Raw genomic sequence first — 56,683 nt, forward strand, 5'->3', positions numbered from 1 at the left:
ACGCGGCTACCAGCGTCCGACTAACCCACGACCTCACACGGACCAAGGAGCGACGACGTCAGCGAGCGACCGACACGATTTTCAGCCCGGAACGGGCCACCTCGCCAGAGGCGACAAGGACTAACCCCGCGTCCACCGCCGCACGCGACGCCGCTGGGGCGCACTTTCCCGGAAAGTGGGGCTATCCAGGCCCGGACAACCCCACTTTCCGTGAAACAGGGCGCGGAGCGGGCGGCGGGGGTCAGGGGAGGCCGGCGGTGGCGGCGACGCCTTCCAGGTAACCGCGGGCCCGTTCGGCGCGGGGATAGCGGGCGACCAGGGCCCAGAACTGCGCGTTGTGGCTGGGCACGATCAGGTGCGTCAGCTCGTGCAGCAGGACGTAGTCGATCACCCAGTCGGGCATGTCCTGGATCCGGTGGGAGATCCGGATGGTGCGGTCGGCCGGGGTGCAGGAACCCCAGCGGCCGTTCTGGTTGGTCACCCAGCGGACGCTCGCCGGCTCCGCGGCCGACCCGTGTTCCGGCAGGTAGAGGCCGATCAGGCGGGTGGCCCGGGCGAGCAGCTCGGCGTCCGAGCGGGCGAACCGGCCCTCCCGGGCGGCCAGCCGGGCCAGCATCCGGTCGACCCACTCGCTCTCCTCGGCCCGGGAGAACTGGTCGGGGATGAGCACGACGACGCGCTCCCCGTCCCGGTACGCGGACACCGTGCGTCGCCGGCGCTGGCTGCGCCGCACCTCGACGACGGGCTTCCGCGTCCCGGCCATTACCGGGCCGCGCAGCCTCGGTTGACTGTCACGAGGGAAAGCTAATGCGTACTGACCAGGGCTCCGCAAGAGTAAACAAGACGACACGCGCCCGGAAAATGGCGATTGGTTGTCAGGAGTCCTGAAAAATTTCTTTGCGACGGTAGGTGACCATCACCCGGCGGCCGTCGCTCACGTTAGGTGATCTACGACGGGCCGGCGACGGCGGGGCCGCCCGAAGGGGATCTGAGCGCATTTACCCGGCGTGTCCCCCCGAAACTCACTTATCAGACGTTACTCGACGTGCACACTCTCGTCGTCGACTTGCTCACAGAGTCGGCGTACAGCTGACATGGAACCGCCCAGACCTGGGTAGGGTCCGCCAACCAGTGATCAGGAGACTGATCACGGAGAACCCCCGGCGCCGGTCCACGCGTGGCCCGTCGCAGGGATAACCCGCCGGGACACCTCCGGCGGACGAGACGAGGAGGCTACCGTGGCCGACCAGGCCCAGACCTACAACGGTTACTGCGTCAAGTGCAAGGAGAAGCGGGACTTCGAGGGGCACGTGGAGGTCTCGAAGACCGGCATGAACATGGCCAAGGGCAAGTGCCCGGTGTGCGGCACAACAGTGAACCGCATCCTGGGCAAGGCGAAGGTCTGACCCGTCCGGGGTCGTCCGGGGGAGGGGTGGCCACGGCCGCCCCTCCCCCGTCGCGTATCCGACATCACTACCGGCGAGTTGTGGAAAACCGGCGCGCTCCTGTGGACAACGCTGGCTGCGGCACGCCGAGCCTGTGGACAACGAGCGACTGAGCGCACGGACACGGTCACCATTCGTGGCGTGACGCATCCAACTCCACTCCCCCGTCCCACGCTGCTGCCCGGCCTGACCAGGCTGTGGCGCGACCGGCGCACGCTCCAACTGGGCATGGAGCCCGGCCCGGCGGTGCTGGTCGAGGTGGCCACCCCCGGCACCACCCACCTGCTCGACCTGCTCGACGGCACCCGCAGCGAACGCGCCGTCCTGGCCGCCGCCACCGCCGCCCGGGTGCCGGCCGGCGAGGCGCGGGCCCTGCTCGACGCGCTCCGGGACGCCGGCCTGGTCGTACCCGCGCAGACGCTGCTCCCCCGCGACCTCACCGGGCCGGTCCGGGCCCGGTTGACCGCGGAGGCGGACGCCCTGGCCCTGGCCGCGCGCGACCTGCCCGGCACGCCGGCGCGGCTGCTGCGCCGCCGCCGGGCCGCCCGGGTGCTGGTGACCGGTGCGGGCCGGCTCGGCGCCGCGGTGGCCGTGGCGCTGGCCCAGGCCGGCGTGGGGCACGTCGTACCCGAGCTGTCCGGCTCGGTCCGCGCCGGCGACCTGGTCGGGACCGGCCTGACCGGCGCGGAGCTGGGTCGACCGCTGGCCGCGGCGGTGTGCGCGGCGCTGGGCCGCTGCGCGCCGGGCACGGCCACCGGGCCGCTGCGGGCCGGCCGCCCCGACCTGGTGGTGCAGCTCGGCGTCGGTCGGCCGGCCGAGGCGCTCGCCATCGGGTACGCGCACCGACGACAACCCCATCTCCTGCTCGACCTGCGCGGCGGCGTACCCGTGGTCGGGCCGCTGGTCCGCCCGCCCGCCGGTCCCTGCCTGCGCTGCCTCGACCTGCACCGCGCCGACCGCGACCCGGACTGGCCGGCGCTCGCCGCCCAGCTCGCGACCGACCGGGGCGAGCCGGGCTGCGCGGCCACCACCCGGCTCGCCGCGGTGGCGTTCGCGGCGGCCGAGGTGCTGGCCCAGCTCGACGGCGGCACCCCGGAGACGCTCGGCGCGGCGGTGGAGGTGCGGAGGGCCGGTCGTCTCCGGCACCGCCGGTGGCCCCCGCACCCCTCCTGCGGCTGCTGCGGGCGTCGCCCGATCCGGTCGGCCCTACCCGCTCCCGGGCGCACGGCAGCAGCGAGCCCCTCGCGTCGGTAACAATGGCCGGGTGACCGACATCCCGCGCCGCGCCGTGTCCCGCACCGCCAAGCTCGCCGCCCTGCCGCTCGGATTCGCCGGTCGAACCGTCCTGGGGATGGGCAAGCGGGTGACCGGCCTCGCGTCCGATGTCATCTCCGCCGAGATCCAGCAACGCACCGCCGAGCAGTTGTTCAGCGTCCTCGGGCAGCTCAAGGGCGGTGCGATGAAGTTCGGTCAGGCCCTGTCGGTCTTCGAGGCGGCGCTGCCCGAGGAGGTCGCCGCGCCCTACCGGCAGGCGCTCACCAAACTCCAGGAGGCCGCCCCGCCGCTGCCCGCGGCGACCGTGCACAAGGTGCTGGCCGAGCAGCTCGGGCCGGACTGGCGGGACCGGTTCGTCTCCTTCGACGACACCCCGGCCGCCGCGGCCAGCATCGGCCAGGTGCACCGGGCGGTCTGGCGCGACCCGGGTTACGGGCCGGACGGCGGCCCGCTGCACCGGGACGTGGCCGTGAAGATCCAGTACCCGGGCGCCGGCGAGGCCCTGCTCGCCGACCTCAAGCAGCTCTCCCGGCTGGGCGGCATGTTCCGGGCCATCCAGCCGGGCCTGGACGTCAAGCCGCTCCTGGCCGAGCTGCGCGAGCGGATCACCGAGGAGCTGGACTACGAGCTGGAGGCCGAGTCGCAGCGGGCGTTCGCCGCCGCGTACGCGGACGACCCGGACATCTTCATCCCGGAGGTGCTCGACGCCGCACCCCGGGTGCTGATCACCGAGTGGGTGGAGGGCATCCCGCTGTCCACGATCATCCGGGAGGGCACCGAGGAGCAGCGGAACGAGGCCGGGCGGCTGATGGCCGAGCTGCACCTCTCCGCGCCGGAGCGGGCCGGGCTGCTGCACGCCGACCCGCACCCGGGCAACTTCCGGTTGCTGCCCGACGGCCGGCTCGGTGTGATCGACTTCGGCGCGGTGGCCCGGATGCCGGAGGGCACGCCCGAGCCGATCGGCCGGATCGCCGCGCTGGCGCTGCGCGGGGACGCCGCCGGCGTGGTGGACGGGCTGCGCGACGAGGGCTTCGTCAGCCGGACCGAGCCGATCGACGCCCAGGGGGTGCTCGACTTCCTCCGCCCGATGCTGGAGCCGATCGCCGCCGACGAGTTCCGCTTCACCCGGGCCTGGCTGCGGGGCGAGGCAGGCCGGCTGGCCAGCCCTCGCTCCCCCGCGTACCAGCTCAGCCGGCAGCTCAACCTGCCGCCGTCGTACCTGATGATCCATCGGGTGACGCTGGGGTCGATCGGGGTGCTCTGCCAGTTGGAGGCGAAGGCGTCCTACCGGGCCATCCTGGAACGCTGGCTGCCCGGCTTCGCGGCGGTGGCCTGACGGACGCGGATACGCCGAAGGGGCGGTGACCATCGGGTCACCGCCCCTTCCTCAGGTGTTCGATCTAGAGAACGCCCAGGTCGCGAGCCGACTGGCCGCGACTCCGCATGGCGACGGTACGGGCGGAACGGGTTGCCTCAGTGCTCGTGGTGGTGCGACCGGCCTGAGGCCGGCGCATTCGAGCCCTCGACAACGCTTCGTGGAGTAGTTGCATCTCGGTTCCGTTCGGCAGGTGCAGCACTGGTTTCTCTCTCTCGTTCGGCCGGTGGAGGGACACCGGCGTCGGTCGGCTTCGGAACGTAGGTGTGTCAGGCTGCCAGCCGGACGGCGCTACGCGACTCGGACAGCCCGCTGGCCGCCAGTCGCGCCTCCGCCTCGACCCGGAGCTGGGCGTCGCGGGCGAGGTCCTCCTTACGCGGACGGCCACGGGGCCGCTTGCGCGGGACGACCGCGCCACGCTCGAAGATCTCGCCGCCCCAGACGCCCCAGGGCTCGGCCCGCTCGACCGCCCCGGCCAGGCACTCGACGCGCAGCGGGCAGTCCCCGCAGAGTGACTTGGCCAGTTCGAGTTCGGCGGGCTGGTCGGAGAACCACAGGTCGGGGTCGAACTTCCGGCAGGGCAGGTTCGCCTCCACCTCGACGCTCACGTCGAGTGGGGCCAACGCCAGACTCATCCTCCGGTCACCTCTCTCTCACTTCGATCTCGTGGATCGCATTCGGTACTTCGGCGGGGCAAAAAACTGAGGCCGCGGATCCCGGTAGCGGGTTCCGCGGCCTCGAGGTGAGCCGGTGGTCTGATGGATCAGACCGGTCTACCTCGAGGTGGAACGCCGCGGACATCGGTGCGCTTCTTGCCGCCATCGATGCCCATGCCCGTGAAGCCACTGGTCCCCTCGACTCCGCGCAGCGGTGCAACGGTCAGGTTCAGCTCGGCCTGAACCTGGGCCTGGTGCACCTGCGGAGCCGACGGTCGAGCGGCGAGGGCCACCCGGACGGCCGACAGCGGAGCGCAGGCAGCTGGCATCGCCGCCGGACGCTCATAGGTGTAAATCTCCATTGGTGCCACCTCCCTGACTTTCCTCGTGCCGACCATGGACTCATCCCCCGTGAGCAGCCAGAACGGCGCCGCTCGCGTGGTGTGTCCTGAGGCTATTCCTCGCCCTCGGGGGAGGGCAAACGATTTACGGACTGATTTCCAAAGTTTTCTGCGGGCAGAACGTCGTCCACGGTGGCGCCGGCCACCAGGGCCAGCACCGGGTCGCCGTACAGCCCCACCTTCCGGGGCCCGATGCCGGCGATCGCGACCAGTTCCTCGGTGCGTCCCGGCTTCCGCTCCGCCAGCGCGGTGAGCGTGGCGTCGGTGAAGACCACGTAGGCCGGCACCCGCTGCGCGCCGGCCACCCGCTGCCGCCAGTCGCGCAGCCGCTCGTACAGCTCCTCGTCCAGGTCCGACGGGCAGGTGGGGCAGCGGCCCAGCTTGCGGTCGGCGCCGGCGAGCAGCGTGGCGCCGCAGATCCGGCAGGAGACCACCTGCGGTCGTCGCCGCTCGGCCCGCCGCGCCGGGCTGCCGGCGCCGGCCCGCTCACCGCCGCCCGAGCGGTCGAGCTGCGGCAGGAAACGGGACGGCCGCCGGGCCCGGCCGCCGGGCGAGCGCGCCGCCGCGTACGACAGCCAGAGCCACTCCCGGGCCCGGGTGATGCCCACGTAGAGCAGCCGCCGCTCCTCCTCGACCTGCTCGGGCGTCTTCGCGTACGTGGTGGGCAGCGTGCCCTCGGCCAGCCCGACCAGGAACACCGCGTCCCACTCCAGGCCCTTCGCCGAGTGCAGCGAGGCCAGCGTCACGCCGTCCACGGTGGGTACGTGCTGCTGGGCGGCCCGCCGGGCCAGCTCCTCGGTGAAGCCGGCCAGCGTCACCTGACGTTCGACAGTGGCGGCCTCCCCGATCGGCAGCACCTCGGGCGTGGCCGCGTACTCCTCGGCGAGTTGGAGCAGCGCGGCGAGCGCCTCCCAGCGCTCGCGGGCGGCGCCGCCGGCCGGCGGCGCGTCGGGTGCCCAGCCGACCGCGGCGAGCCCTTCCACCACGGCGGCCGGCAGCGGCGTCTCCCCGGGGATGGACCGGGTGGCGGCGCGCAGCGCGATCATCGCCTGCCGCACCTCGGGCCGCTCGAAGAACCGCTCCGCGCCCTGGAGCACGTACGGCACCTCGGCCTCGGAGAGCGCCTTCTCGTACGCCTCGGACTGCGCGTTGGTGCGGAACAGCACCGCGATCTCGCGGGCCGGGGTGCCGCCGGCCACCAGCGCCCGGCAGCGGGCCGCGACGGCGGTGGCCTCGGCCGGCTCATCGGTGAAGATCCGCAGTTCCGGCTCGGGGCCGGACCGGCGCTGGCCGTGCAGCTCCAACCGCAGCCGCGCCTCGGCGCCCCGGGCCTGCGAGATCACCGCGTTGGCCAGGCCCACCACCTGCGGGGTGGAGCGGTAGTCACGGACCAGCCGCACCACCGTCGCGCCCCGGTGGTGGCGGGGGAAGTCGACCAGGTACGACGAGGTCGCGCCGGTGAACGAGTAGATCGTCTGGCTGGCGTCGCCGACCACGGTGAGGTCGTCGCGCCCGCCGAGCCAGACGTCCAGCAGCCGCTGCTGGAGCGGGTTGACGTCCTGGTACTCGTCGACCACGAAGTGGCGGTACTGGCTGCGCACCTGCTCGGCCACGTCCGGGTGCTCCTCGATCCCCCAGACCGCGGCGCGCAGCATGTCCTCGAAGTCGATCACCCCGTTGCCGCGCTTGAGCCGCTCGTACGCGACGAACACCTCCGCCACCCGCGCCGGCTCGTACGGCGTCTCGCGCCGCGCCTTGGCCGCCGCGACCACGTATTCGTCCGGCTCGACCAGGGAGGACTTGGCCCACTCGATCTCGGCGGCGAGGTCCCGCGCGGCGGTCCGGTCGGTGCGCAGACCCAGCTTGGCGGCGGCCAGCGTGACCACCCGCACCTTGCTGTCCAGCAGCTCCGGCATGGCCCGCCCGGCCAGCAGCCGGGGGGCGAAGTAGCGGACCTGGCGCAGCGCCGCCGCGTGGAACGTGCGCGCCTGGACCCCCTGCACCCCGAGCACGCCGAGCCGGCTGCGCATCTCCGCCGCCGCGCGGGCGGTGAACGTGACCGCCAGCACGTGCCGGGAAGCGATGTCGCCGGAGAGCGCCCGGTAGGCGATCCGCGACGTCACCGCCCGGGTCTTGCCGGTGCCGGCGCCGGCCAGGATGCAGACCGGGCCGGCCGGGGCGGTCACCGCCGACCGTTGCTCCGGATCGAGCCCGGCCAGCACCCGTTCCGCCGTTGAGTGAACCCCCACGACAGGGAATCATCCCAGCCCCGTCCGACGTTGCAGCGATTAGCCTGGCCTGATCGGACCGGGCGCGGGCCCACTCTTGGAGGACCAGACCATGTTGACGATGTATTCCACCCCGTGGTGCGGCTACTGCCACCGGCTGAAGTCGCAGCTCGACCGGGAGGGCATCGCGTACGAGGTGGTCGACATCGAGCAGAACCCGACGGCCGCGGAGTTCGTGATGGGCGTCAACGGCGGCAACCAGACCGTGCCGACGCTGCGCTTCGCCGACGGCAGCGCCCTGACCAACCCCTCGATCAACCAGGTCAAGCAGCACCTCGCCGCCCTGCCCGGCTGACCTGCCCGCACCCGCGCCGGTCGGCCGTACCCGGATTCCGGGTGCGGCCGACCGGCGTCGGTCACGGCGTCCGGCGCCGGCGGCTGGCGGCGAGCAGCTCGTCGTCGAGCGGCCGGCGGGGCGTCGGGACGCGGGCCGGGCCGGCCGTCCCCGGCGGGGTGAGGCGACGGCCCCGCCAGAGGTAGAGTCCGCCGCCCGTGGTGACGATTCCGACCAGCACGAACAGCAGCCGGTAGTCGAAGACGCCGACGAGCAGCGCGCCGGTGCCGATGGAGACCGCCTGCGGCCCGCTGACCAGCGCCCGGGACGCGGCGGTGACCCGGCCCAGCAGCCCCGGCGGGGTCCGTCGTTGGACCAGCGTGTGCAACCCCACCATGGTCAGCGGCAGCGAGACGCCGGCCAGCAGCAGCGCCACCACCCCGAGCCAGAGCCGGGGGTACGCCAGCGCCAGCGCGGCCGGGCCGAAGAACGTCACGCCGGTGGCCAGCGCGCCCAGCTCGCCGAGCCGGCGGACCACGGGGGCGGAGAGCAGTCCGCCGACCAGACCGCCCACCCCCTGCACCATGATCAGCACACCGACGAACGCGGCGTCGCGGTGCAGGCCCAGGTCGACGTACGCGAAGATCAGCGACTCGGTGAAGCCCATCACCAGCGAGGCGACGCCGTAGCCGACCAGGGCCCGGCGCAGCGCCGCCTCCCGGGCCAGGTGACGCAGCCCGGCGCCCAGTCCGGCCGGCCAGCGGCTCCCGGGCCCGGTCGGCGTGCTCTCCTGCGCCCGGAGCAGCCCGACCACGGCGGCGGCGACCAGGAAACCGGCCATGGCCAGGAGCACCAGCAGCCAGCCACCGACGGCGGCGTAGATGCCGGCCCCGGCGAGCGGCCCGACCAGCCGCAGCCCCTGCCGGACGGTCTGCAGGGCGCCGTTCGCGTCGGCCAGCAGGTCGGCCGGCACCAGGTGCCGGATCAGCCCGTTGAGCACGGCGGTCAGCGTGATCGAGGAGAGGCCGTAGAGCGCCGCGACCAGGTAGATCACCCACACGTCCCCGCGGTCGCGGACGGTGAGCAGCGGGCCGAGGAGCACGACGGCGAGCAGGTTGGCGGCGATGAAGAAGGGCCGGCGGCGGTAGCGGTCGACCACCCAGCCGACCAGCGGGGCGAGCGCCATCGGCGCGATCACGGCGAAGAGGGTGGCTCCGGCCATGCTGTCCGAGCCGGTCAGGTCCTTCACCCAGACGGCGAGCGCGAGCAGCAGGATCGACTCCGCCGCGAGGCTCGCCACCATCGCGGCGAAGAGCAGGCGGAAGTCGGGGCGGCGCAGGACGGTGCGCATCGGTTTCCCTCCGGCAGGTGCGCCCGCGGGCGCGTCGGGGCGGGCGCCGGCGAAGGCGCTCTCCACAGTCCTCTTTTTGTCTCTCGTGACACGCCCTCGCCGGACCTGCCGACACCGGTCGCGCCGTCCATACTGACCGTGGGGGGCGAATTCCATACAGTTACCGTCGCGTCTCGCGACGGTCGACGGGAAAGAGGACGCCGTGCCTCCTGCCGCACCAGGCCCGTTTCTGCGCCGCCGCCGCCTCGGCATCGAGCTGCGCCGGCTCCGCGAACAGGCCGGTCTCACCGGTGACCAGGTCATCGAGGGGATCGGTTGGGCCTCCGCCTCCAAACTGTCCCGCCTGGAGAACGGCCGCAGCCGGCCCGACCCGGACGACGTGGACGCGCTGCTCACGCTCTACGGCGTCGCCGCCGGGCTGCGCGCGGAGCTGACCGGGATCGCCCACGAGGCCGGCGACATGCGCGGCTGGCTGCGCAACTTCCCGGTGATGACCCAGCAGCAGCGCGCCTTCGCCGAACTGGAGGCGGGCTGCGCGGAGATCTCCGAGTACAACCCGGTGCTGGTGCCGGGGCTGTTGCAGACCCCCGGCTACGCCCGGCACCGGATCCTGTCCGCGGCCCGGGTGGCCGAGGAGGCGGGCGATCCGGAGTCGGAGAATCCGGAGGCCGAGGTGGGTGCCCGGCAGGCCCGCCAGTCGCTGCTGGCCCACGTGCCGCGGTACACCGCGGTGCTGGAGGAGGCCGCGCTGGACCGGCGCGCCGGCCCGCCGGACGTGCTGCGGGACCAGCTCGTCCACCTGTGCGAGCTGGCCGACATGCCGAACGTGGAGCTGCGCCTGCTGCTCCGGGACGCCCGGGTCGGCGACTGGTACGTCCCGCCGACCGCGTTCTCGCTCTACCGGTTCGCCGACCCGCTCGATCCGGAGACGCTGGCCATCGAAAGTGGGTTCACCGACGTCATGTCGACCGAGGTGAACACCCTAAATCGCTATAAAGTGGTGTTCGAGTGGCTGGGCAAGTCGGCACTCTCCGCATCGGACACCCTCTCCTGGCTGACCGAGGCGACCGGACGGCCGACCGGCACGGCTGTCGAGTCCACCGCGGCGTACGGGCCGGCAACGGCGCCGACCCAACGCCGCCGTGACTCGGGGCGCCTCACGTCGGAACGGTGATCCCCGCGCCGACGTCGGCGTCGCTCGTCCCCATCGGAGCACCTCACCAGGAGCAGGACACCATGAACCAGATCCACACCAGCACGACCTCCCTCGCCGGCGCCGCCTGGCGCAAGAGCACCCGCAGCCAGACCTCGAACTGCGTGGAGGTCGCGCCGCTCGGCACCGGGCCGGCGACCATGGCGTTGCGGGACAGCAAGGACCCGAGCGGGCCGGTGCTGCTGTTCAACCGGGCCGGCTGGCTCGGCTTCATCGCCGGCGCGAAGAACGGCCAGTTCGACCTGAACTGATCCGGCGAGGGCCCGGGGGCCGTCGGCGTCACGCCGGCGGCCCCTCGCACATCCACCCCGGACAACCGTCCTGACCTGCCATCCTCCGAACGGTCGAGCCGCCTCGTTTCACTTGCTGGGACGACCTGCCGGCGTACGATGTCGCTTGAGTGACGTGGAAGTTCCACCGCGTATCCGTCCACTTCCGGGGGACACCATGCGGTTCCTGATCGTCCGCACCGAGATCCGCAGCGTCGGCGACGCCGACATCGCCGCCGCCTGGGCCGGCGGGGGACGGCTGCGGGACGAGACCCGTGCGCCGGAACCACGTCGTCAGGTCGTGCACGCCGAGAACCGGGACGCCGCCCTCCTGCTCGCCCGCGCCCTGTCCGCCGTCGGAGCGGTCCGCGCCGGCCGGCACCGGGTCAAGGTGCTGCCCATCGAGGAGCCCACCCCCGGCCGCCCGTACCGGTGGGACGGCGGATGACCGACCGCTGCTGACGTCCGTCGTGGCCGGACCGGCTCCCCCGCCGTGCTCCACGCCTCACCCGGCCACGACGGCCCGTGTTCCCGGCCCCGGACCGCCGCGGCAACGACGGTCCCGGGCCGGGACCGCGTAAGGAGGGGCCCCCGCTTAACGCCTACGGCATAGGCGGGGCCCCTTATTAACGCCCCGGCTCGGGTTGCGGCTCGCTGCGGCGGGGACAAGTGTCCGGGCCCGGCCGCCCCGGTCAGCAGTGGCCGTCGAGCCAGCGGTGCACCAGGAACAACGCGATCGACGACGGTGGGGGCAGCAGCAGGCGGTCCCCGCCGTCCACCCGGACCGGCTCGCCGGCCAGCGCGGCGCCGATCTCCCGGCGGCTGAACCACCGCGCGTCCGCGATCTCGGTCGGGTCGACCCGGATCGGCTCGTGGACGTCGGCCCGGGCCAGGAAGCCGAGCATCAGTGAGCCGGGGAACGGCCAGGCCTGGCTGGACACGTACGCGATCTCCCCGACCGCGACGCCGACCTCCTCGCGGACCTCGCGCAGCACGGCGGCCTCGGCCGACTCGCCGGGCTCGACGTAACCGGCCAGGCAGGAGTAGCGGCGTCGGCCCGGGGTGCTCGGCCAGGCCGCGTTGTTGCCCAGCAGACAGCGGCCCTCCGGGCCGTCCACCCCGTCGTGCACCAGCACGATCATGGCGGGATCGGTACGCGGCCAGGTCCGGTGGCCACCCGGGTCGACCCGGGACCAGCCGGCCTCGTCGACCTGCGTCGGCTGCCCGGTGGACGCCGAGTAGCCGTGCCGCAGGTGCCAGTTGAGCAGCGCCAACGCGGTGGTGAACAGGCCGGCGTCCCGGTCGGTCATCAGGTGGCCGACCTCACGCAGGTGCGCCCGGCGGGTGCCGGGCAGCGCGGGCAACGGGCTGTCCACCGCGAACACCGGCACCCCGTCCGGCTCCACACCGAGGAACATCGGCACCGAGCGGGGCACCTCGGACAGCTCACCGGCGCCGACCAGGACCAGCTCCGGCGGGGCCGTCTCGCCGCGGACCAGGGCGCGGCCCTCGTCGGTCGAGTCCAGCACCAGCACCCGGGCCTGCTCCCACGCCTCGGCCAGCCAGGCCGGGTCGGTACGTCGGTGCGCGGCGCGGTCCACCGTGGACCGGGCCAGCGGCGGCGCCGGCTCGCCGCTCACGTGGATGCGCCCTCCGTGCGCACCGGGCCGAGCGCGGCGAGCGAGTCGGCCACCCGGGCCGCGTCGCCGAGCACCACGGTGACCGCCTTCGCCGGGGCGAGGTACCGGGCCGCCACCTCGGCGACGTCGTCCACGGTCGCGGCGGCCAGCCGGGCGGCGTGCTCGGCGAGGAAGTCCAGCCGCAGCCCGTTGCCGGCGTACGCGCTGGTCAGCGACGCGAGGCCGGCCTGGGTGGACATGCCGAGCTGGAGCGTGCCGAGCGCGTACTGGCGGGCCTGCTCCAGCTCGTCCGGCTTCGGCGGCACGGTCGCCAGCCGGCCCAGCTCGTAGCTGGTCTCCAGCAGCGCGGGCGCGGTCACCTCGGTGGCCACCTCGGCGCCGGCCACCAGCACCGACCCGGCCACCGAGTGCTCCACCACGGAGTGCGGCCCGTACGTGTAGCCCTTGTCCTCCCGGATGTTCTCCACCCAGCGGGACGAGAAGTAGCCGCCGAAGAGCAGGTTGGCCAGTTGCAACGCGGCGTGGTCGGGGTGGGTGCGGGGCACCGCCGGCAGCGCGAGGCGCAGCGAGGACTGCACCGAGCCGGGCCGGTCGACGAGCAGCAGCGGGCCGGGCTCCAGCGGCGGCGCGGGCGGCAGCTCGGCGACGTGGCCGTCGCCCCGCCAGCCGGCGAGTGCCGCCTCGGCCGCGTCCAGCGCCCGCGCCGGCTGCACGTCGCCGACCAGCACCAGCACCGCCCCGGCCGGGTGCACCCGCTCGGCGTGCAGCCGACGCAGCGCGGCCGGGCGGACCGCCCGGACCTGGTCGGGCTCGGGCGTCTGCGTCGCGTACGGGTGGCGGCCGTAGACGCGCGTGAGCAGCGCGGTCCGGGCCAGGTGGGACGGCTGGCTCTGGGCGACCTGGATCCGGTCGACGAGACGGTCCCGCTCGGTGGCCACCCAGTCGGCCGGGTAGCTGGCGCCGGTGAGCACTTCGGCGAGCAGCTCCAGCATCCGGTCCAGCCCGGTCACCAGGCCGGCGCCGGAGAGCATCAGCCGGTCCGGGTCGACGCCGGCGGAGAGCCCGCCGCCGACCTTCTGGAGTTCGGCGGCGATCTCGGTGGCGCTGTGCGCCTCGGTGCCGGCCAGCACGGTCTGCGCCAGCATCGCGCCGCGGGCCAGGTGGGCCCGCCCGAACGGCATCCAGAGCCGCAGCTCGACCAGGGGTACTGCGGGTCGGCGTACCGCGATCACGGTGAGGCCGTTGCCGAGCGTGCGTTCCGCCTGCTTCGGCACGGTGAGCCGCCGGTTCGGGCCGAGCGCCGGCAGCGGACGGACGGTGGTGGTGGTGGTGGTCATTTGGCACCTCCGGCCACGACCTCGACGGATGCGCGACGCTCGGGTCGCAGCGTGGCGGCGGCGGCGCGGACCTGCTCCTCGGTGACCGCGCCGACCAGTCGGGGCAGTTCGTTGAGCAGCCCCGGTTCGCCGCGTTGCTGCTCCAGCACGGCCATCCGCAGCGCGCGGCCGAGCACCGCGTCGGTGTCGCGCAGCAGGTGGGTGGCCATCCGGGCCTGGGTACGCGCCAGCTCCCCGTCGGTCAGCCCGTCGGTGGCCAGCCGGTCCAGCTCCTCGTCGATCGTGCGCAGCACCTTGTCCACGTCGCCGCCGGGCGGCAGGTGGGCCTGGAGCAGCAGCGCGGTGGGGTCGCGGACGTCGAACGGGTCGCCCATGAAGCTGAGGTAGCCGCCCAGGCCGGTGACCGTGCGGTCGCGCTGCACCAGCCGCTCGACCAGCCGGGACGCGTCGCCGTCGGTGAGCACCTCGGCGAGCACCACGAAGGGCAGGTAGCCGGCGAAGTCGGTGATCGGGTCGGGCACCCGCCAGGCGCTCGCCACCGCCGGCAGCGGGGCCAGCGCGTCGGTGTACGTGCTGCGCCGCTCGGTGGTCAGGTCGGGCTCGGCGAAGTCGGGCCGCTCCGGCGCGGGGCGGGCCGGCACGTCGCCGAAGTGCCGCTCGATCAGCGCGGTCGCCTCGGCCACGTCGATGTCGCCGCTGACCGCCAGCACCGCGTTACCGCTGGCGTAGTAGTGCCGGAAGAAGTCGGCGGCGTCGGCCACCGTCGCGGACTCCAGGTCGTCGAAGGAGCCGTAGCCGTCGTGCGCGTTCGGGAACGTGTCGAACATCACCGGCGGCAGCGTCAGCCAGGGGAACCCGCCGTACGGCCGGTTGAGCACATTGACCCGGATCTCCTCCTTGACCACGTCGACCTGGTTGCGCAGGTTCTCCTCGGTGAGCCGGGGGCCGCGCATGCGGTCCGCCTCCAGGAAGAGCGCCCGCTCCAGCGCGTTGCTCGGCAGCGTCTCGAAGTAGTCGGTGTAGTCGAAGTGGGTGGAGCCGTTGAACGTGCCGCCGGCGCCCTGCACGTGCCGGAAGTGCGCGAGTTTCTCCAGGTTCTCCGAGCCCTGGAACATCAGGTGCTCGAAGAGGTGGGCGAAGCCGGTGCGCCCCTGCGGCTCGGAGCGGATGCCGACGTCGTAGACCACCGCCACCCCGATCACCGGGGCGCTGCGGTCCGGGGTGAGCACCACCCGTAGGCCGTTGTCGAGGGCGAACCGCTCGACCGGGTATTTCGTCGCTGGGATCTTCGCTCTCCTGGTCGGCACGAGATCGACACTAGCGCCTCCGTACCGGCCACACCGGCGGTGTGCCGTGGCCGAACGGTGGACAGATGCGGGACGGGTCTTGACGCCGCCCGGCACCCTGCCCCACTCTTCCTACCAACTAAATAGGAATACTGCGGATTGGACTTTCGATGAGACGGCTCCCCCTGCGCCGCCTGGTCACGCTGGCCACCCTGGCCGTGGTCGGCGCGGCCACGCTCGGCACCACCGCCGCCTGCGGCGACGACAGCGACGCCGCCGGCGACTCCGGCCCGGTGACGCTGCGCCTGGGCTACTTCCCCAACCTCACCCACGCGCCCGCCGTGGTGGGCGTGGAGAAGGGGATCTTCAAGGAGAAGCTCGGCGGCGACGTGACGCTGGAGACGAAGACGTTCAACGCCGGCCCGGCGGCCATCGAGGCGGTCTTCTCCGGCGCGCTGGACGCCACGTACATCGGTCCGAACCCGACCGTGAACGCCTTCTCCAAGTCGAAGGGCGAGGCGGTCCGGGTGGTCTCCGGGGCCGCGTCCGGCGGCGTCGCGCTCGTGGTCAAGCCCGGCATCACCTCGGCGGAGCAGCTCCGTGGCAAGAAGATCGCCACGCCGCAGCTCGGCAACACCCAGGACGTCGCGCTGCGCTACTGGCTCAAGGAGAAGGGCCTGGCGACCACCAAGGAGGGCGGCGGCGACGTCAAGGTCGTCCCCCAGGAGAACGCGCAGACCGTCGAGACGTTCGGCAGCGGCGCCATCGACGGGGCCTGGGTGCCGGAGCCGTTCGTGTCCCGGCTGGTCAACGCCGGCGGCAAGGTGCTCGTCGACGAGCGCGACCTCTGGCCGGACAAGAAGTTCGTCATCACGAACCTGCTGGTCAGCACCAAGTTCCTCAAGGCACACCCGGACGTGGTGAAGAAGCTGGTCGAGGGTCAGGTGGCGGCGAACGAGTTCGTCAACACCAAGCCGGACGAGGCGCAGCAGGCCGTCTCCGAGCACATCGGCAAGATCACCGGTAAGCCGCTGGACATCAAGCTGATCAAGCAGGCCTGGTCGACGTTGGAGTTCACCAACGACCCGATCGCGTCGTCGCTGAAGGCCGGCCTGGACCACGCCGTCGCGGTCGGGCTGACCCAGCCGGTCGACCTGAACGGCCTCTACGACCTGAAGTACCTCAACGAGGTGCTGAAGGCCGAGGGCAAGCCCGAGGTCACCCAGCCGTGACGTCGACCACGACGACCCCGCGCAGCGCGACCGGCTCGGTCGCGCTGCGCGGCGTGACCAAGGTGTACGGCCAGGGCGAGCAGGCCGTCCTGGCGCTGGACGGGGTGTCGCTGGACGTCGCCCCGGGCGAGTTCGTCTGCCTGGTCGGCGCGTCCGGCTGCGGCAAGAGCACGCTGCTGAACCTGGTCGCCGGCCTGGACCGGGTCAGCGGCGGCGCGATCGAGCTGGGCGAGGGCGTCAACCCGGGCCTGATGTTCCAGGAGCCGGCACTGTTCCCCTGGTCGACCGTCGAGGGCAACGTCGAGGTGCCGCTGAAGCTGCGAGGGCTCCCCCGCGACCAGCGTCGGGAGCGGGTGGCCGAGCTGCTGCGCACGGTCCACCTGTCCGACTTCGGCCGCAAGCGCCCGCACCAGCTCTCCGGCGGCATGCGGCAGCGGGTCGCGTTGGCCCGCACGCTCGCGCTGGACACCCCGGTGCTGCTGATGGACGAGCCGTTCGGCGCGCTCGACGCGATGACGCGGGACATCCTGCACGACGAGTTGGAGCGGATCTGGGGCGAGCGCAAGCTCACCGTCCTGTTCGTCACGCACAACGTGCGCGAGGCGGCCCGGCTCGCCGACCGGATCGTGCTGCTCTCCAGCCGGCCCGGCCGGATCATCTACTCCACCCGGGTCGACGTGCCGCGACCCCGGCGGATCGACTCGCCGGAGGTCTCGGCCATCGCCGCCGAGGTCACCGACCGGCTGCGCAAGGAGGTGGGCCGGCATGGCCAGTGACACCCTCACCGGGTCGGCGCGTACCGACGCGGAGATCTCCGGTCTCGACGCGCTGGAGATCGCCGGCCGGGAGAAGGGCCCGTCCCGGCTGCGCCGGCTCTGGTCCGCCACCTGGCCCAAGTTCGCCGCGCTCGCGATGGCCATCGCCCTCTGGCAGGCCGTGGTCTGGAGCGGGTGGAAGGAGCCCTGGGCGCTGCCCGGCCCGATGGTGGTCTTCGGCGACCTCGGCGACTACCTGGTCAGCTCCGCGCTCTGGGAGGGCCTGGCCACCACCGCCCGCCGGGCGGCGGTCGGGTTCGCCGCCGCGGTCGCGGTGGGTCTGCTGCTCGGCCTGGGCGTGGCCCGGGTCAAGGTGCTCCGCGCCGCGCTCGGCTCGATGATCACCGCGTTGCAGACCATGCCGTCGATCGCGTGGTTCCCGCTGGCCATCCTGCTGTTCCAGCTCAGCGAGCAGGCCATCTTCTTCGTGGTGGTGCTCGGCGCCGCGCCGTCGGTCGCCAACGGCGTCATCCACGGCGTGGACTACGTGCCGCCGCTGCTGGTCCGCGCCGGTCGCAACCTCGGCGCCCGCGGGCTCAACCTCTACCGGTACGTGATCGCACCGGCCGCGCTGCCCGCCATCGTGGCCGGGCTCAAGCAGGGCTGGGCGTTCGCCTGGCGCAGTCTGATGGCCGGTGAGCTGCTGGTGGTCATCGCCACCCGCACCTCCATCGGCGCCCAGCTCACCTACGCCCGCGAACTGAGCGAGGCGCCCCGGCTGATGGCCATCATGATCGTGATCCTGGTGGTCGGCCTGCTGGTGGACACCGCGTTCGGCGCGGCCGACAAGGCGATCCGCCGCCGCTGGGGCGTGCTGGACCAGGCCGGCAACTGACCTCGTGTACATCTCCGCGCGCGCCGACTACGCGCTCCGGGCCATGCTCGCCGTCGCCGACGCCGGGTCCACCGGCGACGGGGACCCCGGCGGCGAGCTGGTCAAGGCCGCGAGCCTGGCCGAACGCCAGGACATCCCGCTCAGTTTCCTCCAGGGCATCCTGCTCGACCTGCGGCGGGCCGGACTGCTGCACAGCCACCGCGGCACCGAGGGCGGGTACGCGCTGAGCAGGCCCCCGGCCGAGATCAGCGTCGGTGACGTGCTGCGTGCGGTCGGCGGCGCGCTCACCAGCGTCCGGGGCATGCCCGCGGACCGGGCCGGCTACCACGGGGTGGCCACCGGGCTGCGGGACGTCTGGCTGGCGGTGGACGGCGCGATCGCGCTGGTGGTGGACCGCACCACGCTGGCTGACCTGCTGGCGGACCGCGCCCCGGCATCCTGAATCGGCCGGCACCGCCCAAGCTGGTGGTCGACGAAGGGCCACCAAAGGATAGCTGCACGCGCATGGACTGAGCAGGGTCGCCAGCAGCACGTCTCCGCCGAAGACGGCCCGCCGTGCGTGACATCGGGCATCCGGCACCGGATGCGGCTCCATCAGGGCTCATCCAGGTCGCGAACAGTTCACAGACAACAGCAAGAGCCGCCCCCGGGGCGGAGGCGGCTCTTGGGGCAGCTCTCTCAGCAGCTGTCGATGCGGTCGAGCGTGGTGGCCAAGGGCGACAGGAATCCCTTGCCCTCGTCAGGGGCCAGCGTGTAGCAGGGGGAGTCCAAGCCGAAGTTCACAATGAACTTGATCCGCTGGGTGCTGTTACAGCCGTTGTACGCCACAAAATGCTTGTACGGGCCAACGATGTCAGTCACCGTGGAGACACAACTCGGGGCCCGGGCCGCAAGCGCTGGCGAGGCAGCGACGCCGCTGAAGAGACCCACCGCTGCGAGTGACAACACAGTGGAGGCCACCAGGGATTGACGGACCGATTTCATGCAGTCTCACCTTCCATGACGCGGGGCATTTGTGCCTGTGCACAAGCGAGCGAGGAGCGAGGGTCAACCCGAGGTCCTAGCAGAGGTCGATCCGCTCAAGGTATGCCGGCGTGCCGTTGGCGATAGTGATCGTCCTGCGCTGCCCCGGGAAAACGGTTCCGCAGTCCGAGTCCGCGTGATAGGCGATGATGAAGCGGATCCGATACTGGTTACTGCAGTTGTTGTCGGCGTAGAACATCTTGTAGATGCCTGAGGTCGAGGTGCTGGTGGCGATGCACGAGGGCGCCTCGGCAGCAACCGCCGGCGCCGCAAGCACCGAACCCAGAGCTGCGGCACTGACTGACAGCACGGCAGCAAGACGTATGCTCCGGCGTTTTTTCACATTCACAGATTGCCTCCCCGTTTATCGTCGAGTGCCTATACCTTGCACGACGATCGACGCGACCGCAAGGGCTGGGTGACGACAAGATTGCGGACCGTGGCGAATGCACCGGGCGGCCTGCCGCTCCTCGGGCCGGCGGGCCCGGCAGAAAGCTGGTTAAATGCCCGCACCAGACAGCCAGCCGCGCCAGCCTCCGGGCGAACCAGGCACCTGCGAGACGCACCTCGCGCGCCACTCTCGGATTGCGGCTGACCTGCCAGGACTCTGTTCGCAGTCCGGCCGCGCCCGCCCATCGAAACGGCACAGGTCATCCGAGGGTTCACCGCGCGCCAGCGGCCAGCCTCTCCGCAGTTCACATTCCTCTGCACCCACCGTCGTAATGCCTGAGGGGCTGGTCCGGGCACGCGTCGGGTGTGGGCAGCCCACATCAGGCATCGGGGCGTCGTCCAAGGGTCACGCGCGGCAGACGTCTGCGCTCGACCGGAGACCTCGGCTATTTGCAGGCACACTACATTGCCGCCCGCCCCTCTCCGCACGTGATACCCTTTCGCGGCGAGCGATCGAAGGCCTGATTTTCGAGAGGCGGCGCACCGTGGTGACGCGTTGGACCGAGACACGCTTTATACCGAGCAGTGCAACCCTGAGCGACCAATTTTTCCTGCGCTGCCTTTGCGGCAATAGATTCGGTGGGGCAGCAGTGTGAGCGAGGCTTTCGTTTCAGCTTCCAACATCACTTTCAAATATGGCCGGACGACAGCCCTGGCAGGAGTCTCCTTCAGTCTCCGAAACGGAGTAACAGCACTGCTGGGCCCCAATGGAGCCGGGAAGACCACACTTCTCCAGGTGCTGGCGACCGCAGTCCCGCCCGACAGCGGCAGACTGGCTCTGCTCGGGACCGAAATTCAGACATCCGGGGAACGACAGAAGGTCCGCGAACGCCTCGGCTACCTCCCTCAGCGCACCGGCCTCTACGGCAACTTCTCCGTGGCCGCCTTCTTGGACTACATGGCGTTACTCAAGAAGATCGTCGATCGAGAGCAGCGGCGTAGCGAGGTCGAAACCGTCCTGAATTTTGTCGGCCTCGACGCCGACCGGAACCGCCGGATCAAGGCTCTTTCCGGAGGCATGCGACAACGGGTCGGCCTCGCCGTGGCGCTCCTCGGGGATCCGCAGTTCTTGGTGCTCGACGAGCCCACGGTCGCGCTTGATCCTGAGCAGCGACTGCGGTTTCGCGAGCTGATTGCGAATCTTGGAGAACGACGGACGGTCCTCTTGTCCACACACCAGACCGAGGATGTCGCGCACATCTCGACTCACGTCCTCGCGATGAACCACGGCCGGATCATCTTCGACGGCTCCCCCTCGGATCTGGTTGACCTGGCCCGGGGAAGAGTCTGGCAGAGTCAGAGCAGAACCGATCAGACACTGGCGAGCTGGCGCACGGGCGCCGGCTACTACCGAAATGTCGGGACTCCTCCGCCCGGCGCAGACACGGTGGAACCGACTCTGGACGATGGATACATTCTACTTCTCGACCAGCGGCCGCGAGTGGGGAATCCGGTATGACTGTGGCCAATGCGCGGGACACCCGAAGTCATCCGAGAGAATCGCCAGCTGCTCGCTCGGCAATATTGCGGATCGCTAGAATCGAGGCGATCCGGCTCCTGAGACATCCTGTCATGATCGGCGGATTTCTCACGCTCGCGCTAGCCTGGCTGCTTCCCACCTGGTTCGGCGATCAGGCAGCGGCATATCCATCCATGCACGAGGTGAATCAGTCCGTCCAACTGGCCTCGGCCTTCATCCTGGGGGGCGCTGCCCTCATCGTCAGTCATCTCGCGGTCACGCGAGCGACGCGGCACGGCGCCGAGGCACTCGTCGCTACACTGGCGCTTACCCGCGCACAGCGGATCGCCGCCCACCTGCTCGCACTCGTTCCTCTCGTGCCACTCACCGGCATAATCGTCGCCGCGCGTGTCATGACGATCGGAGCAGACCCACACGCGGTTGGTAGCGTCGCACCGCACGAAATGGCCGTCGGCCCTTTCGCAGTGCTTCTACTCGGTGCTGTCGGAGTGCTCCTCGGCAGCGCGACGGCCCTCACCGTGACTGGACCGGTAACCGTCGCGCTCCTCTTCTTTGCAACTTTCGGATCAGTGCTCTTCGCACCGGCCAACGGCCTTCGAATCCAGGCTCTTCTGCCGGTCACCTATGACGAAGTCTTCCTGCTTCCAATTCCGTCGGCACTGGTTGACCGCCGCGATGACTGGCACTTGCTCTATCTGATCGCGGGGACGGCGCTCATCGCACTGGCAGCACTCCTCGCAAGCGGTTACCGACCACTGTGGAGCAAGGTGACGGCATTTCTTACCGCGGTTGCTGTCGGCGTGGTGGCGTGGATTCAAGTCAAGCCGCCCGACCAGACAGTGATCGAGGCTCGCGCTACTGCAACAAGCACGCCGGCCAGTCAGCAGGTATGTGAGCGAAGGTCGGAAATCACCTACTGCGCGTGGCCGGAATTCAAGCCCTGGTTCGACTCGTGGGACCGGATTGCGCGAGGGGCGCTGACCCGAGTGCCACCGGACGTCGCAGCTCAACCTCTCGCAGTTCGACAGCGAGTCAATGCAGCCAACCCGCTCGGTTTGGGGTCAGGAACGATATCCAAGGCCCCGGTCGACAGTTGGTCTCGTGACGACGAACTGGCCGGTACTCCGAACGCCGTCATCGCAGAGACGACTTGGGGCCGTCCGGAGGACGAGTTCGGGCTAGCCAGCCGGCTCGCCTACGCGGTGGTCAGCGGAAATCCGCCCCCAGCGAATATCGCAGCTGTTTGCGGGGCCCAGTCGCTCGTTACACTCTGGATTGCTGTCGGAGCCTCGGAATCCGCAAAGGCCGGCCTGGAAGAGCTCAGGAGCAGAGGAGGCGGCGGCGTTTTCATGACCACGGCCGGCTTCGGCACGGGTGTCGCTTTCACCCATGCCTCGTTCGTTCTGCTCCGGGCCATGTCGGAGCTACCAGAGAATTCGACCCGGGAAAAGGTGTTCGCATCCTGGAAGAAGTTGACCGAGCCATCGACAACACTCCACCAAGCCGCAGAGATCCTTGGAATTGCTACCGCTCGGATCCCACCCGTCGGCGACAGCCGTTGCCAGGAGAAGGAATGACCTTCATCGCATTGCTCGCGCCCACGGCGCGTGCCATGGGCTGGCGGAGTGGACTATTGACGGCCCTTGCTGGGGTCGTCATCGTAGGAATACCCGCGCTCTCGTCGGTGGAGCTCCAATCCGACGACCTCGCTTCGATGCTGCGCGTAATCGCGGTCACGGGTGCGCTGAGCGTCGGCTTCCTTCTTCACGATCCGGCCTCGGCGATCTCGTCCGTGTCACCGCTCTCCCGCCTTGACCGCCAGCTGGCCCGTGTGTTCTGGATCAGTGCCGCCGCCCTTCCGTGGTGGGCTCTTGTTCTCTTACTAGCCAAATCTTCGGCAGCTCCTGGCGCTGAGCAAGCCCTGCCTCTGGGGGGCCTGACGGGAGAGGCAGTCGCCATATTTTCGGTAGCGCTGGCCATGGCCGCCGGAGCACAGCGATTCGGCTTCGAGAACCACATGGGCCTCCTGGTGGCCCTGACCCTGCTCCTGCTTACCGGGGGAAGTTTCCTGCTCGCCGAGAATTCGGCCGTCCTGGTTCCTCCCAGTGACCCGAGGTTCGAGGACATGCGTGTCTGGTGGTATCTCCTTTCAGTGGCCGCAGCGCTGGCTTTCCTCATCCTGAGTCGTGAGCGGGCACCGCGGAGAGCCGTGGAGCGCTGGACGCGACAGGCAGGGGCACGAGGGTCAGCGTAGACCCGCGAGCACTAGTCGATCGAGAACCAGGTCCACCGGGTCCACGCCGTACCTACGACGAAGACCGCAGCCAGATCCGCACCGGCGCACGGGACCCGAGATCCGCCAACGACAGAGCGGACCGATGGGCCCGCCGGAAAAGGCATCCTCTGGAGCAATATGACCGAGCGGCATATTTATACCGCTGAGGTATATCCGTCCCTGCCGCACATCCGCCGGCGGACGTCACCCTGCGTGACCCCCGTCAGGCCCGGCTGACCGTATGGATCAGCCGGGGTTGAAGGTGCGGGCCGCGCCACGGTCCGGCGGACCGCCCGCCGCCGGATGCCAGGGGCCGAACGCGGCCACCACGGCGAGCGCCAGGCCGGCGCCCGCCACCGCGAGCACCAACAGCACCTCCCGGGCCCCGTCACCCGGGCCGGTGTCACCCGCCATGGTCGCCCCTCCGTGTCCGGCCGGTCCCCCGACCGGCCCACGGACCCAGCATCGTCGCCCCGACGACAGCGGACAGTCGGCCACCCGACTGAACACTCGCTGATCCCCGACTCAGCGAGGCACCCCATGACGGCAGGTCAGCGGTCCTACACGGAACGTCCGGTCAGCGGCGGCGCGGGCGACGACGGGGACGGGTCCCCGGGGCGGGGTGTGCGGCGACCGGCGGCGGGACGGCGATGGTCACCGGCGTACCGGAGGGCTCGCGCGCTCCGGTCAGCCGGCCCAGCTCCGCGTCGCCGGCGCGTACCCGGGTGGTCTGCGCCTTGATCCCGGCGGTGGTCATCAGCCTGGCGACGTCCCGACGCTGCTCCGGCAGGACGAGCGTGACCACGGTGCCGGACTCCCCGGCCCGCGCGGTCCGGCCACCCCGATGCAGGTAGTCCTTCGCCTCCGTGGGCGGATCGGCGTTGACCACCAGGTCCAGCCCGTCGACGTGGATGCCGCGGGCCGCCACGTCGGTGGCCACCAGCGCGGTGACCTGGCCGGTGCGGAACTGCTCCAGGATCCGGGTGCGCTGCGGCTGCGACTTTCCGCCGTGCAGCGCGGCAGCGCGAACGCCCTTGGCGAGCAGTTGGCGGGCCACCCGGTCGGCGCGGTGCTTGGTGGCGATGAAGACGATGGTGCGGCCCTCCCGCGCGGCGATGTGGGCCAGCGCGGCCGGCTTGTCCTCCGCCTCCAGGTGCAGCACGTGGTGCGTCATGGCGGTGACCGTGGCGGTGCCCGGGTCCACGGAGTGCGTGACCGGCTCGGTGAGGAACCGGCGGACCAGCCGGTCCACGCCACGGTCCAGCGTGGCCGAGAAGAGCATCCGCTGCCCGCCCGGGGCGACCTGCTCCAGCAGCTTCGTCACCTGCGGCAGGAAGCCCATGTCGGCCATCTGGTCCGCCTCGTCGAGCACGGTGATCTCGACCTGGTCCAGCCGGGCGGACCCGCGGTCGATCAGGTCGTGCAGCCGGCCCGGCGTGGCCACCAGCACCTCGGCCCCGGCCCGCAGCGCGTCCGCCTGGCGGGTGAGGGAGAGCCCACCGACCACGGTGGCGCAGCGCAACCCGAGCACGCCGGCGTACGGGGTGAGCGCGGCGGTCACCTGCGCGGCCAGTTCCCGGGTGGGCACCAGCACCAGCGCGAGCGGGCGGCCGGGACGCGCCCGGCGGCCGGCCGTCCGGTGCAGCAGCGGCAACCCGAACGCGAGCGTCTTGCCGGAGCCGGTCCGCCCGCGGCCGAGCACGTCCCGGCCGGCGAGCGAGTCGGGCAGGGTCGCCGACTGGATCGGGAACGGCGCGGTGATGCCCTGCGCGGTCAGCTCGGCGACGAGCGCCGGCGCCAGACCGGTAGCGGCGAAAGTGGGCATGGTCGTGGTCATGCGGAAAGCCTTCCTCGAGGCGGCACGTGTCGAGGAAGGGCGCCGGGCGACGGCGCGTCACCGGCGTGGCCGGTGATCACAAGCACGAACCGAAAGGGACGGGCCGGCCCGCCTCGGCGCGCCAGCTCCCGCGTACGGGAGGGCGGCGCGGCGGGCCGGCCCGTGCACCACGCCCGGCGGGGCGCGGTGGTGGTGCCGGTTGATCCGAAGATCAGAGCGGGCGGATGTTCTCCGCCTGCGGGCCCTTCTGGCCCTGGGTCACCTCGAACTCGACCCGCTGGTTCTCGTCCAGGCTCCGGTAGCCGGAGGTCTGGATCGCCGAGAAGTGGGCGAAGACGTCGGCGCCGCCGTCGTCCGGGGTGATGAAGCCGAAGCCCTTGTCAGCGTTGAACCACTTGACGGTGCCAATTGCCATGTGTTTCGTCTCCTTGACGGAACGGTCGGCCCGCACGTGTTGCGGGCCGGAGAGGAGCCCACCACGCATGGGCTGCGTGGCGTGCCTGTCGCTGCTGGTCGCCCCGCCCGGAGAACTCCGGACACAACAAAGAGCGCCTGGGGCCACAATCCGCCAGGCGCACACAGAGTCTCTGGAAACCAAAACTGCAACGAGAACAACGTACCACGGATCTCGCCCGGTGGGGAGATCACGTCGGAATTTCCGGCACGGCGGTCACCAACGCGGTCAGCCCTTCGACGTCGAGCAGGTCCGCCGGGCGGACGGTCACCGCGTCCCGCACGTAGTGGAACGCCGCGCCGACCCGTTCCACCGGCACGCCGGCCAGCTCCGCCCAGCCCAGCCGGTAGACCGCGAGCTGCACCGCCGCCGCCTCGGCCTCCGGTCCGGTGGGCTGGCGGCCGGTCTTCCAGTCCACCACGTCGTACCGCCCGCCGGGGCGGGCGAACACGGCGTCCATCCGGCCCCGGACCACCACGCCGCCGATCACTGTGGCGAACGGCACCTCGACCTCCACCGGCACCCGGTCGGCCCACTCGCTGGCCAGGAACCGCTCCTGCAACTCGGCCAGCGCCCCGTCCGGGGCGGCGCCCTCGTCGGCGGCACCGGGGAGCTCGTCGACGTCCAGCAGCCGGTCGGCGCCGAAGCGCTGCTCCAGCCAGGCGTGGAAGGCGGTGCCCCGCCGCGCGTACGGGCTGGGTGCGCTCGGCATCGGACGACGCAGCGCACGGGCCAGTGCCTCCGGGTCCCGACGCAACGCCACGAGCTGGGTCACCGAGAGCTGGCCGGGCAGCTCGACCTCGACCGCCTCGGCCCGACGGGCCAGCTCCGCCCGCTCGGCGAGCAGCAGGTCGGCCTCCCGCTGCCAGCGCTCGACCTCCGCGTCGGCGTCGTCCGGCGGGGTCGCGGCCACCCCGACGGCGGTCGACCCGACGGCGGCCAGCAGCGCGGCCTCGCGACGGGCCGCCTCCGGGTCGGCCAGGTGACGACGGACCAGTGCCGCCGCCTCGGTCAGCGCCGGCCGACGTCCACCCAGCGGGTCGGCCGGCCACTCCGCCCGCAGCACCGTCTCGGTGGTCGGGTTCACCGCGTCCCCGGCCGGCTCCGGCGCCCACGCGTCGACCACGTGCCCGTCCGTCCCGGCCAGGGCGACGTCGTACACCTCGCGCAGGAACGGCGACGGGCCGCGGAACCGCTTCGTCCCCTCCCCCCACCAGTAGCCGGAGCAGAGCAGCAACCGACGCGGCCGGGTCACCGCCACGTACGCCAGCCGGCGCTCCTCCCGCTCATCGTGCGCCCGCCAGTCGTCGGTGAACGCGGCCACCGCACGGGCCACCGCACGCTGGTCCGCCGCCTCCGGCAGGGCCAGCTCGGGCAGCCCGTCCGCGTCGCCGCGCAGCGGGAACGGCAGCACGCCGAGCCCGCCCAGCCAGTGGTCGGAGTTGCGTACCGGCCCCGGCCATCCACCGCGGGTCAGCCCGGCCACCGCCACCACGTCCCACTCCAGGCCCTTCGCGGCGTGCGCGGTGAGCACCTGCACGGCGCCGGCCACCACCTCGACCTCGCCCGGGGCCAGCCCGCGCTCCTCGTCCTCGGCGGCGGACAGGTAGGCGAGGAAACCGGCAAGCGTGGCGCCGGGCGTCTCACCGCTGAACCGCGCCGCGACGTCGCCGAGCGCGTCCAGGTGGGCGCGGGCCAGCCCGGCGTCGCCGGCGCCGTCCCGGCCGGCCCGGACCGCCACCTCCACGTCCAGCCCGATGGTCCGTTCGATGTCCGCGATCAGCTCCGGCAGCGACTGGTCCAGCCGGTACCGCAGCAGCGCCAGCTCCATCCCGTACGACCGCAGCCGCGCGAACCCCTCCGCCGAGTACGCCTGCGCCGGCCCGAGGTCGGCCAGCGCCTCCACCAGCGTCGCCTCGTCCAGCACGTCCACGGTGATCTCCGGCCCGTCGTCACCGGTCAGCTCGCGGCGGCTGCGGGCGATGGCCCTGGCGCGCCGGTGCAGGGCGACCAGGTCGCGCGGGCCGATCCGCCAGCGCGCGCCGGTGAGCAGCCGCAGCAGCGCCGCCCCGTCGGTCGGGTCGGCCAGCACCCGCAGCGTGCAGACCACGTCCCGGACCTCCGGGGTGTCCAGCAGGCCGCCCAGCCCGACCACGTCGACCGGCAGGCCCCGGGCCCGCAGCGCGGCCTCGATCGCCGGGATCTGGCTGCGCAGCCGCACCAGCACCGCCGTCGTCGGCCGTCGGTCCGCCGGAATGTGCTCGGGCAGCGCGCCCGGCATCCCGGCCGCGCCCCGCCACGCCGCCAGCACGCTGTCCGCGATCCAGTCGGCCTCGTCGGCGTACGTCGGCAGCAGCGCGCAGTGCACCGTGCCGGCGGCCCGACCGCCCGGCGTCCGGTGCGGGATCGACTCGCGGACGCTGAGCGCGGCGTGCAGCTCGGGCACCCGGGCGCCGGCCGCCCGCAGCGGCACCGAGAGCGCGTTCGCGACGCCGAGGATCTCCGGCCGGTTGCGCCAGCTCGTGGTGAGACCGAGCACCTCGGCGGGGGTTCCGTCGGCGCGGGCGAACTCACCGGGGAAGCGGTCCAGCGTGCCGGCGCTCGCCCCGCGCCAGCCGTAGATCGACTGGCACGGATCGCCGACCGCGGTGACCGGGTGGCCGCCGCCGAACAGCGCGTTGAGCAGCACCACCTGCGCGTGGCTGGTGTCCTGGTACTCGTCGAGCAGCACCACCCGGAACCGGTCCCGCTCGATCACGCCGACGCCCGGGTGGTCCCGGGCCACCCGCGCCGCGCGGGCGAGCTGGTCGGCGAAGTCCATCGCCTCGAAGTCGTCCTTGCGCCGGGCGTACGCCCGGACCAGCGGCAGCAGCTTCAGCCGGGTCCGCTGGAGCTGGAGCGCCTTGCGCACGTCGGCGTAGACCCGGCCGGGGCGGGACTGCACCTCGGCGAAGAACCGGCCGGTCCAGCCGGCCAGCTCGTCCGGGTCGACCAGGTGCTCGTCCAACTCGCCGGCGAGCGCCAGCACCGCGTCGGTGATGGTGGACGGCATCCGGTCCACCTCGGACATGTCGCCGTCGTAGTTGCGCACCAGCAGGTCGACGAGCTGCCAGCGGGACGCCTCGGTGAGCAGCCGGGTGGTCGGCTCGTACCCGGCGCGCAACCCGTGCTCGGTGACGATCCGCCCGGCGTACGAGTGGTAAGTGGAGACGGTCGGCTCGCCCGCGAACGGGTCCTCACGCGGGTCCCGTCGGGGCCGCCCCAGCCGCCGGACGAGCTGGTCGAGGCGGGTCCGCACCCGGTGCGCCAGCTCACCGGCCGCCTTGCGGGTGAAGGTGAGCCCGAGGATGTGCTCGGGGCGCACGTACGCGTTGGCGACCAGCCAGACCACCCGGGCGGCCATCGTCTCGGTCTTGCCCGAGCCGGCGCCCGCGACCACCAGCAGCGGCTCCACCGGCGCCGCGATGATCGCGGCCTGCTCCCGGGTGGGCGCCGGCAGCCGGAGCAGCCGGGCCAGCTCGACGGGCGTGTAGCGGGGCCCGGCGTCGGCGGACCGGGGCGTGGGCGGCGGCGTGCCGGTGGCGCCGAACAGCGCCGGCTGGATCGTCATCGTCCGGCCCTCGGCCGGCTCCGCGCGGTCACGCCTGATCCTCCGGGGGCGGCTCGACGACCTGGCGGCCCTGGCCGGAGACCGGGCAGCTGGTGCGTACCGGGCAGACCCGGCACTTGGAGTTGGCGACGGCGGCGAACGTGGCAGCCGCCATCGTGTCGGCGGTCCGGCGGACCAGCGCGGTGGCCCAGCCGGCCTCCGGGCCCTCCCCGGCCGCGGCCTGGGCCTGCTCCTTGGCGTCCCGGGCGCCGGTGCCGAGCTGCACCAGCGCGGCCCCGCCGGACTCCGCGCCGAACTCCGCGAACCCACCGGCCTCCACGGCCGCCTGGTACGCCCCGAGCTGCGGGTGCTCGGCGACCTCCCGCTCGGTGACCGCGGTGGACTTGCCGGTCTTCAGGTCGATCACCACGAGCCGGCCCTCGGCGTCGACCTCCAGCCGGTCGACGCGGCCGGTCAGCTCGACCGGTCGGGCCGGATCGTCGAGGCGCACCGCGAACTCGTGTTCGATGGCGAGCAGCCGGCGCGGGTTGCCGGCCAGCCAGCGCAGCAGCTTGTCGACCATCGCCTCGGCGCGCTGCCGCTCCGGGCCGACCATCCACCGGGCGGCCAGCTCGATCGCGTCGAACCGGGCGGCAACGTACTCCAGCAGCGTCTCCCGGTCGACGCTCGCGTCCTCGGCCAGCATCGCGGCGGCGTGCACCAGGTTGCCGACGCCCTGCGCGGCGCTGGCCGGCCCGCTGCCGCCGTGCCGTTCCAGCAGCCAGCGCAGGCTGCACCGCAACGCGCTCTCCATGGCCGACGGGGTGACCCGCACCGGCTCGCCGTCGTCGACGAGCGGTCGGTCGTCGGAGAGACCGCGCAGCCCCCACCAGTCGTCCGGGTGCGCGCCGGGCACGCCGGCGGCGGCCAGCCGGGCCAGCTCGCCCGCCGCCGCGCGCCGCCGGCTCACCGGCGCCGCCGGGTCGGTGATCGCGGTACGCAGCTCCGCCACCAACGCGGACAGGGTGAGCCCGCGCGGCGGCAGCGTCACCGGGAGCGCGCCGGACGGCGCGTCCGACGGGTGGTCGTCGCCGTGCGGCACCGGCCCGTCCGGCGCTGGTCCCCCGCCCGACGGCCCGTCACCGGGCGGCTCGTCGTCGGGCGGGGCGGTGCCGCCGGCGCCGGTGGCGGGCGGATCGCCGGCCGCCAGCTCGTGCAGGAAGCGGCTGGGCTGCTCCTCGTGGTCGTCGCCACCGACCGCCGCCGAAGCGACAGCGGTGACCAGCAGCCGACGCCGGGCCCGGCTGACCGCGACGTGGAACAGCCGCCGCTCCTCGTCCAGCAACGCGGACGTCTGACCGACCAGGCTGGCCCGCAGCCCCGCCCCGTCGGCCCGGCCGGCGAGCACGTCGACCAGCCGCTCGGAGCCGAGCAGGCTGCCGCGCAGCCGCAGGTCGGGCCAGACGCCCTCCTGGACCCCGGCGACCGCGACGAGATCCCACTCCAGGCCCTTGGCGGCGTGTGCGGTGAGCAGGCGGACCGCCTCGCCCCGGTCGGCGGCGGCGGCGAGCGTGTCCGCCGGCAACTCCTGCCCGAGCACGTGGTCGAGGAAGACCTCGGTGCGCGCCCCCGGCAGCCGGTCGGTGAACCGGGCGGCGGCGTCGAAGAGCACCAGTACGGCGTCCAGGTCACGGTCGGCGGCGTCGGCCCGCCACCGCCGGGCGGTCTCGTGCTCGCCGGTGGCCTCCCGCCCCTGGGTGATGGCGCCGGCCCAGCGCTCGGCCAGCCCGCTCTCCCGCCACACCGCCCAGAGCACGTCCTCGGCGGTGGCGCCCGGGGTGGCGGCGGCCTCCCGGGCGGTCGCCAGCAGATGCGCGACGGCCTGCGCGGGCGCGGCCCAACGGCGCTCGACGGCGGCCAGCTCGGCCGGGTCGCGCAGCGCCTCCACCAGCAGCTCGCCGGAGGGACGGCGGTCGCCGCCGGCCAACGCGAGCGCCCGCATCCCCTGCCGCAGTCGTCGCTCGGCCAGCGGGTCGGCACCGCCCAGCGGCGAGTGCAGCAGCGCCACCGCCGCCTCCTCGTCCAGCCGGTCGGGTTCGAGCGCGCAGCGGAGCAGGAGCAGCAGCGGGGCCACCGCCGGTTGGAGGTGCAGCGGCAGGTCCTCGCCGTGCACGACGGTGGGCACCCCGGCGGTGTGCAGGGCGCGCCGCAGCGACGGGAGCTGCCGTCCGGTGGACCGGACCAGCACCGCCATCCGGGACCAGGGCACGCCGTCGAGCAGGTGTGCCTCGCGCAGCGCGTGGGCCAGCCAGGCCGACTCGCTGGTCGCCGAGCGGAACGTGCGCACCTCGACCGCCCCGGCCGGCGCGTCCGGAAGCGGACGCAGCCGCCGGTGCGCCGCCGGGCCGCGCAGCCGCCGGGCCAGCCGGGCGGTCGCCGCCAGCAGCTCCGGCCCGGCCCGGTAGGACGTGGTCAGCGTGACCTGGGCGGCCGGCGCGCCGGACGCGGTCCGGAACCGGTGCGCGAACGTGCCGACCACGGCCGGGTCGGCGCCGCGGAACGAGTACGTGGAGGAATCCGGGTCGGCGAAGGCGACCAGGGACCGGCCGCCACCGGCCACCACCGCGAGCAGGTCCACCTGGGCCGGGTCCGTGTCGGCCAGCTCGTCGACGTAGATGTGGGCCACGCGGCGGCGTTCGGCGGCGAGCAGCTCGGGATCGTCGAGCAGCATGCCGGTGGCGGCCCGCACCAGCTCCGCCGGGTCGTACGCGACCGAGCCCCGGTTGCTCACGTCGCGCAACGCGAGGACGGCGACGTACTCCCGGAGGAAGCGGGCGGCGGCCGGCCAGTCGGCGCGGCCCAGCTTCTCGCCCAGCCGGGCCAGCTCGACCGGGCCGACGCCCCGCTCCGCGGCCCGCATCAGCAGGTCGCGGAGCTGCTGGGCGAACGCCCGGGTCCGCAGCGCGGGGCGCAGGTCCGCCGGCCAGCCGACCGGGTCGTCCGCCGGCTCGTCGCCGACCACGTCGAGCAGCTCCCGGATGATCAGATCCTGCTCCGGGCCGGTGAGCAGCCGGGGCGACGGCTCGCCACGCTCGGCGGCGGCGCGGCGGAGCAGCCCGAACGCGTACGCCGGGAACGTGCGGACCAGCGGCTCACGCACCGCCCGGTGGCCGTCGCCGGCGATCCGCGCCTCGATGCGCCGACGCAACTCGGTGGCGCCGCGCCGACTGAACGTGAGCACCAGCACGCGTTCCGGGTCGACGCCCTCGGCCACCCGGGCGGCGACCGCCTCGACCAGGGTGGCGGTCTTCCCGGTGCCGGGACCGCCGACGACGAGCATCGGCCCGTCGGTGTGCGCGACCACCTCGGCCTGCACCGGGTCGGGTCGCCTGGCTGCCGTCCGGCGCGGGTGCGTGGCATCGACCGCCGACCCCCCGGATCGCGGCTCCGACACGGCCGGCCCGTCGGACCGGCCCACCCCCTGCCCCGCCCCGGCATCGTGGGTGACCCCCGCCCCCGCGTCGCCGGGCCGGCGCACCAACCGGTACGCCTGCATCACCGACATCCCACCACGCCGGTACGACACCGGGAAATCGACGCCGCGCCACCGCGTGCACGCATCGGCACCGGGGTGTGGGCGCGGCGGGTCAGGTGAGGCGGGCGTCGATGAGGTCGAGGGCGGCGGGCACGCTGTCGGCGACCATCAGCAGGTCGAGGCCGGCCGGCTTGAGGAAGTTGCGCTCGGCCAACGTGCCGAGCCAGTCGAGCAGCGGGCGGTAGAAGCCGTCCGCGTCGACAAGCACCATCGGCTTGGCGTGCAGGGCGAGCGTGGCGGTGGTCCAGACCTCGAACAGCTCGTCGAGCGTGCCCAGCCCGCCGGGCAGCGTGACGAACGCGTCGGACCGGTCGATCATCAGCGTCTTGCGGCTGGCCATCCCGTCGGTGACCAGCAGCTCGTCGGCGGCCAGGTCGGCGACCTCCAGGTCGACCAGGGTCTGCGGGATGACGCCGAGCGTGCGACCACCGGCCGCCCGCGCACCGTCCGCCACCGCGCCCATCATCCCGACACAGCCGCCGCCGCTGACCAGCGTGTGCCCGCGCCGGGCCAGCTCCGCGCCGGTCTCGGTGGCCAGCGCCAGCCAGCGGTCGTCGAGGGTACGCGAGGACGCGCAGAACACGCAGACGTCGGCCATGTCAACGCGACCCGGCCGGGCCCTCGGGTGCGGCCTCGGCGGCTGCCTGCTGGTCGGCGGCCACCCGGGCGACCGCCTCCTCGCGTACCGCCTCCTGCTCGGCGGAGAGCACCGCCTCGGCCTCCACGATGTGCCGGACCGCCTCGTTGACGTCGTCGGTGACGCGGATCAGGTCGAGGTCGCTCGGGCCGATCTTGCCGTCCGCCGCCATGGTGGCGCGCAGCCAGTCGAGCAGGCCGCCCCAGTAGTCGGCGCCCATCAGCACGACCGGGAACCGGGTCACCTTGCCGGTCTGCACCAGGGTGAGCGCCTCGAACAGCTCGTCCATGGTGCCGAAGCCGCCGGGCAGCACCACGAACGCCTGGGCGTACTTGACGAACATGGTCTTGCGGGCGAAGAAGTAGCGGAAGTCGATGGCCAGATCGACCCAGTCGTTGAGGCCCTGCTCGAACGGCAGCTCGATGCCGAGCCCGACGGAGAGGCCGCCCGCCTCGCCGGCCCCCCGGTTGGCGGCCTCCATCACGCCCGGACCACCGCCGGTGATCACCGCGTAGCCGGCCCGGGCCAGCGCGCCGCCCAGCTCCTCGGCCAGCCGGCACTCCGGGCTGTCCGGCTTGCTGCGGGCCGAGCCGAAGACACTGACCGCGGGCGGCAGGTCGGCGAGCGTGTCGAACCCCTCGACGAACTCGGACAGGATCCGCAACGCCCGCCAGGCGTCCTTGGTCTTCCAGTCGCTGCGCCCCCGGGAGTCGAGCAGCCGCTGGTCCGCGGTGCTGTTCGGGATCGCCCGGTTGCGAAGCGTGACCGCTCCCCGGTGGCGCTCGACCCGCGGCCCCTGCTCAGCCGGCCTCCCGGTGCTCTCGCTCATGGGGCCACCGTAGTGGAGCGACGGCGACGCGGCGCGGAGGCCGGCGAGCCGGAGAAAATCTTTGCGATCAAGGCAACTAATTCGCTCGCTCGTACGTCTTACTATTCACATACCCGGTATGCCCGGGGGACGCGCCTTCGGGGGAGGAGCCAGCGTTTGATCAGCAACAGCGAGATGATCCGGATCCGCCGGCAGATGCAGCGGCGGATCCACGACGTGGTGGCCGAGCGCCGCCGCGCCCGGATGATGGAGGCCCACCGCTCCGAGCCGGCCGCCGACAGCGACGAGGCGGACGCGCCGCTGACCACGAGCGTCTGACCATCCGCAGGCCCGCGACGCCGGGCGCGGGCCTGCGGATGTTCGGTACGTCAGGCCGCGAGCCAGCGGTGCAGGGTGGCCGCGCCGTCCCGGATCTTGGTCAACTCGACGTGCTCGTCCTTGTGGTGCGCGAGGTTGGGGTCGCCGGGGCCGAAGTTGAGCGCCGGAATGCCCATGGCCGCGAAGCGGGCCACGTCGGTCCAGCCCAGCTTGCCGATCGGGGCGGCGCCGACCGCGGCCAGGAACTCCTGCGCCGCCGGGTTGTCGAGCCCCGGGGCCGCGCCGGCCGCCGCGTCGGTGACCGTCAGCTCGAAGCCGTCGAAGACCTCGCGCAGGTGGGCCTCGGCCTGCGCCGGGTCCCGGTCCGGGGCGTACCGATAGTTGATCTCGATGTCGCAACGGTCCGGGATGACGTTGCCGGCCACCCCGCCGTGGATCCCGGTGGCGTTGAGCCCCTCGCGGTAGTCGCAGCCCTCGATGGTCACCCGACGCGCCTCGTACGCGCCCAGCCGGCGCAACACCTCACCGGCGCCGTGGATGGCGTTCACCCCGTGCCAGGAGCGGGCCGCGTGGGCCCGCTCGCCGTGCGTGGTGACCATGGCCCGCATCGTGCCCTGGCAACCCGCCTCGACGATCCCGTACGTGGGCTCCAGCAGCACCGCGAAGTCGGCCGTCAGCCACTCGGGGTGACTCTGCGACACCAGCGTGAGGCCGTTGTAGCGGGACTCGATCTCCTCGGCCTCGTAGAAGAAGTACGTGACGTCGTAGCGCGGGTCGGGCAGCGTCACGGCCAGGTGCAGCGCGAAGGCCACCCCGGACTTCATGTCGGAGGTGCCGCAGCCGTACATCAGGTCGCCGCGCATGCTCGACGGGAAGTTGCCGTTGAGCGGCACGGTGTCCAGGTGGCCGGCGAGCACCACCCGCTGCGGGCGGCCCAGGTCGGTGCGGGCCATCAGCGTGTTCGAGTGCCGTTGGGTGCTCAGGTGGGGTACGCCGCGCAGCACCTCCTCGACGCAGTCGGTGATCGCCTTCTCGTTGAGGGATACCGACTCGATGTCGACCAGGGCACGGGTCAGTGCCACCGGATCGGCCAGGACCTCGGGGGTCAACGGGTTCTGCATGTCTCGCACGGTACCGTCATCCTCGGTGGGTGCGAGGGACACGTTCCGCGCCCGCGGCCGCGAGCAGCGGCGCACGCCGCCGCCGGAACGAGAGAGGTGACACCGTGACGTCCGCACCATCCGCCTGGGGCATCGGCCTGGCCACCGTCACCGCCGACGACCAGGTGCTCGACACCTGGTACCCGACCGGCAAGCTGGGCCTCGGCGAGCTGCCCCTGGTGCCCGGGGAGGACCGGGCCGACGTGCTCGACCTGCCACCGGGCGCGGTCGGCGAGCGGGCGCTGCCCGGCCTGCGTACCGTCGAGGTGACCACGGTGATCGGCTCGCTCGACGATCCGATCAAGGACGCGGCCGACGCGTACCTCCGGTTGCACCTGCTCTCCCACCGCCTGGTGCGGCCCAACGAGCTGAACCTCGACGGCGTCTTCGGCAAGCTGGCCAACGTGGCCTGGACGTCGGCCGGGCCGTGCCCGCCGGAGCGGGTGGACGAGCTGCGGGTGATCGAGCGGGCCGCCGGCCGCCACCTGGTCGTGCACGGGGTGGACAAGTTCCCCCGGATGACCGACTACGTGGTGCCGGGCGGGGTGCGGATCGCCGACGCGGACCGGGTCCGGCTCGGCGCGCACCTGGCCGCCGGCACCACTGTCATGCACGAGGGTTTCGTCAACTTCAACGCCGGCACGCTGGGCACCTCGATGGTCGAGGGGCGGATCGTGCAGGGCGTGGTGGTCGGGGACGGCTCCGACATCGGCGGCGGCGCCTCGATCATGGGCACGCTGTCCGGCGGCGGCAAGGACCGGGTCCGGATCGGCGAGCGGAGCCTGGTCGGCGCGAACGCGGGCGTCGGCATCTCGCTCGGCGACGACTGCGTGGTGGAGGCCGGCTGCTACATCACCGCGGCCTCCAAGATCACCCTCCCGGACGACCGGGTGGTCAAGGCCCGCGAGCTGTCCGGCGTGGACGGGCTGCTGTTCTGGCGCAACTCGGTGACCGGCGCGCTGGAGGCCAGGCCGCGCACCGGCCGGGGCATCGAGCTGAACGCCGCCCTGCACGCCAACGACTAGCCCGCCCCGTCCGGGTCCGTGGCGCGACGCCACGGACCCGGACGGCCGGCTCACCGCAGGCGGTACGCCTGGATGATCCGCTGGGTCACCGTGTTGCCGGCGTCGTCACGGGCCGAGGCCCGCAGCGACACGTAGCCGGGACCGGCCGGGTGCACGACCGTCGCCGTCCACCCGGCGCCCTGCTTCTTCACGGTCGCCTTCCGCCACGTCTTCCCGCCGTCGTAGGAGACGTCGACGGTGAGCGCCGCGACCGTGCCGGCCGGCGCGCCGGGCTGGCGCTGCACCGCCACCGGGACGGTGAACGGCCGGCCGGCCGGTGCGTTGCCGTCCGCCGAGAGCGGCGGGCTGAACCGGACCGCCATCGCCGGCAGCCGGGCCGGCTTGTCGCCCGGCACCCGCTTCGAGCGGAACGTCCAGCTCGCCGAGACCTCGGTGCTCAGGTCCGTGAAGCTGCGCGTCGTCACGGTGTCCAGCCGGTAGTTCGCGACGCCCGGGGGCACCCCGAACTCGCCGTACCCGGCGTTGGCCTCCTCATCGACGAGCTTGCCGTTGCGGTAGAGCGCGGTGCGTGCGGTGTCGGTGAGCGAGTAGCCCGGGTGCCCGGACGCGTCGCTGTACGTCGGCAGCGCGACCAGGACGGTGTTACCGGTGCGGGTGATGCCCAGCTCGGGGAAGCGCGGCTGCGGCACGAAGGACGGGCCGTACGGCGCGTTGTTCCAGACCTCGGTGTACGCGCGGCCAGCCTGGTAGCGGCTCGGCCCGGACTCCAGGATCGCCTGCGTGTCCAGCCAGCCTTCCTCGTCGCGCTTGCCGAGGTCCAGCTCGAAGTTCCAGCGGGTCCGGGCGGTGCTCAGGTGCTCGATCCGCCTGCCGGGCGCCTGGACCGGCACGACGACAGCCGAGCCGCCCATGTTGTAGTCGGGCTCCGGGTACACGATCCGCTCGTTCTCCAGCCCCGCGTACCCGTTCGCGAAGCGGCTGGTGACGTGCGCCAGGTCGGCCGGCTGGTAGTGCCGGACGAAGCCGGTCGGGAACCGCCCGGGGAACACGTCACTCAGCCCGTAGAAGTACGGGCTGCGTTCCGGCGCGGTCGGTTCGGTCCACTGGCTGCTCAACGAGCCGACGAAGACCTGGTCCGAGACATTGCGACCGAGCTGGGCCGAGTAGAGGCCGTCGAAGCGGTCCGTCCAGAGCCCGAAGCTGGCGTAGTAGTCGCCGAAGCCCCAGGCGGCTGTGAAGTCGATCAACAGCGGGGCCGCGCCGCGCTGCGGCACTGTGGTGCGGACCGGCTTCGCCCGCCGGGCGTCCAGGGTGAGCCGCTGGTTCCCGGTCACCACCAGCTCCGGCTGGGTGAGCATGGAGATCTCCGTCCAGCGCTCATCGTCGGCCACGAAGAGCAGGCTCTGCACGCCGTACCGGCCCTTGGGCACCCGGATCGTGGCCTCGCCGTCGGCGTCGAACACGTCCCGGGTCGCGCCGTCGGCGAGCCCGATCAGCGTGGTGTAGAAGTCACCGGTGAGCGCGCCGGCCCGGTTGCGGTGGGCGAGCGTCAGGTCGTAGCTCTCCACCTCCCGGTTGACCGCCAGCGGGGTGACCGCGACGGTGTCGCCGGACCGGGCGGTCAGCCGGCCGGTCCAGTAGCCGTCGACGCCGAGCCGGGTGTCCACCACGACGGTGACCTGGGCGGTGCCGCCGGCCGGGACGGTGAGCCGGGACGCGCTGAGGGTGATCATGCCGGCCGGCGCGGACCGCCTGCCCGGGCCGGTGAACTCGGCGCCCAGGTCGAGCGTGAGCGCGGCGGCGCCGCTGTTGCGGTAGGTGACGGTCTTGCTGATCGGCTTGTCGTCGGCGTGCGGCCAGAGCGCGGTGCCGAAGGAGACCGACGGCGGTTCGCTCGTCACCTGCTCGGTGATCGCGTGCGCCACGTCGACCCGGCCGGCGCCCTGCTGGAACGCGGTCTGGTCGGGGTGCGGCCGGGCCGAGGCCATCAGCGTGGCCTTGTAGCGGCCCGCGTTCCAACCGGGGTGCTGCTGGGCGATCAACGCCACCGCGCCGGCCACGTGCGGGGCCGCCATGGAGGTGCCGGAGAGGGTGACGTACTTGTCCCCCACCGGGTCGCCGATCTGGCCGTGGGCGGCCCGGGCGGCCACGATGTCCACGCCCGGTGCGGTGATGTCCGGCTTGATGGCCCCGTCGCCGACGCGCGGCCCGCGGCTGGAGAAGTCGGCCAGCTCGTCGTTCCGGTCGACGGCGCCGACCGACAGCGCGGCGTCGGCCGTGGACGGCGAGCCGACCGAGCCGTCGGCGCCGTCGTTGCCGGCGGAGATCACGAAGAGCGTTCCGGTCTGCGCGGTGAGCGTCTCGACCGCCTGCTCCAGCGGGTCGACCTCCGGGGTGTCCCAGCCACCCAGGCTCATGTTGATCACGGTGGCGTGCTGCTCGGCGGCGGCCCACTGCATGCCGGCGAGGATCGCCGAGTCGGTGCAGCCGAACTCCTCGCAGACCTTTCCGGACAGCAGCGTGGCGTCCGGGGCGACGCCCCGGTACTTCCCGCCGGAGGCGGCGCCGCTACCGGCGATGATCGAGGCGACGTGGGTGCCGTGCCCGACGATGTCGTCCGGGTTCGCCTCCGCACTGAAGTTGCGCGACTCGGCGACCTTGCCGGCCAGGTCCGGGTGGGTGAGGTCGACGCCGGTGTCGAGCACCGCGACCTTCACGCCCTTGCCGGTGTACCCGGCGGCCCACGCGGTGGGCGCGCCGATCTGCGGCACGCTGTGGTCCAGCGTCAGCCGCCGCCGCCCGTCCAGCCAGATCCGGTCGACACCCCCCGCCGCGTCGAGCCGGGCGCCGGAGCGGTCCGCGGCGACCGCCCGCCAGAGCGAGCCGGTGTCGGCCTTGGCCGCGGTGAGCGCCGCGCCGCCGATCGCCGGCAGGTCGCGGATCACCCGGGTGCCGGCGAGCGGGGCCGCGGCCCGCCGGGCCGCCCCCGGCCGGTACGACACCAGCAGCGGCACGGTGTCGCGGTGCGCGTCGTCGTAGCCAGCCTCGATCAGGCCGGTGACGTCGAACAGTCGCCGGTCGAGCCGACCGGAACGGATCAGCGCCAGCGCGTCCTGGGGGACCACGCTGAGGCCGTTGTGCTCGCGGCGGACCATGAACTGGAGCCCGGCGCGACCGGCGCCGGGGCGGACCGCGGCGCGACCGCCGGCGGCGACGGTGACCTGGTCACCGGTGATCAGGGTGACGGTGGTGGGCCGGGCCGACGACCCGGTTGCGGCGGGCGTGCCGGTCGGGGCCGTCGTTGCGGCGGCGTGCGCCGGCACGGGCAGGCCGAGTGCGAGGCCCAGGGTGAGGCCGAGCGCGGCCAGTCTTCTGCGGTTCCGGGGCAACCTTTCCTCCTCGGTCAGGCGTCTCATCGACAGAAGGCACATCGATGCGGGCTATCAGAATTGCATACCGGGTATGCAATCGGAAGTCGCCTATCCGACCGAACCGGTTCCCCCCGGGCGGTCGAACCGGGGATGATCCACCGATGAGCGCCATGAGGGACCGAATGCTGGCCGGCGAGCTGTACCTCGCCGACGACCCCGCGATCGTCGCCGACCTGGACCGCGCCGCCCGACTCACCGAACGCTTCAACCGCAGTGACGCCGACGACCCGCAGGGCCGCCTCGCCGCGCTGCGCGAACTGCTCGGCACGCTCGGCGAGGACGCCTGGGTCCGCCCCCCGTTCCACTGCGACTACGGCTTCCAGACCCACCTCGGGCCGCGCACCTTCGTCAACTTCAACGCGGTCTTCCTCGACGTCGCCCGGATCACCATCGGCGCCGACGTCCAGATCGGACCGAACGTGCAGCTCCTCACCGCCACCCACCCGGTGGAGCCGGAGGCGCGCCGGGCCAAGTGGGAGGCGGCGAAGCCGATCACCATCGGCGACAACGTCTGGCTCGGCGGCGGCGTGATCGTACTCGCCGGCGTGACCATCGGCGAGAACACGGTGGTCGGCGCCGGCGCGGTGGTGACCCGGGACCTGCCGGCGAACGTGGTGGCGGTGGGTAACCCGGCCCGGCCGATCAAACCGGTGGCCTGACCCCTGAGCTGCTGAAACAACCCCTCGGGGGGATGCGGATTCCCGAATCAGCGTGCACTCTGGGTAGTGAGATGCTCACTCTGGGGAGGCCCCGATGGAGCGCGTGCTGGAGCTACGGGTGCACGGGGTGTCCAACACCCCGCCGGATCAACTGCTGGGCCTCGACCCCGGACCGGGTGGGGACGGCCCCCAACCGGAGCTGGTCGCCGGCGGACAGGTGACCGGTTTCTACCGTTCCACCCGGGCCGCCCGGGACGATCCGATCAGCGTCGAGGCGTACAGCTGGGGGAAGTTGACCTCCGGCGCGCGGACCCGGCGGGACATCGAACGCGCGCTCTGGACGCTGCTGCTGCCCTTCGCGCTGGCGAACGTCGCGCTGCACGCCCGGGCCGGCATCCCGGCGGACCCGGACCGGGAGCGGTGGGCCAGCCGCTCCGGCATCACCGCCTGGCTCATCCGGCTGTTCTGCCTCAGCCTGACCTGCACCCTGGTCATCGCCGTGACCGGGATCGGCGTCGACCTCATCGGCTGGCAGTGCGTGGGCCGGGATTGCCTGGGCCAGCTCCCCGGACCGTGGGAGTTCCTCGGCAACGCCTGGTGGCGCCGGGACACCCGGGCGCTGGCCCTCGGGCTGCTGCTGCCGCTGCTCGCGCTGGGCGCGATCGGGCTGGTCGCCTGGCGCACCTACCAGTACGAGGCGGAGATGCCGGCCGAGCCCCGCGCCCGCCCGGACCGGGCCGAGCCGCCGGAACCGCTGGAGAACCCGTTGCAGGACCCGACGTTCTGGAACGGGGAGGGGCAACTGCGGCGTGCCGCGGTGCTGCACCTGTGCACCGGGGCGGTGACCGCCGCCGCCGTGCCGGTCGCCGCGGTGCTGCTGATGGACCCGCCACGCGGGCTGCGGGCCGCGGTCGCCTGGCCGACAGTGGTGCTGTTCGTCGCCGTGGTCACGATCGCCGTGGTCGCGGTCGGTCGCCCCTGGCTGACCCGTCGCCAGGGCGCCACCCCACTCGGCCGGTGGAGCATCACGGTGGCGGTGCTCACCGCGCTCGGGCTGGTCGGCACATTCGTCCTCCTGCTGCTCCCGGACGGCCCGGCCGGCCGGCCACTGGCGACGTACCGGCCACCGGTCGGCTGCCCGGCGGTCCCGGACCTCGCCGGCTGCCGCGCCGCCCGCCCGTTGCCCGGCTACGAGACCGCGCTCGCCTGGCTCGTCACCTACCAGGTGCTGCTCCTGGTGGCCATCGGCGCGGCGAACCGCTCCGGCCGGCGGGCCCTGGCCGGGCCGGCCGCCGCCGCCGTGCTGCTGCCGCTCGGGGTGACCTGGATCGAGCGCGGCCTGCCCGGCCTGCCGGCCGCGCCGGCCGGGCTGCACACCTGGATGCTCGTCGGCCCGGCCATCGCGACGGCCATCGCCGGGCTGCTCATGCCGCGCCTGCGGCCCGCCGTGCCGACCCAGCCGCTCGGCGCGTACACCGGGCTCGCCTGGCACGGCTGCGCGCCGGCCGTCATCGCCGGATTCGGCTGGATGATGGCGGTCGCGTACTGCGCCGGACTGCTCTACTGGGTCAGTGAGCGGCTCGACGGCCCGGTCGACCCCGCCGGCCCCGGGCGCGTGGTGCCGCCACTCGCCGTCTTCTGGGCCGGCCTGGCCTGCGTCATCGGGCTGGTCCTCCTGCTCGGGCTGCTGGTCCGCGCCACGTACCTGCTGCACCGGCTGCGCCGCGCCGAGTACGCGCGACTGACCTCCGCCGACGGCCTCTCCGCGCACGACCTGCGCCGCTGCCGCGACGTCAGCACCTACCGGGCGCTGCACCGCCTGGTGGGCGAGCACGCGCTCCGGTTGATCGGCTGGTTCGCGGCCGGGGCCGCGCTCCTGATCATCCTGTGCTGCACCGCCGCGCTCTCCGGCCACCGGCCCAGCCCGCTGTCCCCGGTCGGGTGGCAGACCGCGATCCACTGGGCCGCCGAACTCGGCGACGCGGTGCTCGGCTGGCTGCCGGTGGTGACGAGCGCGCTCGGGCTGATGGTCTACCGCACCGACTCGGTCCGCCGCTCGGTCGGCGTGGTCTGGGACGTGTGCACGTTCTGGCCGCGGGCCGCACACCCGCTCGCCCCGCCCAGCTACGCCGAACGCGCCGTACCGGAACTCCAGACCCGGGTCGCCGGGCTGCTGGCGCTGCCGCCCCACCACCCGGACCGGATGGACGGCGTGATCCTCTCCGGGCACAGCCAGGGCACCGTCATCTGTGCCGCGGTGCTGCTGCAGCTGCCCCGCCGGTGGCGGCGGCGGACCTGGTTCTTCTCCTACGGCTGCCAGCTCACCCGGCTCTACGGCCGGATCTTCCCGTCCTACTTCGGGCCGGAGCGGCTGCGCACGCTGGCCCGGGCGGTCACCTGGCCCGGCGGCCACGTCGCCTGGACGAACTTCTGGCGGGACACCGACCCGCTCGGCTGGCAGGTCAGCGCCGGGCAGCGGGACGTGGCGGTGGCCGACCCGGAGGCGCTGCACCCGACCGGCGGCGAGGTGGCCGACCCGCCGATCCGCAGCCACAGCGGCTACCCGGAGGCGGTCGAGTTCGCCCGTGAACGAGCCGTGGTGGCCCGCCTGCTGCGCCGGAGCGTGCCCTCACCCCGGCCCGGCGTCGGCTGACCCCACGGCCCGCCGTCGTCACCCCGGTCGTCGTCGCCGAACCGGCGTCATCGGTCGGTGGCGCCGCGCCGGTCCGCGCCGGTCCGCGCCGGTCCGCGCCGGGTGATGCCCGGTGGTTCCGGGTGGTGCCGGGTGGTGCCGGGTGGTGCCGGGTGGTGCCGTCACGCCGGCGGCGGCTCGGCCAGCCGGACCACCAGGTCGGCGTGCCCGGCCGTGCCGGCGACCAGGCGGGCGTTCTCCTCGTCGCTGCCGAGCGCCCAGGCGCGGGCCTGCTCCGCGGACTTGCCGTACGTCTGGTGCCGGGCGGTGAGGCGGCGCAGCCGCAACTCGGCGTCCAGGTCGAGGAACCAGGCCTGGTGCAGCAGCGACCGCACCTCCTCCCACGGGTCGTCCCGCAGCAGCAGGTAGTTGCCCTCGGTGACCACCAGCCGCACCTCGGGCGGCACCTCGATCGCCCCGGCGACCGGCTCCTCCAGGTCGCGGCGGAACTCCGGCGCCCACACCGAGGTCGGCTCCAGCCGCCGCAACCGGCGCAGCGTGGCGACGAAGCCGTTGACGTCGAACGTGTCCGGCGCGCCCTTGCGTGCCGCCCGGCCCAGCCGGCGCAACGCCGACCCGGCCAGGTGGAAGCCGTCCATCGGCACCAGCCGGGCCGCCGGGCCCACCTCGGCGACGATCCGTTCCGCCAGCGTGGACTTGCCCACGCCGGGCGCGCCGGCGATGCCGAGCAGTTGCCGCGGGCCGTCCCCGGCGAGCGTCCGCGCCCGGGCGACCAGCTCGGCCAACGGCAACACCTGGGCCGGCGGCATCAGCCGAGCACCGGGTCGCTGATGGTGAACCGCGCCTCGACCGCCGCGTGCACCGGCTGCGGCGCGGGATCCAGCTCCAGCTCCGGCACGGACTCGCCGGACCGGGCGTACGCCGCCTTGGCCAGCATCGGCGGAGCCGCGGTCAGGCCGGTGTCGGCCAACTCCCGCAGCGCGGTGACCCGGGCACCGAGCGCCTCCGCGTACTCCCGGGCCCGGGCCAGCGCGTCCGCGATCGCGGCGTGTCGCACCTCCCGGTACGCCGGGCTGTCCGGCCGCAGCGACCACACCGGACCGGCCACCTCGACCTGCTCGTGGTCGGCCAGGCGGAGCATCAGCTCACCGAGCGCGCTGAAGTCGGTGACGGTGACCGTGGTGCTCACACTGCCCTGGTAGGCCACCACCCGGTCGCCCGAGCGCCTGGTCACCGGCCAGACGTTGACCTGACCGGTCTCCCGCCGCGCCACCGTCGGCCCGGCGGCGTCGAGCAGCGCCCGCACCGCGGCGGCCCGCTCGGCCAGCCGGGTCAGCGTGGTCTCCCGGTCGCGGTCCCGCACCGCCGCCGTCACCGTGAACCGGGCCAACTCGGGAGCGACCTCCCGGTACGCCTCGCCGCGTACCGCCACGACCGGTGCGTCCGCCATGCCGCTCAGCCTAACGGCGGGGTGGTCGGCAGGTGCGCGGTGTACCGGACCGCGCCGGCCGTCACCCGGCACCCGGTCAGGTGACCGCCCGCCGCGCCCAACTCCCGCAGGTAGGCCAGCTCGCCGGCGTGGTCCGCCGTGGCCGGGAACTCCCGGTGGTGCGTGCCGAACTCCCGGCCGCGCAGCGCGGCACGCGCCGCCCGCCCCTCGGCCAGCCGGCCGGCCAGCGCCTCGGCGTCCCCGGCCCGCAGCGCGGCTGTCAACGCGGTCAGGAAGTCACCGACGCCGGTCAGCTCGGCGAGCACCCGGTCCCGGTTACCGAGCAGCATGTTCGCGGTCCGCTCGGGCGGCCCCCCGGCGACCCGGGTGCCGTCGGAGAAGCTGCCGGCGGCCAGCGCCAGCACCGCGTCGCGCAGCGCCGAGCGTTGCACCGTGCCGGCCAGCGCGCCGGCGAGCACGTGCGGCACGTGCGAGGCGAGCGCGGCGGCGGCGTCGTGCTCCGGCGCGGACATCGGCACCACCCGGGCGTGGAAGACGTCGACGAGGAGCGCGGCCAGCCGCCGGAACGCGGTCAGCCCGGTGGGCCCCGGGCAGAGCACCCAGGCCGCGCCGTCGAGCAGGTCCGGGCCGGCCGCGCCGAGCCCGGCCCGGTCCGCGCCGGCCATCGGGTGCCCCGGCACGAACCGGTGCCCGAGCCCCTGCGCGGTCGCGGCGGTGGCCACCTCCGCCTTGACGCTGCCCACGTCCGTGAGCACGCACCGGTCGTCGGTGGCGGCGGCCACCCGGGCCAGCGTGGTGGGCAGCGTGGGCAGCGGGCCGCAGACGAACACCACGTCCCGGCCGGCCACCGCCTCCTCGACGGTGTCGGCGACCGCGACGCCCCGCTCGCGTAGCTGCCCCCGGACGGCCGGATCCGGGTCCCAGCCGGTGACGCCGAGCCCGGTGTCGCGGAGCCGGAGCAGGATCGAGCCGCCGATCAGCCCGGTGCCGACCACCGCCGCGCGTGCCAGCCCGCCCGCCTCGCCCACCATCGGTGCACCTCGGGTCCGCGTCGTCGGCGGAGCCCGGGTGGCCCCGCGGGAAGTCCCGCCGAGGATATCGCCAGGCACGCCGGCGGGGCGCTCGGTGTCAGGCGGGCCCCCGCCCAACGGAAACGTTGGGCGGGGGCCCCGCCTCTACCGGAAGCGTTAAGCGGGGGCCCCGCCTTCCAAGCGGCCGGCTACGGCGTCGATGTGTGGGTCGGACTCGGTGAGGGCCACCCGGACGTGTCGGGCGCCGGCCGGGCCGTAGAAGACGCCGGCGGCCACCAGGATGCCCCGTCGGGCCAACCAGTCGACCGTGTCCCAGCAGTCCTCGTCGCGGGTCAGCCAGAGGTAGAGCCCGGCCTCGGAGTGCTCGACCGTGAAGCCGGCGCCGGTGAACGCGGCCCGCAGCTTCTCCCGCCGCACCCGGTAGCGCTCCCGCTGGGCGTCGGCGTGCGCCTGGTCGCCGAGCGCGGCCACCATGGCGGCCTGCACCGGTGCCGGCACGATCATCCCGGCGTGCTTGCGCACCTTGAGCAGCTCGGCCACCAGCGTCGGGTCACCGGCCACGAAGCCGGCCCGGTAGCCGGCCAGGTTGGAGCGCTTGGAGAGCGAGTGCACCGCCAGCACGCCCGTGTAGTCCCCGCCGCACACCTGCGGGGACAGCACCGAGACGGGCTCGGCGTCCCAGCCCAGCGGCAGGTAGCACTCGTCGCTGGCGACCACCGCGCCGCGCTCCCGGGCCCACTCGACCACCTTGCGCAGGTGAGCGGCGGGCAGCACCCGCCCGGTCGGGTTGCCCGGCGAGTTCACCCAGACCAGGCGGACCCGGGGGTCCGGGCCGAGCGCGGTCAACGAGTCGCTGCGCACCGTCGTGGCGCCCGCCAGCCGGGCCCCGTCCTCGTACGTCGGGTACGCGACGGTCGGCACCACGACCACGTCACCGGGGCCGAGCCCGAGCAGCGTCGGCAGCCAGGCCACCAGCTCCTTCGAGCCGATGGTCGGCAACACACCCAACCCGTCGACGCCCGCGCCGCAGGCTCGGGCCACCCAGGCCGCGATCGCGTCCCGCAGGGCGGGCGTGCCCGCGGTCAGCGGGTAGCCGGGCGCGTCCGACGCGTCGGCCAGCGCCTGCCGGATCAGCGGTGGCACCGGGTCGACAGGCGTACCCATGGAGAGGTTGATGAGACCGTCCGGGTGCGCCGCGGCCGTGGCGGCCGCGGCGTCCAGCGTGTCCCAGGTGAACTCGGGCAGCCGTGCCGAAACCGGCGCGGACCGGCTCAGTGGTCCTCGCCGCGCGGCGGCTGCGCGGCGACGAAGGTGGCGTCCTTCTCCACCTTGCCGATCTTGGAGGCGCCCCCGGGCGAACCCAGGTCCTCGAAGAACTCGTAGTTCGCGCCGGTGTAGTCCTTCCACTGCTCCGGCACGTCGTCCTCGTAGAAGATCGCTTCCACCGGGCAGACCGGCTCGCAGGCCCCACAGTCGACGCACTCGTCGGGGTGGATGTAGAGCATCCGATTGCCCTCGTAGATGCAGTCGACCGGGCACTCCTCGATGCATGCCTTGTCGAGCACATCCACGCACGGCTCGGCGATGATGTAGGTCACCGGTCTTCTCCTCCGCAAGACTCGTCGCGATCATCCGCAACGGTAAGAGCCTAGTATCTCGCCGGGGAGGAGGTCGATCGTGCTCCGACAGCAGGATGTGGGACACCGGATCGTGGTCCGCCGGATCGTGGGGATCCGGGAGGGCCGGCCGCTGTTCTCCGACGCGCTCGGCGAGCTGGTCGAGCTGACTGAGACGCACATTACGCTGGTCACGGCCGGTGGCCCGCTCCGCGTGCCGGTCGGTGAGGTGCACCGGGCGAAGCGGGTGCCACCGGCTCGCCGGCCGACCGCCGCCGCCGTGGTCGACCTGGAAAGCGCAAGCGATGAGGCGTGGCCGGCCCCGGTTCGCGGCCGGCTCGGCGACTGGCGGCTGCGTTCCGCGGCCGGTTGGACCGGCCGGGCGAACAGCGCGCTCCCGATCGGCGACCCCGACCGGCCGCTGCCGGCGGCGCTGGACGCGGTGCAGCGCTGGTACGCCGACCTCGGCCAGCCGGCCCTGGTGAACACGCCGCTGCCGCTGGCCGCCCCGGTCGGCGCGGAACTCGACGCGCGCGGCTGGACGGCCCGCCCGCCGGTGCTGGTCCAGACCGTGCCGCTCACCACCCTGACCGCCCCGCCGCCCGGGTCGACGCCGGACGCGACCGCGCCGGAGCGGACCGATCCGCCGCCCACCGCCGACCTGCCGCCGGTGGCGCTGGCCGTCGCGCCCACCGACGACTGGCTGGCGATCGCCGCCGACCGCAAGGGCGGGCTCCCGGAGGCCGCGCGGCACGTGCTCACCGCCGTGGACCGGATCCGCTTCGCCGAGCTACGGGTCGACGGCCGACTGCTCGCGGTGGGGCGCGGCACCGTCACCGGTGGGGGGCGGTGGCTCGGGGTGAGCCTGCTCGAAGTGCTGCCGGAGGCCCGCCGGCGCGGGTACGCCGCCGCGGTCGTCCGCGCACTGGCCGGCTGGGCCGCGGCCGAGGGGGCCACCCGGGCGTTCCTCCAGGTCGAGCAGCGCAACGTCGGCGCGGTGGCGCTCTACCACCGGCTCGGCTTCACCACCCACCACACCTACCTGACCCGGGTGGCACCCTGACGTCAGCGGCGGACGATCCGGCGGGGCCGGGACGCCTTCAGCTCGGCGTACCGCTTGAGCTGGCGGGAGCGGAAGTCACGGCCCAGCGCGGTGAGCGTCAGGTAGCCGACCAGCACCCCGGCCGCGGTGGCCGCGAGGTAGAGCCAGATCTGGGCGAAGAACAGGCCGGCGCCCCCGCCGAACGGGTTCTCCCCGACCAGCAGCGGGCCGACGAAGACGGTCAGCGCCAGCGCCGCCACCACCGTGACGGCCAGGTCACCGGCCCAGTGCCCGACCGGCCGGTCGGCGCCCCAGCGGAACGACACGCCGGCCAGGACCAGACCGATCGCCAGGAACATCACCAGCGAGACCCGGCTGGTGGCGGTGTCGTCGTCCGGGAAGGCGAACTTGATGACCAGCCGCGCCACCACGTTGACCGCGAACAACGCGGCCGTCAGCACCCCGACCGCACGCCACCGCTGACCCATCGCACGCCTCCCGCACGTACCGCCCGCCCCGGCGGCGAGCCTCTGGCAGGAATGTCTACCACCGCCGCCGGTGCCGCGTCAGCACCTCAGCGGTCGACCGCCGGTGGCGTCACCACGTGCCGGAAGCCGAGCACCGCGAAGGTGACCGCGCCGGCGACGATCAACGCCAGGCCGAGCACGTTGTCGCCGGCGAGCGCCAGATCGCCCTCGGTGGTCCGGAACCCGCCCACCACGATCACCAGGAACCACGGCAGCGCGGCCAGCGCCACCCCCCACCGGCTGCCCGTCGACAGGTGCGCGAACCAGCCCAGCAGCACCGTCGACGCCGCCACCGCGGCGATCCCGGCGACCGCCAGCCCGATGCCGACGAGCGCCTGCGCGCCCCCGGACCGGCCCTGCACCGCCGCCCAGGCCCAGGTGGCGAAGATCAGATCGAGCAGCGCGAACAGCGCGCCGGCCCAGACCGACACCACGCCGCCGGCCACCCGCAGCGCGCGGTCCAGCGCCCGCTCCACCGCGCTGGGCGGTGCGGGCGGCTGCTGCTCCGGAAGGACCGACACGGGCGCGGCGGGCGACGTCACCGCAGACCGGCCGCGACCGGGGCACGGTCCGACCCGTCCAGCGCCAGCCCGGCGAAGAGGTCGTCCTCCCAGCCGTACCGGCCGCCGCCGGGCCCCTTCTCGCCGACCGCGAGCGTGAAGTACTCCACCCCCATGAACTCGGCGCCGAAGTTGCCGGCGATCGCGTAGAGCCAGGAGTCGGCCGGGATCTGCGTGGCGTGGGCGCGCATCGCTGCCTCCTTGGCGGCGTGCTGCTCGGTGGCGTCCACCCGCGCCGCGATCTGCGCGTCCGGCGTGCCGAACGGCAGCTCGTCGGCGCTGGAGATGCCGGCGAAGGGATTGTCCGACGACTCGGTGAACGTCTCCAGGCCGGCGTCGAGCACGCTGCGCGGCATGGCCGTCCAGTAGACCTTCGCCGGGGCTGTCCCCTCGGCCGCCGCCAGCTCCACCGCCCGCATCGTCACCCGGTGCGCCTGGATGTGGTCGGGATGGCCGTAGAAGCCGTTCGGGTCGTACGTGACCACGACCTGGGGGCGGACCTCGCGGATCACCTCCAGCAGGTGCCCGGCGGCGGCGTCCAGGTCGGCGCCCCAGAACGCCCGCGGGTGCTCGTTGGTGGCCATCCCCATCATCCCGGAGTCGCGGTAGCGGCCCGCGCCGCCGAGGAACCGGTGGTCGGTGACGCCGAGCGCGGCACAGGCCGCGGTCAGCTCGCCGATGCGATAGCCGCCGAGCTGGTCGGCCTCGGCCGCGGCGAGCCCGGCCAGCGCCGGCACGTGGATCTCACCCTCCTCACCCAGCGTGCAGGTCACCAGCGTGACGTGGGCGCCGTCGGCGGCGTAGTGCGCCATCGTCGCGCCGGTGCCGATCGACTCGTCGTCGGGATGCGCGTGGACCAGCAGCAGGCGTCGGTCGGGCAGCGTCGTCACGCCCGTCACTCTAACCGGCGGTCCTGCCCGTCCGACGGTCATGCGTCCGCCCAGGTCGGCCACATCACGCCCGGTGCCCGCCTACGATCTGCAGGCGTGGACTTTCCCGAGCTGGCCGCCCGTACCCGTCGGTTCAGCCTGGGGGCGCCGCGCGCCGTGACCGTCGCCGGTGACGGCTCCCGGGTGCTCTTCCTGCGTTCCGCGGGCCCGGAGGACCCGGCCGACGCGCTCTGGCTGCTCGACGTCGACACCGGCGAGGAACGCCTGGTCGCCGACCCGGCGGTGCTGCTCGGCGCGGACGCGGAACCGGCCCGGCCGGCCCCCGGCGAGCGGGCGCTGCGCGAGCGGCTGCGGCTCAGCGCCGGCGGCATCGGCGGGTACGCGCTGGACGCGACCGGCCGGGTGGCCGCGTTCGCGCTGGCCGGGCGACTGTTCCGGGCCGACCTGCGGCACGGCGACGTGGTCGAGGTGACCACCGTCGGGCCGGTGATCGATCCGCGTCCGGACCCAACCGGCGAGCGGCTGGCCTACGTCACCGACGCCGCCGAAGGAGTCCGCCGGGGTCAGCTCCGGGTGGTCGAGCCGGACGGCACCGACAACCTGCTCGCCGGCGAGGACAGCGGCGTGACCTGGGGGCTGGCCGAGCACATCGCGGCCGAGGAGTTCCACCGGTACCGGGGCTACTGGTGGGCCCCGGACGGGCGCGCGGTGCTGGCCGCCCGGGTCGACGAGTCCCGCCTGCCCCGGTGGTACCTGCACGACCCGGCCGAGCCGGCGACCCCGCCGACGTCGCTGGCGTACCCGGTGGCGGGTGGCCCGAACGCGGAGGTCAGCCTGCACCTGCTCGACCTCGACGGCGGCTGGGTCGACGTGCACTGGGACCGGGAGACCTACCCCTACCTGAGCGCGGTGGTGTGGGCGGACGGCGGGCCGCTGATCACGGTGCTGCGCCGCTCCCAGCAGCACGGGCTGGTGCTCGCGGTGGACCCGCGGACCGGGGAGACGCAGGTGCACGCCGAGCTGGCCGACCCGCGCTGGGTGGAACCGGTCCCGGGCACCCCGGCGCACCTGCCCGACGGGCGGGTGCTGGTCGGCGGCGAGCTGGCCCACGACGGGTACGACGCCCGCTGCCTGTTCGCCGACGGCACGCTGCTCACCCCGCCCTCGCTGTACGTGCGGCGGGTGGTCGGGCGGCTGCCGGCCGGCCCCGACACGGCCGCCGACCTGCTGGTCGAGGCGAGTGAGGGCGAGCCGAGCCAACGCCACCTCTACCGGGTGCGGACCACCATCGGCGGCGGGATGGACGCCCGCCGGATGGGCAGCGACCCGGGCTGGCACACCGCGGCCCTCGGCGGTTCCACGCTGGCGGTGGGTGTCGCCTCGTTGGAGCACGCGGGGGTCCGCTGGCGGGTGTGGCACGGCGACCGCGAGGTGGGTGAGCTGCGCTCGCTGGCCGCCACCTGCTCGTACGCGCCGCGTCCGACGCTGGTGCGGGTGACCGACCGGCGGCTGCCCAGCGCGGTGCTCTATCCGACCGAGCACGTCAAGGGCACCCGGCTGCCGGTACTGGTGGACGTCTACGGCGGACCGGGCCACCAGGAGGTGGTCGCGGCGCGCGGCGCCTGGCTGGAGCGGCAGTGGTGGGCCGAGCAGGGCTTCGCGGTGGTGACCGTGGACAACCGGGGCACGCCCGGCATCGCGCCGTCGTTCGAGAAGGCGATCCACCGCCGGGTGGCGGACGTGATCCTGACCGACCAGGTGGACGCGCTGACCGCGCTCGCGGGCAAACACCCCGACCTGGACCTGGACCGGGTGGCGGTGCGGGGCTGGTCGTTCGGCGGCTGGCTCGCCGGCCTGGCGGTGCTGCGCCATCCGGAGCTGTTCAAGTGCGCCATCGTGGGCGCGCCGGTCACCGACTGGGCGCTGTACGACACCGCGTACAGCGAGCGGTACCTGGGCATGCCGGAGGACGGCATGGACGTCTACGCGCACCACTCGCTGGTGGAGCTGGCCGCCGAGCCGCTCGGCGCCCCGGCCGACGCCCGACCCATGCTGCTGGTGCACGGCCTGGTCGACGACAACGTGCTGGCCGCGCACACGCTGCGGCTCTCCGCCGCGCTGCTGGCCACCGGCCGACCGCACGCGGTGCTCCCGCTGCCCGGCGCGACCCACCTGGCCGCAGGCGGCGCGTCCGAGCGCCTGCTCCGCCTGGAGCTGGACTTCCTCCGCCGCTACTTGTAAGGAGGGGCCCCCTGTTAACGCATTCTGCATAGGCGGGGCCCCCTATTAACACTCGAAGTGGCCGAGGCTGCGGATCGGGCTGCGGGCGCCCGTCACGTGCCGGATCCAGCCGAGGAATCGACCGTGGAGCGCCGCCGGGTCGGGCGAGGTCGGGTTCAGCCGGGTCAGATCCTCGGCTGCCTCGTTCAGCAGCCCCGCCATGTCCAACGCCAGGTAGTGCGGTTCGCTGGCGTACTGGGCGGCCAGCTCCAATCGGGCAGGTCCGCAAGGCCAAGGGTGGGCGCACGCGGTGCAGATCCAGATCGGCTTGAGCGGGGCGTGTCGCTGCACGTCGACCTCCTGGGATAGGGCCTCCCAACATCACACCCCGGCGCATACCCCCCCCCGTCAACCTTGACGGGTCCACATGAGTGGGATTATTTAATCGCGTAGACATTGTCGGGCCAGCTCGCTCCTACCGTCGAAGGCGTGACCAAGGAGACGGGACCGGGCGAACTCGTCGCAGCCGGCGAGATCTTGAAGACGCTCGGTGTGGGCAGGTCGAGGTTTCGAGAGATCCGGCGGCACCCCGCTTTCCCTGCGCCGTACCAGGAACTGTCGGTCGGCGCCGTCTGGCTCAAGCGGGACGTCGAGCGCTACATCCGGGACCACCGACCACCCCGGCCGGCGGACGACGAGGAGTAGGCCCGACACCAGGACTCCGGGGGCCATCCTCAAACGAGGGAGCCCCGGCCGGCGCGTGGCACCGGTCCGGGGCTCAGCCAGGCGAGATCTTGGTACGAAATCGCCCCGCGAGGGGCACTTCCGTACCAAGATCTCCGGCTACGTCAGGCGCTACTGCTTGACGTACGCGTTGACGAAGTTCGGGTAGCCGAAGACGGAGGAGATGAAGACGCCGCCGGCCTTGGAGCCGTGCACGTTGTACGCCACGTCGACGTAGAGCGGCACCACCGGCGCGAACTCCTTCATGATCCGCTCGTCGAGCTTGCCCCACTCCGGGCCCTGCTCGGTCGGGGGCAGGGCCAGGATCCGGTCCATCTCGGCGTTGATCGCGTCGTCGTTGAAGTACGACGAGTTGCTGTTCCCCTCGGCCTTGATGGTGCGGCCGTCGTAGAGCACCGGCAGGATCGACGCGCCGCTGGGCCAGTCCGCGGCCCAGTTGCCGATGTAGAGGTCCCAGGGGTTGTTCTTCTTCTTGACCTCGTCCAGCTTCGAGTCGTCCGGGATGTTCCGCACGGTGATCTTGAAGCCGGCGCGCTCCAGGTTGCCCTTGAGCTGGACCGCCTGCACCTGCTCGTTGGTGTTGTCCGCGACGCCGAGGACCAGCTCGGGCGTCTGGCCGCCCAGCAGCTCCTTCGCCTTCTCCAGGTTGCCGTTGGCGCCCGCCGGGTAGGCGTCGTACGCCTTGTAGCCGATGGTCGACGGCGGCATCAGCGTGGTGATCGGCTGGGCGACGGTCTGGCCGCCGAGCGCCTTGACCAGGCCCTCCCGGTCGATCGCGTAGTTGAGCGCCTGGCGGATCTTCAGGTCCTTGACCCGCTGGGTGTTGATCACGAGCTGGTTGGCGCTCGGCGTCGGGGAGAGCAGCGTCCGGGACTTCAGCGCCGGGTCACCGGCCACCTTCGCGACCAGCGAGGGCGGCACCGAGTTGAAGGCCAGCGCGCTCTGGTCGGCGCCGTTGTCGGCGATCACCCGGTTGTTCGCGGCGTCCTGCGTCGGGCCGAAGGTCCACACGAACTGGTCCGGGTACTGGTGGCGGACCGGGTCGGTCTTCGCGTCCCAGTTCGGGTTGCGGTCCAGCGTGAGCTGGACACCCACCTGGTTCTTGGCGATCTTGTAGGGGCCGGACGAGAACGGCTTCTGGTCCAGGTTGACGCCGGTGTCCTGCTCCGGCTTGAGCGGCGCGGTGGTCGGCAGCGAGACCGCGAACGGCAGGTCGCAGCGGGGCTTGGCGAACTCGAAGCGCAGCGTCTTGTCGTCCGGCGTGGTCAGGCCCGGCGGCAGCGACGTCTTGTTCTTCTTGAAGTCCCACTTGGTGTCGAACTGCGGGGTGTCGGCCAGCCACTCCTGGAGGTAGGTCGGGCCGCCGGTGAGGTCCGGGTCGAAGGAGCGGGCGATGCCGTACGCGACCTCCTTGGCGGTGATCGGGCTGCCGTCCTCGAACTTCACCCCGTCCTTGATGGTGAATTCCCAGACCTTGCAGTCGTTGTTGACGTTCTTGCCCGGGGTCTCGGCCAGGTCGCCGACCAGCACCAGGCCGCCCTTGCCGTCGTCCTTCCAGGTGGTCAGGTAGCGCGCGAAGAGCGGGTTGGCCATCAGGCCGGCGAACGAGTACGTCCGCTGCGGGTCCAGGTGGGAGATGGGGGTCTCCCGGATGATGGTGAACGTGCCACCCTTGGCCGCGCCGTCCACCTCCGCCGCGGGCCCTTGGGAGTCCTTCGGGTCGGTCGCGATGACGCCGCTCTGCTGCCGGTTGCCGTCCACCTTGGTGCCTTCGCCCGTGTTCTCCGAGCAGGCGCCCAGCCCCACCACCAGTGCGATGGCGCCGCCGACGGCGGCCGCTGCACGTGGTCGCATCTTCTACCTCCAGGAAATAGTTTCGAAAATTTTGTCGGGCCGGACGCTCAGCCCAGTCGCACCCGGGGATCGATCACCGCGTAGAGCAGGTCCACCACCACGTTGGCCAGCACCACGAAGACCGCCGCGATCAGCACGGTCGCCATGATGGTCGGCAGGTCACCGGCGCGGACCGCGTCCACCGCCGTCCGGCCCATCCCGTTGAGCCCGAACGTCGTCTCGGTGATCACGGTGCCGCCCAACGCCCCGCCCACGTCCAGGCCGGCGATGGTCACCACCGGTGTGATCGCGGCGCGCAGCGCGTGCCGCCCGTAGACGGTCCGTTTGGCCAGGCCCTTGGCCCGCGCCGTGCGGACGAAGTCCTCGGACAGCGTCTCCAGCATCTGTGCCCGGGACAGCCGGGCGTAGATGGCGGAGAAGAGGAAGGCCAGCGCCAACCAGGCCAGCACCAGCCCACTGCTCCACTTGAGCGGATCGTCGAACAACGAGGTGTAGCTCGGCACCGGCAGCAGTCGCAGGTTGTAGACGAACACGATGAGCAGCACCGCGCCGACGAAGTAGAGCTGCAACGAGGCGCCGGTCAGCGAGAAGCCGATCGCCGCCCGGTCCAGCCAGCTACCCCGACGCAGCGCCGAGACCATGCCCAGGCCGACGCCGAGCAGCAGCCACAGGATCGCCGCCGGGATGACGATGCTCAGCGTCACCGGCAGCACCCGGGCGATGGTGTCCGAGACCGCCTCGTTGGAGACGTACGACCAGCCGAGACAGGGCGCGTCGCACCGGCCGCCCTGGGCACTGCCCAGGTCCCGCCCGGTGACGATGCCCTTCATGTAGCCGGCGTACTGGCTGATCAACGGGTCGCGCAGGCCCAACTCCTGGCGGACCCGCTCCAGCCGCTCCGGGTTGCAGTTCTTCGGGCACATGCCGGTGACCGGGTCACGCGGCAGGGCGAAGAACATCAGGAAGCTGAGCACGCTGACCGCGAAGAGCGTGAGCGCGGCGGACAGCAGCCGGCGGATGAGGAAACGCGTCATGGGCCGGCCTCCTACCGGGACGACTTCGGGTCGAGCGCGTCGCGCAGCGCGTCACCGAAGAGGTTGAAGGCGAACACGAGCGCGAAGATCGTGATGCCGGGGAAGAAGACGTACGCCGGGTCGGTCTGGAGGTAGTCGAGGCTGCGGTAGATCATCCGCCCGAAGCTCGGCGTCTCGTCCGTCAGCCCGACGCCGATGAACGACAGCGCCGCCTCGCTGGTGATGTACTGCGGGACGGCCAGCGAGAAGGCGACCAGGATCGGCGCCCAGACGTTCGGCAGCAACTGGCGGAACAGCATGTGCCCCAACCCGGCGCCGCTGGCGCGCGCCGCCTCCACGAACTCCCGCTCGCGCAGCGCGATGATCTGGCCCCGGACCAGCCGGGCCGTGCTGGTCCAGCCGAACAGCGCGAAGATCGCGATGAGCACCCCGATCTGGAAGTACGCCGGCACGGCCTCCCGCTGGCCGTAGAAGCGCAACGCCACGGTCGGCATCAGCGCCAGCGCGATGATCAGGAACGGCATGGCCAGCGTCAGGTCGGTGATCCAGTTGATCACCGAGTCGAGCCAGCCACCCAGGTAGCCGGCCAGGGTGCCCAGGGTCACGCC

Annotated in this window: 51 protein-coding genes and 1 pseudogene (1 of these 52 cut by a window edge); 21 read left to right on the plus strand and 31 right to left on the minus strand. The window is 73.1% G+C overall.

Annotation, left to right across the window (positions count from 1 at the left end):
- Window positions 1-241: 241 nt before the first annotated feature.
- Window positions 242-763: a M48 family metallopeptidase gene (locus tag C8054_RS27875; protein WP_107162024.1), complete on the minus strand. Its 522-nt coding sequence runs from the start codon at window positions 761-763 to the stop codon at window positions 242-244.
- A 475-nt stretch (window positions 764-1,238) separates the two neighbouring features.
- On the opposite strand from C8054_RS27875, the gene C8054_RS32390 reads away from it, so the two are divergent.
- From C8054_RS32390 to C8054_RS27885, 3 genes are all read left to right on the plus strand, one after another.
- Entirely contained in the window at window positions 1,239-1,406 is a 168-nt protein-coding gene (locus tag C8054_RS32390) for a DUF5679 domain-containing protein (protein WP_007464795.1), read from the plus strand.
- Between the two features lie 180 nt (window positions 1,407-1,586).
- Window positions 1,587-2,699, plus strand: coding sequence for a TOMM precursor leader peptide-binding protein (locus C8054_RS27880; protein ID WP_107162026.1), 1,113 nt, complete (start codon window positions 1,587-1,589; stop codon window positions 2,697-2,699).
- 10 nt (window positions 2,700-2,709) lie between these two features.
- On the plus strand, window positions 2,710-4,056 hold the full coding sequence (locus C8054_RS27885; RefSeq protein ID WP_107162028.1) for an AarF/ABC1/UbiB kinase family protein: 1,347 nt from the start codon (window positions 2,710-2,712) through the stop codon (window positions 4,054-4,056).
- Window positions 4,057-4,364: 308 nt separating this feature from the next.
- On the opposite strand, the gene C8054_RS27890 is transcribed toward C8054_RS27885, so the two are convergent.
- The 3 genes and pseudogenes from C8054_RS27890 to C8054_RS27900 all read right to left on the minus strand — a co-directional run bounded on the left by C8054_RS27890 (window position 4,365) and on the right by C8054_RS27900 (window position 7,401).
- Window positions 4,365-4,730 (minus strand): WhiB family transcriptional regulator, encoded by a 366-nt coding sequence (locus C8054_RS27890; RefSeq protein ID WP_107162030.1) that lies wholly within the window; start codon window positions 4,728-4,730, stop codon window positions 4,365-4,367.
- A gap of 128 nt (window positions 4,731-4,858) precedes the next feature.
- Window positions 4,859-5,113, minus strand: coding sequence for a hypothetical protein (locus C8054_RS27895; protein ID WP_107162032.1), 255 nt, complete (start codon window positions 5,111-5,113; stop codon window positions 4,859-4,861).
- Between the two features lie 124 nt (window positions 5,114-5,237).
- Window positions 5,238-7,401: pseudogene (locus C8054_RS27900) on the minus strand (ATP-dependent DNA helicase UvrD2).
- Window positions 7,402-7,492: 91 nt separating this feature from the next.
- Between C8054_RS27900 and C8054_RS27905 the strand changes: the two are divergent.
- Window positions 7,493-7,735 (plus strand): mycoredoxin, encoded by a 243-nt coding sequence (locus C8054_RS27905; protein WP_107162036.1) that lies wholly within the window; start codon window positions 7,493-7,495, stop codon window positions 7,733-7,735.
- 61 nt (window positions 7,736-7,796) lie between these two features.
- On the opposite strand, the gene C8054_RS27910 is transcribed toward C8054_RS27905, so the two are convergent.
- Window positions 7,797-9,065, minus strand: a complete 1,269-nt coding sequence (locus tag C8054_RS27910) for an MFS transporter (RefSeq protein WP_233220217.1) — start codon at window positions 9,063-9,065, stop codon at window positions 7,797-7,799.
- 202 nt (window positions 9,066-9,267) lie between these two features.
- On the opposite strand from C8054_RS27910, the gene C8054_RS27915 reads away from it, so the two are divergent.
- The 3 genes from C8054_RS27915 to C8054_RS27925 all read left to right on the plus strand — a co-directional run bounded on the left by C8054_RS27915 (window position 9,268) and on the right by C8054_RS27925 (window position 10,995).
- Entirely contained in the window at window positions 9,268-10,239 is a 972-nt protein-coding gene (locus tag C8054_RS27915) for a helix-turn-helix transcriptional regulator (protein WP_107162040.1), read from the plus strand.
- Between the two features lie 62 nt (window positions 10,240-10,301).
- Window positions 10,302-10,529, plus strand: coding sequence for a DUF397 domain-containing protein (locus C8054_RS27920; RefSeq protein WP_107162043.1), 228 nt, complete (start codon window positions 10,302-10,304; stop codon window positions 10,527-10,529).
- A 196-nt stretch (window positions 10,530-10,725) separates the two neighbouring features.
- A complete protein-coding gene (locus C8054_RS27925; RefSeq protein WP_107162045.1) occupies window positions 10,726-10,995 on the plus strand; it encodes a hypothetical protein in 270 nt (89 codons plus the stop codon).
- Between the two features lie 244 nt (window positions 10,996-11,239).
- Here the strand turns inward: C8054_RS27925 and nudC are convergent, their stop codons facing one another.
- The 3 genes from nudC to C8054_RS27940 are packed head-to-tail and all read right to left on the minus strand — an operon-like array spanning window position 11,240 to window position 14,831.
- Entirely contained in the window at window positions 11,240-12,187 is a 948-nt protein-coding gene (gene nudC / locus C8054_RS27930; protein ID WP_107162047.1) for an NAD(+) diphosphatase, read from the minus strand.
- A complete protein-coding gene (locus C8054_RS27935) occupies window positions 12,184-13,524 on the minus strand; it encodes a pitrilysin family protein (RefSeq protein ID WP_107162050.1) in 1,341 nt (446 codons plus the stop codon). The genes nudC and C8054_RS27935 overlap by 4 nt, the downstream gene beginning before the upstream one ends.
- Window positions 13,521-14,831, minus strand: coding sequence for a pitrilysin family protein (locus C8054_RS27940; RefSeq protein WP_107162052.1), 1,311 nt, complete (start codon window positions 14,829-14,831; stop codon window positions 13,521-13,523). The genes C8054_RS27935 and C8054_RS27940 overlap by 4 nt, the downstream gene beginning before the upstream one ends.
- Window positions 14,832-14,980: 149 nt before the next feature.
- Between C8054_RS27940 and C8054_RS27945 the strand changes: the two genes are divergently transcribed.
- From C8054_RS27945 to C8054_RS27960, 4 genes are read left to right on the plus strand one after another with little or no spacing between them, the layout of a single operon-like run.
- Window positions 14,981-16,042 (plus strand): ABC transporter substrate-binding protein, encoded by a 1,062-nt coding sequence (locus tag C8054_RS27945; protein WP_107162054.1) that lies wholly within the window; start codon window positions 14,981-14,983, stop codon window positions 16,040-16,042.
- Window positions 16,039-16,818 carry an ABC transporter ATP-binding protein gene (locus C8054_RS27950; RefSeq protein ID WP_107162056.1) on the plus strand — a complete coding sequence of 260 codons (780 nt, stop codon included), beginning with the start codon at window positions 16,039-16,041 and terminating at the stop codon, window positions 16,816-16,818. Before C8054_RS27945 ends, C8054_RS27950 begins: the two co-directional genes overlap by 4 nt.
- A complete protein-coding gene (locus tag C8054_RS27955; RefSeq protein WP_107162058.1) occupies window positions 16,808-17,692 on the plus strand; it encodes an ABC transporter permease in 885 nt (294 codons plus the stop codon). Before C8054_RS27950 ends, C8054_RS27955 begins: the two co-directional genes overlap by 11 nt.
- Window positions 17,693-17,696: 4 nt before the next feature.
- Window positions 17,697-18,134: an Rrf2 family transcriptional regulator gene (locus tag C8054_RS27960; protein WP_107162060.1), complete on the plus strand. Its 438-nt coding sequence runs from the start codon at window positions 17,697-17,699 to the stop codon at window positions 18,132-18,134.
- Window positions 18,135-18,370: 236 nt separating this feature from the next.
- Here the strand turns inward: C8054_RS27960 and C8054_RS27965 are convergent, their stop codons facing one another.
- Together C8054_RS27965 and C8054_RS27970 are read right to left on the minus strand one after the other, a co-directional pair.
- The gene (locus tag C8054_RS27965; protein WP_107162062.1) at window positions 18,371-18,676 is read right to left on the minus strand and encodes a hypothetical protein; all 306 of its coding nucleotides are present in this window, start codon (window positions 18,674-18,676) and stop codon (window positions 18,371-18,373) included.
- A 76-nt stretch (window positions 18,677-18,752) separates the two neighbouring features.
- Window positions 18,753-19,064, minus strand: coding sequence for a hypothetical protein (locus C8054_RS27970; protein ID WP_146179993.1), 312 nt, complete (start codon window positions 19,062-19,064; stop codon window positions 18,753-18,755).
- 693 nt (window positions 19,065-19,757) lie between these two features.
- Between C8054_RS27970 and C8054_RS27975 the strand changes: the two genes are divergently transcribed.
- From C8054_RS27975 to C8054_RS27980, 3 genes are all read left to right on the plus strand, one after another.
- Window positions 19,758-20,624: an ATP-binding cassette domain-containing protein gene (locus C8054_RS27975; RefSeq protein ID WP_107162066.1), complete on the plus strand. Its 867-nt coding sequence runs from the start codon at window positions 19,758-19,760 to the stop codon at window positions 20,622-20,624.
- A 113-nt stretch (window positions 20,625-20,737) separates the two neighbouring features.
- Window positions 20,738-22,222 carry a hypothetical protein gene (locus tag C8054_RS31845; RefSeq protein WP_146179994.1) on the plus strand — a complete coding sequence of 495 codons (1,485 nt, stop codon included), beginning with the start codon at window positions 20,738-20,740 and terminating at the stop codon, window positions 22,220-22,222.
- Complete coding sequence (locus C8054_RS27980; protein WP_107162068.1) at window positions 22,219-22,899, plus strand: hypothetical protein; 681 nt, start codon at window positions 22,219-22,221, stop codon at window positions 22,897-22,899. Before C8054_RS31845 ends, C8054_RS27980 begins: the two co-directional genes overlap by 4 nt.
- Window positions 22,900-23,166: 267 nt before the next feature.
- Here C8054_RS27980 and C8054_RS32395 read toward each other — a convergent pair whose 3' ends face one another.
- From C8054_RS32395 to C8054_RS28010, 7 genes are all read right to left on the minus strand, one after another.
- Window positions 23,167-23,334, minus strand: coding sequence for a hypothetical protein (locus tag C8054_RS32395; RefSeq protein ID WP_199199949.1), 168 nt, complete (start codon window positions 23,332-23,334; stop codon window positions 23,167-23,169).
- A gap of 163 nt (window positions 23,335-23,497) precedes the next feature.
- Window positions 23,498-24,757 (minus strand): DEAD/DEAH box helicase, encoded by a 1,260-nt coding sequence (locus tag C8054_RS27985; RefSeq protein ID WP_107162071.1) that lies wholly within the window; start codon window positions 24,755-24,757, stop codon window positions 23,498-23,500.
- Window positions 24,758-24,968: 211 nt separating this feature from the next.
- Window positions 24,969-25,172 carry a cold-shock protein gene (locus C8054_RS27990; protein ID WP_013288421.1) on the minus strand — a complete coding sequence of 68 codons (204 nt, stop codon included), beginning with the start codon at window positions 25,170-25,172 and terminating at the stop codon, window positions 24,969-24,971.
- A 229-nt stretch (window positions 25,173-25,401) separates the two neighbouring features.
- Complete coding sequence (locus C8054_RS27995) at window positions 25,402-28,821, minus strand: ATP-dependent helicase (RefSeq protein WP_107162073.1); 3,420 nt, start codon at window positions 28,819-28,821, stop codon at window positions 25,402-25,404.
- Between the two features lie 28 nt (window positions 28,822-28,849).
- Window positions 28,850-32,356: an ATP-dependent DNA helicase gene (locus C8054_RS28000; protein WP_199199953.1), complete on the minus strand. Its 3,507-nt coding sequence runs from the start codon at window positions 32,354-32,356 to the stop codon at window positions 28,850-28,852.
- Between the two features lie 91 nt (window positions 32,357-32,447).
- Window positions 32,448-32,993, minus strand: coding sequence for a TIGR00730 family Rossman fold protein (locus C8054_RS28005; RefSeq protein WP_107162075.1), 546 nt, complete (start codon window positions 32,991-32,993; stop codon window positions 32,448-32,450).
- A gap of 1 nt (window position 32,994) precedes the next feature.
- Window positions 32,995-33,861 carry a TIGR00730 family Rossman fold protein gene (locus tag C8054_RS28010; RefSeq protein ID WP_107162077.1) on the minus strand — a complete coding sequence of 289 codons (867 nt, stop codon included), beginning with the start codon at window positions 33,859-33,861 and terminating at the stop codon, window positions 32,995-32,997.
- A gap of 156 nt (window positions 33,862-34,017) precedes the next feature.
- On the opposite strand from C8054_RS28010, the gene C8054_RS32400 reads away from it, so the two are divergent.
- On the plus strand, window positions 34,018-34,179 hold the full coding sequence (locus C8054_RS32400; protein WP_199199950.1) for a hypothetical protein: 162 nt from the start codon (window positions 34,018-34,020) through the stop codon (window positions 34,177-34,179).
- 50 nt (window positions 34,180-34,229) lie between these two features.
- Here the strand turns inward: C8054_RS32400 and dapE are convergent, their stop codons facing one another.
- Window positions 34,230-35,300 carry a succinyl-diaminopimelate desuccinylase gene (gene dapE / locus C8054_RS28015; protein WP_107162079.1) on the minus strand — a complete coding sequence of 357 codons (1,071 nt, stop codon included), beginning with the start codon at window positions 35,298-35,300 and terminating at the stop codon, window positions 34,230-34,232.
- A gap of 104 nt (window positions 35,301-35,404) precedes the next feature.
- On the opposite strand from dapE, the gene dapD reads away from it, so the two are divergent.
- Window positions 35,405-36,364: a 2,3,4,5-tetrahydropyridine-2,6-dicarboxylate N-succinyltransferase gene (gene dapD, locus C8054_RS28020; RefSeq protein ID WP_107162081.1), complete on the plus strand. Its 960-nt coding sequence runs from the start codon at window positions 35,405-35,407 to the stop codon at window positions 36,362-36,364.
- A gap of 50 nt (window positions 36,365-36,414) precedes the next feature.
- Here dapD and C8054_RS28025 read toward each other — a convergent pair whose 3' ends face one another.
- Window positions 36,415-39,780 (minus strand): S8 family serine peptidase, encoded by a 3,366-nt coding sequence (locus tag C8054_RS28025; RefSeq protein WP_233220218.1) that lies wholly within the window; start codon window positions 39,778-39,780, stop codon window positions 36,415-36,417.
- Window positions 39,781-39,896: 116 nt separating this feature from the next.
- Between C8054_RS28025 and C8054_RS28030 the strand changes: the two genes are divergently transcribed.
- Both C8054_RS28030 and C8054_RS28035 read left to right on the plus strand, forming a co-directional pair.
- Window positions 39,897-40,454, plus strand: coding sequence for a sugar O-acetyltransferase (locus C8054_RS28030; RefSeq protein WP_107162085.1), 558 nt, complete (start codon window positions 39,897-39,899; stop codon window positions 40,452-40,454).
- Between the two features lie 94 nt (window positions 40,455-40,548).
- Entirely contained in the window at window positions 40,549-43,107 is a 2,559-nt protein-coding gene (locus C8054_RS28035; protein WP_107162086.1) for a hypothetical protein, read from the plus strand.
- Window positions 43,108-43,268: 161 nt separating this feature from the next.
- Here the strand turns inward: C8054_RS28035 and C8054_RS28040 are convergent, their stop codons facing one another.
- The 5 genes from C8054_RS28040 to fdxA form a co-directional block, all read right to left on the minus strand.
- Window positions 43,269-43,916: a nucleoside/nucleotide kinase family protein gene (locus tag C8054_RS28040; protein ID WP_107162087.1), complete on the minus strand. Its 648-nt coding sequence runs from the start codon at window positions 43,914-43,916 to the stop codon at window positions 43,269-43,271.
- Window positions 43,916-44,557, minus strand: a complete 642-nt coding sequence (locus C8054_RS28045; protein ID WP_107162089.1) for an SIMPL domain-containing protein — start codon at window positions 44,555-44,557, stop codon at window positions 43,916-43,918. Before C8054_RS28045 ends, C8054_RS28040 begins: the two co-directional genes overlap by 1 nt.
- Before the next feature lie 5 nt (window positions 44,558-44,562).
- Complete coding sequence (locus C8054_RS28050; RefSeq protein WP_107162091.1) at window positions 44,563-45,588, minus strand: prephenate dehydrogenase/arogenate dehydrogenase family protein; 1,026 nt, start codon at window positions 45,586-45,588, stop codon at window positions 44,563-44,565.
- A gap of 156 nt (window positions 45,589-45,744) precedes the next feature.
- A complete protein-coding gene (gene dapC / locus C8054_RS28055; RefSeq protein ID WP_107162117.1) occupies window positions 45,745-46,863 on the minus strand; it encodes a succinyldiaminopimelate transaminase in 1,119 nt (372 codons plus the stop codon).
- Window positions 46,860-47,186, minus strand: a complete 327-nt coding sequence (gene fdxA, locus C8054_RS28060; protein WP_107077162.1) for a ferredoxin — start codon at window positions 47,184-47,186, stop codon at window positions 46,860-46,862. Before fdxA ends, dapC begins: the two co-directional genes overlap by 4 nt.
- Before the next feature lie 79 nt (window positions 47,187-47,265).
- Here fdxA and C8054_RS28065 point away from each other — a divergent pair, with 79 nt between their 5' ends.
- Complete coding sequence (locus C8054_RS28065; protein WP_107162093.1) at window positions 47,266-48,267, plus strand: GNAT family N-acetyltransferase; 1,002 nt, start codon at window positions 47,266-47,268, stop codon at window positions 48,265-48,267.
- Window positions 48,268-48,269: 2 nt separating this feature from the next.
- On the opposite strand, the gene C8054_RS28070 is transcribed toward C8054_RS28065, so the two are convergent.
- The 3 genes from C8054_RS28070 to mshB form a co-directional block, all read right to left on the minus strand.
- Complete coding sequence (locus tag C8054_RS28070) at window positions 48,270-48,734, minus strand: hypothetical protein (RefSeq protein ID WP_107162095.1); 465 nt, start codon at window positions 48,732-48,734, stop codon at window positions 48,270-48,272.
- A gap of 86 nt (window positions 48,735-48,820) precedes the next feature.
- A complete protein-coding gene (locus C8054_RS28075; protein ID WP_233220219.1) occupies window positions 48,821-49,294 on the minus strand; it encodes a hypothetical protein in 474 nt (157 codons plus the stop codon).
- A gap of 17 nt (window positions 49,295-49,311) precedes the next feature.
- Window positions 49,312-50,232 carry an N-acetyl-1-D-myo-inositol-2-amino-2-deoxy-alpha-D-glucopyranoside deacetylase gene (gene mshB / locus C8054_RS28080; RefSeq protein WP_199199951.1) on the minus strand — a complete coding sequence of 307 codons (921 nt, stop codon included), beginning with the start codon at window positions 50,230-50,232 and terminating at the stop codon, window positions 49,312-49,314.
- Window positions 50,233-50,319: 87 nt separating this feature from the next.
- Between mshB and C8054_RS28085 the strand changes: the two genes are divergently transcribed.
- Entirely contained in the window at window positions 50,320-52,464 is a 2,145-nt protein-coding gene (locus C8054_RS28085; RefSeq protein ID WP_107162101.1) for a prolyl oligopeptidase family serine peptidase, read from the plus strand.
- A gap of 45 nt (window positions 52,465-52,509) precedes the next feature.
- Here the strand turns inward: C8054_RS28085 and C8054_RS28090 are convergent, their stop codons facing one another.
- Window positions 52,510-52,716 carry a hypothetical protein gene (locus C8054_RS28090; protein ID WP_233220220.1) on the minus strand — a complete coding sequence of 69 codons (207 nt, stop codon included), beginning with the start codon at window positions 52,714-52,716 and terminating at the stop codon, window positions 52,510-52,512.
- Window positions 52,717-52,932: 216 nt separating this feature from the next.
- Between C8054_RS28090 and C8054_RS28095 the strand changes: the two genes are divergently transcribed.
- Window positions 52,933-53,148, plus strand: a complete 216-nt coding sequence (locus C8054_RS28095) for a hypothetical protein (RefSeq protein WP_107162106.1) — start codon at window positions 52,933-52,935, stop codon at window positions 53,146-53,148.
- A 150-nt stretch (window positions 53,149-53,298) separates the two neighbouring features.
- Here the strand turns inward: C8054_RS28095 and C8054_RS28100 are convergent, their stop codons facing one another.
- The 3 genes in view from C8054_RS28100 to C8054_RS28110 are tightly spaced (at most 47 nt apart) and all read right to left on the minus strand, a layout consistent with a single transcriptional unit that may run on beyond the window.
- The gene (locus tag C8054_RS28100; RefSeq protein ID WP_107162109.1) at window positions 53,299-55,041 is read right to left on the minus strand and encodes an ABC transporter substrate-binding protein; all 1,743 of its coding nucleotides are present in this window, start codon (window positions 55,039-55,041) and stop codon (window positions 53,299-53,301) included.
- A 47-nt stretch (window positions 55,042-55,088) separates the two neighbouring features.
- On the minus strand, window positions 55,089-56,075 hold the full coding sequence (locus C8054_RS28105; protein ID WP_107162111.1) for an ABC transporter permease: 987 nt from the start codon (window positions 56,073-56,075) through the stop codon (window positions 55,089-55,091).
- A gap of 11 nt (window positions 56,076-56,086) precedes the next feature.
- Window positions 56,087-56,683 carry the 3' portion of an ABC transporter permease gene (locus tag C8054_RS28110; protein ID WP_107162113.1) on the minus strand. Its footprint extends 411 nt past the window's final position, so only the last 597 of its 1,008 coding nucleotides appear in the window; its start codon lies off the right edge, out of view; it ends in the stop codon at window positions 56,087-56,089.

The sequence above is a fragment of the Micromonospora sp. RP3T genome, from assembly GCF_003027925.1.
Taxonomy (GTDB): Bacteria; Actinomycetota; Actinomycetes; order Mycobacteriales; family Micromonosporaceae; genus Micromonospora.

Excerpts from the sequence above, each read along its gene's own strand:
- C8054_RS27985 (WP_107162071.1), bottom strand. The coding sequence starts at position 24,757 with ATGACCACGACCATGCCCACTTTCGCCGCTACCGGTCTGGCGCCGGCG.
- C8054_RS27990 (WP_013288421.1), bottom strand. The coding sequence starts at position 25,172 with ATGGCAATTGGCACCGTCAAGTGGTTCAACGCTGACAAGGGCTTCGGC.
- C8054_RS27920 (WP_107162043.1), top strand. The coding sequence starts at position 10,302 with ATGAACCAGATCCACACCAGCACGACCTCCCTCGCCGGCGCCGCCTGG.
- C8054_RS27995 (WP_107162073.1), bottom strand. The coding sequence starts at position 28,821 with ATGACGATCCAGCCGGCGCTGTTCGGCGCCACCGGCACGCCGCCGCCC.
- C8054_RS28025 (WP_233220218.1), bottom strand. The coding sequence starts at position 39,780 with ATGAGACGCCTGACCGAGGAGGAAAGGTTGCCCCGGAACCGCAGAAGA.
- C8054_RS31845 (WP_146179994.1), top strand. The coding sequence starts at position 20,738 with ATGATCGGCGGATTTCTCACGCTCGCGCTAGCCTGGCTGCTTCCCACC.
- C8054_RS28050 (WP_107162091.1), bottom strand. The coding sequence starts at position 45,588 with ATGGTGGGCGAGGCGGGCGGGCTGGCACGCGCGGCGGTGGTCGGCACC.
- C8054_RS27910 (WP_233220217.1), bottom strand. The coding sequence starts at position 9,065 with ATGCGCACCGTCCTGCGCCGCCCCGACTTCCGCCTGCTCTTCGCCGCG.
- C8054_RS32395 (WP_199199949.1), bottom strand. The coding sequence starts at position 23,334 with ATGGCGGGTGACACCGGCCCGGGTGACGGGGCCCGGGAGGTGCTGTTG.
- C8054_RS27935 (WP_107162050.1), bottom strand. The coding sequence starts at position 13,524 with ATGACCACCACCACCACCACCGTCCGTCCGCTGCCGGCGCTCGGCCCG.
- C8054_RS28105 (WP_107162111.1), bottom strand. The coding sequence starts at position 56,075 with ATGACGCGTTTCCTCATCCGCCGGCTGCTGTCCGCCGCGCTCACGCTC.
- C8054_RS27925 (WP_107162045.1), top strand. The coding sequence starts at position 10,726 with ATGCGGTTCCTGATCGTCCGCACCGAGATCCGCAGCGTCGGCGACGCC.
- C8054_RS28045 (WP_107162089.1), bottom strand. The coding sequence starts at position 44,557 with ATGGCGGACGCACCGGTCGTGGCGGTACGCGGCGAGGCGTACCGGGAG.
- C8054_RS27945 (WP_107162054.1), top strand. The coding sequence starts at position 14,981 with ATGAGACGGCTCCCCCTGCGCCGCCTGGTCACGCTGGCCACCCTGGCC.
- C8054_RS27890 (WP_107162030.1), bottom strand. The coding sequence starts at position 4,730 with ATGAGTCTGGCGTTGGCCCCACTCGACGTGAGCGTCGAGGTGGAGGCG.
- C8054_RS27955 (WP_107162058.1), top strand. The coding sequence starts at position 16,808 with ATGGCCAGTGACACCCTCACCGGGTCGGCGCGTACCGACGCGGAGATC.
- C8054_RS28030 (WP_107162085.1), top strand. The coding sequence starts at position 39,897 with ATGAGCGCCATGAGGGACCGAATGCTGGCCGGCGAGCTGTACCTCGCC.
- C8054_RS27965 (WP_107162062.1), bottom strand. The coding sequence starts at position 18,676 with ATGAAATCGGTCCGTCAATCCCTGGTGGCCTCCACTGTGTTGTCACTC.
- C8054_RS28005 (WP_107162075.1), bottom strand. The coding sequence starts at position 32,993 with ATGGCCGACGTCTGCGTGTTCTGCGCGTCCTCGCGTACCCTCGACGAC.
- C8054_RS28035 (WP_107162086.1), top strand. The coding sequence starts at position 40,549 with ATGGAGCGCGTGCTGGAGCTACGGGTGCACGGGGTGTCCAACACCCCG.
- C8054_RS27895 (WP_107162032.1), bottom strand. The coding sequence starts at position 5,113 with ATGGAGATTTACACCTATGAGCGTCCGGCGGCGATGCCAGCTGCCTGC.
- C8054_RS27905 (WP_107162036.1), top strand. The coding sequence starts at position 7,493 with ATGTTGACGATGTATTCCACCCCGTGGTGCGGCTACTGCCACCGGCTG.
- C8054_RS28040 (WP_107162087.1), bottom strand. The coding sequence starts at position 43,916 with ATGCCGCCGGCCCAGGTGTTGCCGTTGGCCGAGCTGGTCGCCCGGGCG.
- C8054_RS28010 (WP_107162077.1), bottom strand. The coding sequence starts at position 33,861 with ATGAGCGAGAGCACCGGGAGGCCGGCTGAGCAGGGGCCGCGGGTCGAG.
- C8054_RS28100 (WP_107162109.1), bottom strand. The coding sequence starts at position 55,041 with ATGCGACCACGTGCAGCGGCCGCCGTCGGCGGCGCCATCGCACTGGTG.
- C8054_RS27875 (WP_107162024.1), bottom strand. The coding sequence starts at position 763 with ATGGCCGGGACGCGGAAGCCCGTCGTCGAGGTGCGGCGCAGCCAGCGC.
- C8054_RS27980 (WP_107162068.1), top strand. The coding sequence starts at position 22,219 with ATGACCTTCATCGCATTGCTCGCGCCCACGGCGCGTGCCATGGGCTGG.
- C8054_RS28000 (WP_199199953.1), bottom strand. The coding sequence starts at position 32,356 with ATGCAGGCGTACCGGTTGGTGCGCCGGCCCGGCGACGCGGGGGCGGGG.
- dapE (WP_107162079.1), bottom strand. The coding sequence starts at position 35,300 with ATGCAGAACCCGTTGACCCCCGAGGTCCTGGCCGATCCGGTGGCACTG.
- C8054_RS28070 (WP_107162095.1), bottom strand. The coding sequence starts at position 48,734 with ATGGGTCAGCGGTGGCGTGCGGTCGGGGTGCTGACGGCCGCGTTGTTC.